At 70.2% G+C, this 56,722-nt stretch carries 52 protein-coding genes, 1 other RNA gene and 3 pseudogenes; 15 read left to right on the forward strand and 41 right to left on the reverse strand.

Annotation, left to right across the window (positions count from 1 at the left end; translation table 11 throughout):
* Positions 1-1,014: 1,014 nt before the first annotated feature.
* Positions 1,015-1,488, reverse strand: a complete 474-nt coding sequence (locus tag Ari01nite_RS16370; protein ID WP_203782116.1) for a hypothetical protein — start codon at positions 1,486-1,488, stop codon at positions 1,015-1,017.
* A gap of 278 nt (positions 1,489-1,766) precedes the next feature.
* Positions 1,767-2,717, reverse strand: a complete 951-nt coding sequence (locus Ari01nite_RS16375; protein ID WP_203782117.1) for a cellulose binding domain-containing protein — start codon at positions 2,715-2,717, stop codon at positions 1,767-1,769.
* A gap of 155 nt (positions 2,718-2,872) precedes the next feature.
* On the opposite strand from Ari01nite_RS16375, the gene Ari01nite_RS16380 reads away from it, so the two are divergent.
* Positions 2,873-3,562, forward strand: a complete 690-nt coding sequence (locus Ari01nite_RS16380) for an aggregation-promoting factor C-terminal-like domain-containing protein (protein ID WP_203782118.1) — start codon at positions 2,873-2,875, stop codon at positions 3,560-3,562.
* Here Ari01nite_RS16380 and Ari01nite_RS16385 read toward each other — a convergent pair.
* The 6 genes from Ari01nite_RS16385 to Ari01nite_RS16410 all read right to left on the reverse strand — a co-directional run bounded on the left by Ari01nite_RS16385 (position 3,559) and on the right by Ari01nite_RS16410 (position 10,824).
* Entirely contained in the window at positions 3,559-4,902 is a 1,344-nt protein-coding gene (locus Ari01nite_RS16385) for a stress response protein (RefSeq protein WP_203782119.1), read from the reverse strand. The two genes, Ari01nite_RS16380 and Ari01nite_RS16385, sit on opposite strands and share 4 nt — an antisense overlap.
* A 223-nt stretch (positions 4,903-5,125) precedes the next feature.
* A complete protein-coding gene (locus Ari01nite_RS16390) occupies positions 5,126-5,722 on the reverse strand; it encodes a glycine-rich domain-containing protein (RefSeq protein ID WP_203782120.1) in 597 nt (198 codons plus the stop codon).
* An 84-nt stretch (positions 5,723-5,806) separates the two neighbouring features.
* Positions 5,807-6,409 carry a LytR C-terminal domain-containing protein gene (locus Ari01nite_RS16395; protein ID WP_203782121.1) on the reverse strand — a complete coding sequence of 201 codons (603 nt, stop codon included), beginning with the start codon at positions 6,407-6,409 and terminating at the stop codon, positions 5,807-5,809.
* Positions 6,390-6,908 (reverse strand): RNA polymerase sigma factor, encoded by a 519-nt coding sequence (locus Ari01nite_RS16400; RefSeq protein WP_203782122.1) that lies wholly within the window; start codon positions 6,906-6,908, stop codon positions 6,390-6,392. The genes Ari01nite_RS16395 and Ari01nite_RS16400 overlap by 20 nt, the downstream gene beginning before the upstream one ends.
* Before the next feature lie 147 nt (positions 6,909-7,055).
* Positions 7,056-9,347, reverse strand: a complete 2,292-nt coding sequence (locus Ari01nite_RS16405; protein ID WP_203782123.1) for a hypothetical protein — start codon at positions 9,345-9,347, stop codon at positions 7,056-7,058.
* A gap of 274 nt (positions 9,348-9,621) precedes the next feature.
* Complete coding sequence (locus Ari01nite_RS16410; RefSeq protein WP_239162794.1) at positions 9,622-10,824, reverse strand: FAD-dependent monooxygenase; 1,203 nt, start codon at positions 10,822-10,824, stop codon at positions 9,622-9,624.
* A gap of 68 nt (positions 10,825-10,892) precedes the next feature.
* Between Ari01nite_RS16410 and Ari01nite_RS16415 the strand changes: the two genes are divergently transcribed.
* Entirely contained in the window at positions 10,893-11,630 is a 738-nt protein-coding gene (locus Ari01nite_RS16415; RefSeq protein WP_203782124.1) for a TetR/AcrR family transcriptional regulator, read from the forward strand.
* Positions 11,631-11,911: 281 nt separating this feature from the next.
* Here Ari01nite_RS16415 and ssrA read toward each other — a convergent pair.
* From ssrA to Ari01nite_RS16455, 8 genes are all read right to left on the reverse strand, one after another.
* Positions 11,912-12,287, reverse strand: a transfer-messenger RNA (tmRNA) gene (ssrA, locus tag Ari01nite_RS16420).
* 26 nt (positions 12,288-12,313) lie between these two features.
* On the reverse strand, positions 12,314-12,916 hold the full coding sequence (locus Ari01nite_RS16425; protein ID WP_203782125.1) for a cellulose binding domain-containing protein: 603 nt from the start codon (positions 12,914-12,916) through the stop codon (positions 12,314-12,316).
* 48 nt (positions 12,917-12,964) lie between these two features.
* A complete protein-coding gene (gene smpB / locus Ari01nite_RS16430) occupies positions 12,965-13,438 on the reverse strand; it encodes an SsrA-binding protein SmpB (protein ID WP_203782126.1) in 474 nt (157 codons plus the stop codon).
* Positions 13,439-13,459: 21 nt separating this feature from the next.
* Positions 13,460-14,638 carry a M23 family metallopeptidase gene (locus tag Ari01nite_RS16435; RefSeq protein WP_239162795.1) on the reverse strand — a complete coding sequence of 393 codons (1,179 nt, stop codon included), beginning with the start codon at positions 14,636-14,638 and terminating at the stop codon, positions 13,460-13,462.
* A 168-nt stretch (positions 14,639-14,806) separates the two neighbouring features.
* Entirely contained in the window at positions 14,807-15,682 is an 876-nt protein-coding gene (ftsX, locus tag Ari01nite_RS16440; RefSeq protein ID WP_203782128.1) for a permease-like cell division protein FtsX, read from the reverse strand.
* Positions 15,683-15,757: 75 nt separating this feature from the next.
* Positions 15,758-16,438: a cell division ATP-binding protein FtsE gene (ftsE, locus tag Ari01nite_RS16445; RefSeq protein WP_203782129.1), complete on the reverse strand. Its 681-nt coding sequence runs from the start codon at positions 16,436-16,438 to the stop codon at positions 15,758-15,760.
* A gap of 125 nt (positions 16,439-16,563) precedes the next feature.
* Positions 16,564-17,679 carry a peptide chain release factor 2 gene (gene prfB / locus Ari01nite_RS16450; protein WP_438872173.1) on the reverse strand — a complete coding sequence of 372 codons (1,116 nt, stop codon included), beginning with the start codon at positions 17,677-17,679 and terminating at the stop codon, positions 16,564-16,566.
* Between the two features lie 58 nt (positions 17,680-17,737).
* Positions 17,738-18,253, reverse strand: coding sequence for a PadR family transcriptional regulator (locus Ari01nite_RS16455; RefSeq protein WP_203782131.1), 516 nt, complete (start codon positions 18,251-18,253; stop codon positions 17,738-17,740).
* A 300-nt stretch (positions 18,254-18,553) separates the two neighbouring features.
* Here Ari01nite_RS16455 and Ari01nite_RS16460 point away from each other — a divergent pair, with 300 nt between their 5' ends.
* Entirely contained in the window at positions 18,554-19,474 is a 921-nt protein-coding gene (locus tag Ari01nite_RS16460) for a hypothetical protein (RefSeq protein ID WP_203782132.1), read from the forward strand.
* Here Ari01nite_RS16460 and Ari01nite_RS16465 read toward each other — a convergent pair.
* Together Ari01nite_RS16465 and Ari01nite_RS16470 are read right to left on the reverse strand one after the other, a co-directional pair.
* The gene (locus tag Ari01nite_RS16465; RefSeq protein WP_203782165.1) at positions 19,464-19,928 is read right to left on the reverse strand and encodes a DUF6912 family protein; all 465 of its coding nucleotides are present in this window, start codon (positions 19,926-19,928) and stop codon (positions 19,464-19,466) included. The two genes, Ari01nite_RS16460 and Ari01nite_RS16465, sit on opposite strands and share 11 nt — an antisense overlap.
* Before the next feature lie 159 nt (positions 19,929-20,087).
* On the reverse strand, positions 20,088-20,513 hold the full coding sequence (locus Ari01nite_RS16470) for a rhodanese-like domain-containing protein (RefSeq protein WP_203782133.1): 426 nt from the start codon (positions 20,511-20,513) through the stop codon (positions 20,088-20,090).
* A gap of 93 nt (positions 20,514-20,606) precedes the next feature.
* Between Ari01nite_RS16470 and Ari01nite_RS16475 the strand changes: the two genes are divergently transcribed.
* The 3 genes from Ari01nite_RS16475 to Ari01nite_RS16485 all read left to right on the forward strand — a co-directional run bounded on the left by Ari01nite_RS16475 (position 20,607) and on the right by Ari01nite_RS16485 (position 22,062).
* Positions 20,607-21,080, forward strand: coding sequence for an Lrp/AsnC family transcriptional regulator (locus Ari01nite_RS16475; RefSeq protein WP_203782134.1), 474 nt, complete (start codon positions 20,607-20,609; stop codon positions 21,078-21,080).
* Positions 21,081-21,125: 45 nt separating this feature from the next.
* Entirely contained in the window at positions 21,126-21,353 is a 228-nt protein-coding gene (locus Ari01nite_RS16480; RefSeq protein ID WP_203782135.1) for a helix-turn-helix domain-containing protein, read from the forward strand.
* 130 nt (positions 21,354-21,483) lie between these two features.
* Entirely contained in the window at positions 21,484-22,062 is a 579-nt protein-coding gene (locus Ari01nite_RS16485; protein ID WP_203782136.1) for an Rv3235 family protein, read from the forward strand.
* Positions 22,063-22,167: 105 nt separating this feature from the next.
* On the opposite strand, the pseudogene Ari01nite_RS51680 reads toward Ari01nite_RS16485, so the two are convergent.
* Positions 22,168-22,467: pseudogene (locus Ari01nite_RS51680) on the reverse strand (SEC-C metal-binding domain-containing protein); the annotation flags it as partial.
* 83 nt (positions 22,468-22,550) lie between these two features.
* Positions 22,551-25,071: pseudogene (secA, locus tag Ari01nite_RS16490) on the reverse strand (preprotein translocase subunit SecA); the annotation flags it as partial.
* 174 nt (positions 25,072-25,245) lie between these two features.
* On the opposite strand from secA, the gene Ari01nite_RS16495 reads away from it, so the two are divergent.
* Positions 25,246-26,418 (forward strand): GNAT family N-acetyltransferase, encoded by a 1,173-nt coding sequence (locus Ari01nite_RS16495; protein WP_203782138.1) that lies wholly within the window; start codon positions 25,246-25,248, stop codon positions 26,416-26,418.
* Here the strand turns inward: Ari01nite_RS16495 and hpf are convergent.
* The 16 genes and pseudogenes from hpf to Ari01nite_RS16575 all read right to left on the reverse strand — a co-directional run bounded on the left by hpf (position 26,385) and on the right by Ari01nite_RS16575 (position 43,961).
* The gene (gene hpf / locus Ari01nite_RS16500; RefSeq protein WP_203782139.1) at positions 26,385-27,014 is read right to left on the reverse strand and encodes a ribosome hibernation-promoting factor, HPF/YfiA family; all 630 of its coding nucleotides are present in this window, start codon (positions 27,012-27,014) and stop codon (positions 26,385-26,387) included. The two genes, Ari01nite_RS16495 and hpf, sit on opposite strands and share 34 nt — an antisense overlap.
* 290 nt (positions 27,015-27,304) lie before the next feature.
* The gene (locus Ari01nite_RS16505; protein WP_203782140.1) at positions 27,305-28,048 is read right to left on the reverse strand and encodes a ComF family protein; all 744 of its coding nucleotides are present in this window, start codon (positions 28,046-28,048) and stop codon (positions 27,305-27,307) included.
* A gap of 10 nt (positions 28,049-28,058) precedes the next feature.
* Positions 28,059-29,864, reverse strand: coding sequence for an LpqB family beta-propeller domain-containing protein (locus Ari01nite_RS16510; RefSeq protein WP_203782141.1), 1,806 nt, complete (start codon positions 29,862-29,864; stop codon positions 28,059-28,061).
* Complete coding sequence (gene mtrB / locus Ari01nite_RS16515) at positions 29,864-31,534, reverse strand: MtrAB system histidine kinase MtrB (RefSeq protein WP_203782142.1); 1,671 nt, start codon at positions 31,532-31,534, stop codon at positions 29,864-29,866. The genes Ari01nite_RS16510 and mtrB overlap by 1 nt, the downstream gene beginning before the upstream one ends.
* 53 nt (positions 31,535-31,587) lie before the next feature.
* Positions 31,588-32,277 carry an MtrAB system response regulator MtrA gene (mtrA, locus tag Ari01nite_RS16520; RefSeq protein WP_203782143.1) on the reverse strand — a complete coding sequence of 230 codons (690 nt, stop codon included), beginning with the start codon at positions 32,275-32,277 and terminating at the stop codon, positions 31,588-31,590.
* A gap of 67 nt (positions 32,278-32,344) precedes the next feature.
* Positions 32,345-33,586 carry an iron uptake transporter deferrochelatase/peroxidase subunit gene (gene efeB, locus Ari01nite_RS16525; protein WP_203782144.1) on the reverse strand — a complete coding sequence of 414 codons (1,242 nt, stop codon included), beginning with the start codon at positions 33,584-33,586 and terminating at the stop codon, positions 32,345-32,347.
* A gap of 2 nt (positions 33,587-33,588) precedes the next feature.
* Entirely contained in the window at positions 33,589-34,704 is a 1,116-nt protein-coding gene (efeO, locus tag Ari01nite_RS16530) for an iron uptake system protein EfeO (protein ID WP_203782145.1), read from the reverse strand.
* Positions 34,705-34,713: 9 nt separating this feature from the next.
* The gene (gene efeU, locus Ari01nite_RS16535; protein WP_203782146.1) at positions 34,714-35,529 is read right to left on the reverse strand and encodes an iron uptake transporter permease EfeU; all 816 of its coding nucleotides are present in this window, start codon (positions 35,527-35,529) and stop codon (positions 34,714-34,716) included.
* A 134-nt stretch (positions 35,530-35,663) separates the two neighbouring features.
* Positions 35,664-35,867, reverse strand: a complete 204-nt coding sequence (locus Ari01nite_RS16540; protein ID WP_203782147.1) for a DUF397 domain-containing protein — start codon at positions 35,865-35,867, stop codon at positions 35,664-35,666.
* A gap of 41 nt (positions 35,868-35,908) precedes the next feature.
* Entirely contained in the window at positions 35,909-36,769 is an 861-nt protein-coding gene (locus Ari01nite_RS16545) for a helix-turn-helix domain-containing protein (RefSeq protein ID WP_203782148.1), read from the reverse strand.
* A gap of 192 nt (positions 36,770-36,961) precedes the next feature.
* A pseudogene (ahcY, locus tag Ari01nite_RS16550) lies at positions 36,962-38,271 on the reverse strand (adenosylhomocysteinase); the annotation flags it as partial.
* Between the two features lie 762 nt (positions 38,272-39,033).
* Positions 39,034-40,179 carry a mannose-6-phosphate isomerase, class I gene (gene manA, locus Ari01nite_RS16555; RefSeq protein WP_203782166.1) on the reverse strand — a complete coding sequence of 382 codons (1,146 nt, stop codon included), beginning with the start codon at positions 40,177-40,179 and terminating at the stop codon, positions 39,034-39,036.
* A 19-nt stretch (positions 40,180-40,198) separates the two neighbouring features.
* A complete protein-coding gene (locus Ari01nite_RS16560) occupies positions 40,199-41,128 on the reverse strand; it encodes a cation diffusion facilitator family transporter (RefSeq protein ID WP_203782149.1) in 930 nt (309 codons plus the stop codon).
* Entirely contained in the window at positions 41,125-42,357 is a 1,233-nt protein-coding gene (locus tag Ari01nite_RS16565) for an SIS domain-containing protein (RefSeq protein ID WP_203782150.1), read from the reverse strand. The genes Ari01nite_RS16560 and Ari01nite_RS16565 overlap by 4 nt, the downstream gene beginning before the upstream one ends.
* The gene (locus Ari01nite_RS16570) at positions 42,357-42,539 is read right to left on the reverse strand and encodes a Trm112 family protein (protein WP_203782151.1); all 183 of its coding nucleotides are present in this window, start codon (positions 42,537-42,539) and stop codon (positions 42,357-42,359) included. The genes Ari01nite_RS16565 and Ari01nite_RS16570 overlap by 1 nt, the downstream gene beginning before the upstream one ends.
* Before the next feature lie 42 nt (positions 42,540-42,581).
* Entirely contained in the window at positions 42,582-43,961 is a 1,380-nt protein-coding gene (locus tag Ari01nite_RS16575; RefSeq protein ID WP_203782152.1) for a phosphomannomutase/phosphoglucomutase, read from the reverse strand.
* Positions 43,962-44,108: 147 nt separating this feature from the next.
* Here Ari01nite_RS16575 and Ari01nite_RS16580 point away from each other — a divergent pair, with 147 nt between their 5' ends.
* The 3 genes from Ari01nite_RS16580 to Ari01nite_RS16590 are packed head-to-tail and all read left to right on the forward strand — an operon-like array spanning position 44,109 to position 47,363.
* Complete coding sequence (locus Ari01nite_RS16580; RefSeq protein WP_239162796.1) at positions 44,109-45,422, forward strand: GAF domain-containing protein; 1,314 nt, start codon at positions 44,109-44,111, stop codon at positions 45,420-45,422.
* A gap of 36 nt (positions 45,423-45,458) precedes the next feature.
* Positions 45,459-46,982: an aldehyde dehydrogenase gene (gene adh, locus Ari01nite_RS16585; RefSeq protein WP_203782153.1), complete on the forward strand. Its 1,524-nt coding sequence runs from the start codon at positions 45,459-45,461 to the stop codon at positions 46,980-46,982.
* A gap of 3 nt (positions 46,983-46,985) precedes the next feature.
* Positions 46,986-47,363, forward strand: coding sequence for a DUF779 domain-containing protein (locus Ari01nite_RS16590; RefSeq protein WP_203782154.1), 378 nt, complete (start codon positions 46,986-46,988; stop codon positions 47,361-47,363).
* Here Ari01nite_RS16590 and Ari01nite_RS16595 read toward each other — a convergent pair.
* Positions 47,360-47,875 (reverse strand): GNAT family N-acetyltransferase, encoded by a 516-nt coding sequence (locus Ari01nite_RS16595; protein WP_203782155.1) that lies wholly within the window; start codon positions 47,873-47,875, stop codon positions 47,360-47,362. The two genes, Ari01nite_RS16590 and Ari01nite_RS16595, sit on opposite strands and share 4 nt — an antisense overlap.
* Positions 47,876-48,084: 209 nt before the next feature.
* Between Ari01nite_RS16595 and Ari01nite_RS16600 the strand changes: the two genes are divergently transcribed.
* A complete protein-coding gene (locus tag Ari01nite_RS16600) occupies positions 48,085-48,900 on the forward strand; it encodes a polysaccharide deacetylase family protein (protein ID WP_203782156.1) in 816 nt (271 codons plus the stop codon).
* A gap of 8 nt (positions 48,901-48,908) precedes the next feature.
* Here the strand turns inward: Ari01nite_RS16600 and Ari01nite_RS16605 are convergent, their stop codons facing one another.
* Positions 48,909-49,271, reverse strand: a complete 363-nt coding sequence (locus Ari01nite_RS16605) for a DUF3499 domain-containing protein (protein WP_203782157.1) — start codon at positions 49,269-49,271, stop codon at positions 48,909-48,911.
* A 206-nt stretch (positions 49,272-49,477) separates the two neighbouring features.
* Between Ari01nite_RS16605 and Ari01nite_RS16610 the strand changes: the two genes are divergently transcribed.
* Positions 49,478-49,957 (forward strand): metallopeptidase family protein, encoded by a 480-nt coding sequence (locus Ari01nite_RS16610; protein ID WP_438872174.1) that lies wholly within the window; start codon positions 49,478-49,480, stop codon positions 49,955-49,957.
* Here the strand turns inward: Ari01nite_RS16610 and Ari01nite_RS16615 are convergent.
* The 3 genes from Ari01nite_RS16615 to Ari01nite_RS50930 form a co-directional block, all read right to left on the reverse strand.
* The gene (locus tag Ari01nite_RS16615; RefSeq protein ID WP_203782158.1) at positions 49,954-50,211 is read right to left on the reverse strand and encodes a WhiB family transcriptional regulator; all 258 of its coding nucleotides are present in this window, start codon (positions 50,209-50,211) and stop codon (positions 49,954-49,956) included. The two genes, Ari01nite_RS16610 and Ari01nite_RS16615, sit on opposite strands and share 4 nt — an antisense overlap.
* Before the next feature lie 305 nt (positions 50,212-50,516).
* On the reverse strand, positions 50,517-53,033 hold the full coding sequence (locus Ari01nite_RS16620) for a bifunctional FO biosynthesis protein CofGH (RefSeq protein ID WP_203782159.1): 2,517 nt from the start codon (positions 53,031-53,033) through the stop codon (positions 50,517-50,519).
* 104 nt (positions 53,034-53,137) lie between these two features.
* On the reverse strand, positions 53,138-53,980 hold the full coding sequence (locus Ari01nite_RS50930) for an ABC transporter permease (protein ID WP_203782160.1): 843 nt from the start codon (positions 53,978-53,980) through the stop codon (positions 53,138-53,140).
* A gap of 113 nt (positions 53,981-54,093) precedes the next feature.
* Here Ari01nite_RS50930 and cofD point away from each other — a divergent pair, with 113 nt between their 5' ends.
* From cofD to Ari01nite_RS16640, 3 genes are read left to right on the forward strand one after another with little or no spacing between them, the layout of a single operon-like run.
* The gene (cofD, locus tag Ari01nite_RS16630; RefSeq protein WP_203782161.1) at positions 54,094-55,065 is read left to right on the forward strand and encodes a 2-phospho-L-lactate transferase; all 972 of its coding nucleotides are present in this window, start codon (positions 54,094-54,096) and stop codon (positions 55,063-55,065) included.
* On the forward strand, positions 55,062-56,084 hold the full coding sequence (locus Ari01nite_RS16635) for a coenzyme F420-0:L-glutamate ligase (protein ID WP_203782162.1): 1,023 nt from the start codon (positions 55,062-55,064) through the stop codon (positions 56,082-56,084). The genes cofD and Ari01nite_RS16635 overlap by 4 nt, the downstream gene beginning before the upstream one ends.
* Entirely contained in the window at positions 56,081-56,641 is a 561-nt protein-coding gene (locus Ari01nite_RS16640) for an NUDIX hydrolase (RefSeq protein ID WP_203782163.1), read from the forward strand. Before Ari01nite_RS16635 ends, Ari01nite_RS16640 begins: the two co-directional genes overlap by 4 nt.
* Positions 56,642-56,722 lie beyond the last annotated feature (81 nt).

Genomic DNA, 56,722 nt, shown 5'->3' on the forward strand with positions numbered 1-56,722 from the left:
GCCCTGCCGCCCTGCCCTGCCGCCCTGCCCTGCCGCCCTGCCCTGCCGCCCTGCCCTGCCGCCCTGCCCTGCCGCCCTGCCCTGCCGCCCTGCTTGCGCGGCCCGCCGTCGCGCCCTGTGCGCCTCGCTCGCTCGTTCGCTCGCTTGAGCTGGGCGGTGATGTTGCGCTTTGTGCGTTGGGGGTTCTTGCGCTTTGACGCCATGGGCGGGGGTGACCCAAGACTGACTGCACCCCATCTATGTCTGTCTTGGGTCACCCCCGCCCATGTCTTGCTTGGTGGTCTCTCGCTCTGGGCGGTGGGTCGCCCGCTGGTCCGTGCTTGGGCCGCCTGGGCGGTCCCCTTGCTGCGGGTGGTCTGGCTGCCGCGCCGGTGGTGCGCCAGGGGAGGCGGGTCACGCAGGCCAAGGTTGGCGCGTGGTGTGCTGGGACGAACCGCGCCGGTTGCGGGCCGCTCCGCGGCGACTCTGGTTACGCATACCCCGATCTCACGCTCCGCCGGGTGGGCGGCGGCGACCCTGGTTGCGCATTGCCGATTACGCTCCGCCGGGGCGCTGGTTCCGCACCATGGCTGCTCAGCTGCCGGGCTTCCGTCCGGCTCACGTCTCCCGGCCCGCACCCCTCGCCCCTCGGCCCCGGTTCCCACGGCTCGGTTCCCACGCCTCGGCTCCCACTGCCCGGCTCCCACTGCCCGGCTCCCACGCCTCGGCTCCCACTGCCCGGCTCCCACTGCCCGGCTCCCACGGCAAACCAGCTGCCGACATCGACCGGGCCCGAAGCTCGGCTCTGAACACGGTGCCTGCCGGCCGAAATATCGCTTACTCCGTACTTGCTCGGAACCCTCGCTCGCGCTCGGGGATTGACCTCCGGGCGGTTGCGTTTCGGTCGGGTGCGGAAAGCCCGATGACACGATGCGCGGTCACGCCGGCGCCGAAACGTCGGCCAAGCTGGTGGTCAAGCCCGTCGGTCACCGGTGGATCCGGCAGGCGGTCAAGCCGGTGGGTTGGCGGCGGGGGTCACGCTGGCACTATGCCGGTGGTGGCGGGGAGCGCCACGGTGACTCGGGTGTCGTAGGTCAGGGTGAACGCCGTCTGGGCCGCGTCCAGATCGTTCGTCTGGGCGACCACGTTCACGCCGGTGCCGTCGGGGCGGGTGGTCACATACCTGATCTGGATTTCTTGCTCTGCCCAATGCTGGCGGTCGGCGTGGACACGATCTACCAGCGGCCGCAGGTCGTCCAAGGACCACGGCGCGTCGCGGAAGTCGACCTCCACGTCGCCCGCCCACTTGCGCACGGTGGTGTCCAGGTCGGTGTTCGGCTTGCGGTAGATGATCAGGCGGTCGCCGTCTTGTTCTAGGCCGGCGAAGGCGTACCCCCAAAATGCATTTAGCCTTGGACCGATGCGGTTGGCCACCTCGCCGGCCTCCGCATCGCCGGTCGCGCAGCCGCCGAGCAGCGCCGTGATGGCCAGCAGCGCGATGATCGCCACTTTCCGCATCTGCCCTCCCGCCGGCCGGCCGCCTGGGACCGACGTTAACAACGGGCGTCCAAACAGGAACGTGCCCGGCCCGCGGCATCCGCGAGCCGGGCGACAGGCGAGGTCGGCGCGTCCCAGCTCATGCCCACGGTGGAACCGTTGGACACGGGGACCGGTGGTGGATGATCTTTCCGTGATCCGGGACGGCACAGAGGCGCAAGCTTCGCATACTGCTCATTCCACCCGCCGGTAGACAGATCTTGTTGAATCGCTGTTTCGTCGCAAGCTCTCTAGCTCAGCTCGATCGGCGTGGAGCGCTGGTCGACCGCGTTGACCGCGCGGACGGCCACCGTCTGACCAGGGGCGGGGGCGGGCACGATGATCGAGTTGTGGCCGGTCTGGCCGACCACGACGCCGTCGATGAGCGCCTCGTAACCGGCGGTCGGCGGCACGCTGATCTGGTTGACCGGCGGCACCGGCGTCCAACTGAGCCGCAGCAGGCCGGGGGCGGCCGCGCCGGCGGTCAGGCCGGTGGGCGCGGCGGCCGGCTCGTCGCCGCGCCAGACCCGGCCCAGCGTGTTGTACTGCGCGATCGACGCATTGCCGGCCGCGTCGATCGCGCGCACCCAGAAGACGTAGATCCGCGGCGGGAGCGCGGGCGCGGTCGTGTACACGTACCGGTTCTCGGTGACCTTGCGGGACAGCCCGAAGCTCTCATTCACCTCATAGGCGACCGTTCCGCTGTCGTCGGTCGACGGGGCCCAGTTGAGGGTGACTCCGCCAGCAAGATCAAAAGACAATGCACCGGTACGGGTGGGCGACGTGTAATCCTGCGGCACCTCGGGCACCCCGGCGCAGTCCGACCCGTTCAGGACGCAGTTCTGCGGTTCGCCCCGCCCGTCCGCGACCCAGCCGAAGGTGGTCGACGCGCCGGGCTGGATCGTGCCGTTCCACGCCTCGTTCACCACGACGTAGTGGTCGCCGGTGCGGGTGAACACGCCGCCGTACGAACTGGCGGTCCGGGTGCCGGCGGGCAGGTCGAACTCGACCCGCCAACCGTTGAGTGCGGTGGCGGTGTGGTTGGTGACCGTGATGTTGCCGACGTAGCCGGCCGGCCACTCGCCGACGCGGCTGAAGGCGGCAACCGCTGAGGTCGACGCGGCGGTGGCAGCCGCGGTCGGTACCAGAATCGCACCAATAGTTATGGAGAGGACTAACGCGAGACGCGCCGAGGACTTCATATCGAGGACCATATATGGAAGGTTTGCCGGCCAATCCCCCGTTGCGGATGTCGGCGGGTTCCGACAATTTCGCCGTACCCGGCCGGACATGGCGTTTGGCGCGGACCATCGCGTAGCCTGCTCAACCGAGATCACCCCAGACGGAAGGGACCCGCGTGGATCGGCTCTGGACCCGGATCGGCGTGCGCGCCGCCTCCGCCGGCCTGCTGTTAGCCGGCCTGGCCGGCGGCGTTCACCTGGGCCAGGACCGGGACACCCAGCGGCAGGCCGGCGACGTGACCGTCGAGCAGGTCGCGATCAACGAGATGCAACTGCTCAAGCAGCGCCAGGGCGAACAGACCGCCGCCCGCGCGTGGCAGCGCCAGGCCGAGGGCGACGCCGCCGAGAAGGCGTCCGCCGCCGCGCACACCGTTGCCGCAAAGGCCCAGAGCTTCGAAAAGAAGGCCAAGGCCGAACGCAAAGCCGCCGCCGACCGCAAGAAGGCCGAGGAAATCGGCGGCCCGGTCCCGTACCCCGGCCCGATCCCCGAGTCCTGCAACGAGTACAGCGGCAGCCGCGCGATCGGCTGCACCCTGATGCTGGAACGCGGCTTCGCCCTCGACCAGTTCCCCTGCCTCGACAAGCTGTGGAAAAAGGAAAGCGGCTGGAACTACCGAGCCGAAAACCGCAGCTCCGGCGCCTACGGAATCCCCCAGGCCCTACCCGGCAAAAAGATGGCCTCAGCCGGAGCCGACTGGAAGACAAACCCAGCGACCCAGATCAAATGGGGCCTCGGCTACGTCAAGGGCCGCTACGACACCCCGTGCGGTGCCTGGACCCATTTCCAGAACGTCGGCTCGTACTAGACCTCCGGCCCGTCCTGCGAAGAGATAGCCGTCGAAACGAGCGACGTAGCCACCGGTTCGGGCTCAACCACCGCGTCCGGGGACCGAAGTTTCGGCGGCGCCGGCATCCACGGCTTGAGGTTCTGGATGACGTCCTCGTAAAAACCGTCGATGGCGGCCAGCACCGAATCGATGAACGATCCGCGGCCGGCGCCCCGCTTCGTCCCGGCCGGTGAATTGGCCGCAACCCGGAACGACCGGATCTCCTTGCTCGGATCGCCAATCAAAATTCCAGGGCTTTCCCGTACGACTTTGAGCAGCTCAGCATTGCCCGGCCCACGCGAGTAGGCCGCGAACGACTCCAGCCGCACGGTTTCCGGCGCCTCCTTGAGCTGCCGCACCAGCCAGTTGACGCGGGTGGTCGGCCGCCCTTCCCGGGGCGCCTCCACATCCACCTGACAGGTGATCTTCGCGGCCCGCAGGTCGGCGGTCACCGATAGCACTCCCACCGCGCCGGGAATGCGCAGCGCTGCCGTCATGGCCCCGGCGGCGACCAGTTGAGTGGCCAGTGCCTGGGTCCGCGTGACCGGCTCGGCCAGCTCACGCCGCGTCAGGGCGGGCACGATTTCGGCACCCAGCCGCCGGCCCAGCTTGAGCCCGGCGAACCGGACCAGCGCATCGAACCGCCCGGCGATCTCCACCGCCGCCGGATCGGTGGGCCGCAGCGTCCCGGCATTGACCGCCTCACGCAACGGCACCCAACTCGGCCCCATGTCGCTGAATTCCAGGGCACCGGATCGCGGATGTTCGAGATAGCGAATCAGCTCGCCGAGCACCCACGCCTGGTCCGGGTCGGCGACCCCGCGGTATTCCTTCTGCATCACGGCAGCGGTCAGCACTTCCGACCATGGCAGGTGATGCAACGCCACCTTCTTGAGTTTCCGTTTATCGACCGCGGTCGGGTGCTGTCCCGGCACCGGCGGAATCTCATTGGAGATCGTGATCAGCGCGTCGAATCCCTGCTCCCGGGCAATGTCGAGATACCGCTCGAGCTGTTCCGTCTGCAGCTCGCTGCTCCCCGTCTTGACCTCCACGAGGGCCGTCCATTGCCGCTGCCCACGACTGACCCGGATAAGCCCGTCCGGGAACGCCTTCCCATCGCCGAGCCGGAACGGAACCTCGATGAACGTCTGTACCGGCCCCGCCGGCGCACCGAGCGGCTGCGTCAGCGACCGCCCGAACTCCCGAACCGCACTCATCACCGCGAGCAGAGCCGACGTAGCCCGCCGCTCCTGTTCATCAGCACCGTTGATCCCCGAGGTCGGAATAAGCCGCGCAGCAAGCCAGGTCTCTTCGGACATTGATCACTCCTCGTAACGCAATGTGCACGAAGGTTACGCCCGGATCGACAGCACGCAGAGCTACGGAAAAGCTACAAACGGATGTCCTACCGGTCATCAGTTCATGTCCATCCGTACGCTCACGAAGGCGTACTTGTCAGCTCCACTCCGCCGTCGAGATTCGCGAGTCTTGTGCCGACGGCGGCAGAGAGCTGACGGACTGCCGCTCCGAGCGGCGAGGTGATCACGAGCCGCCGCAGCCGCCGCCGCAGCCGTGGGCGCCTCCGCCTCCGTCGCCCGGGTAGCGGCCGTATTCGCTGCTCGGCATCCAGCGGCCGCGGAAGCCTCGGCCCGGGCCGGCGATGTGCTGCAGGCATATCGTGCCGGGCATGTCGTGGCACTGGCCGCGGCCGCCGCAGTCGGCGAGGTAGCGACGGCCGCCGGTGATGCCTAGGTCGGCGTCCACCCGGAAGAGCAGCGGCAGCCGGCCGGCCTCGTCCTGTTGCGCCAACCGGTAGGTCGTCGCGAGACCCGCGGTTTGGTTGTCGGCGGCGCCTTCCGCGGTCATCGCGGATTCGGGGGTGTGGTGCAGGAAACGCACGAACGCGATGTCGCAGAACGCCGCATAGTCGCGGGTGTGCAGGACGTGCTCGTGCCACATGTCGTCGACCACTGCCGAGGGCATGGCCAGTTTTGCCTTCGGATGCCGCGCGACGAGCCGGTACCACTGACGCGTTCCGGACTCGACGATGCCTATTTCCTCGGCGGACAGGGATTGGTGCTGGAGATTGAATCGACTGCGGACGCTGGACGGGAATTCATAGGCGTTGATGGCCGCCAACCGGCGGGCCATTCCGCGGCTTCGTAATCGTACGAGTGTCATGTCGCCAGGGTGCGCCGCCGGGCGCTGATGGCGCAACGAACCTCAGCCACCCGCGCACTGCGGCGGAGCGGACGGCCTGCCCAGCTCCACCAGGTTCTGGTTGATCTCGGTGGTGGTGGCCAGACGCTCGAACGACGGCCCGAGCGTCAAGTCGACGGTCTCGCCGCGCAGTTCCGGGTCGAACGTCATCGTGACGTCGCCGGTCACCACCGCCCGCAGCAACGACGCCGCGCCGATCGTGGCGGGACCGTAGCGCAGCGCGGCCGGTCCCTCCGGCTCCTGGTTGATCGTGCCGGTCAGCACCGTGACGTCGCGGGCACGCAGCTCAGAAACCGCCGTGTCGACCAGGCCGGCAGGCGCCCCGCCGTCGAGCACCCGGACGTGAACTTCGGCGAAGCTGTCCGGCAGGGTGACGACGCAGTTCAGGGTGTGACCCGTCCCAGCGGTCGGTGCGGTTCCTCCTTGCGGCCGGAGGAAGGCGACGCCTGCCGTTACGGCCACGACGGCGGTCGCTGCCACCGCCGCGGCCATCTGCCGGCGGCCCCGGGTGCGGCCGCGAGCACGGACCGCGGCGGCCGGCGCGACCGGGAGGTCCCGCACGTCGGTCTCCAGCTCTCGCAGTCGTTCATGCACGGGACGTGGCATCGCTGTTCTCCTGATCCTGTTCGCCCAGCAACCGGGCAAGGGTGGTTCGGGCCCGCGACAGCCGCACCTTGACGGTCCCCTCGGGGGCGCCGACAAACTCGGCGATGTCGCGAACTGACATGTCCAGCAGGTAGTGCAGGGCGATGACTTGGCGCTGCGGCTTCGGCAGCCGTTGCAGCGCCTCGACGACGGCGACCCGGTCCGGTGACGGGCTGCCGGTCACTTCGGCCGGTGGCCCCATCCGGGCCCGGGCCGCGAGCCAGCGCCGCAGACCGCGCCACCGGTTGATCATCAGTCGCCAGGCAACGGTCCGCACCCACGCCTCGGGGTCGTCGTAGCCGCCCACCCGCGACCAGTGCTGCCACGCTCGCGCGAAGGCTTCCTGGGCGACGTCCTGCGCCTCCGCCCGGTCACCGCAGGCGGCATAGAGGTAGAGCACGACCCGCCGAACCGCCGCGATGTAGAAGGTGTCGAAGTCGGCGCTGTCGCTGCCCGCCATGATCCCGCTTCCCGTTGGTACCTGCACACCTGATAACACACCGCAGCGGAGCTTCTGGTTACACCGGCGACGTGGGCGGTCGGGCGCTCGCCGAAACCGGCATCGGCCGCCTCGCCAGTGGCGAAGCGGCCGATGTGGTGGCAAATGCTACGAGGTCCCGGCGGCTTGATGGCTGAGCTCGTACGTGGCGTCCGCGCCCGCCGCGTTCAGGAGCACCGTCAGCGGCCCGGCCGGGAGCCGGCAGGTCGCGGTGCGCTCGGTGTAGGTGCCGGTCGGGCCGCAGTACCGGATCCCACTGGCGTCGAAGACCGAGAGGTGGGCGCCGCCCGTCCCGGAAACCCGGCGCCAGGAGAACGCCTCGGTGGCGCCGTGTCCGTCGGCGGGGATGCTGCGGCAGACGACGAACTCGTCGGCGGTGGTCGTCACCGCCGTGCCGTCCAGGGCGGGACAGGACGGTGGCCCGTCGACCCGGACGAACCGCGCCGCGAACGGAGCCGGCGCCTGTTCCTCCTGCTCCGACAGGATCGCGAAGAACGGCGCGGTGCCGGTCAGCTCGCAGCTGGTCTGCCGCAGCTGATACGTCGAGTCGCAGAGATAGTTTCCGGCCGAGTCCACGACGTAGGTGAACGGGTAAAGCTGGTCGGCGGGAACCAGTTCGGCGACGCGCGCCCCGGCCGGCTGCGCGAGTTGCACGCAGAAGTACTGCCCCGGATCGGTGAAGGCCCCCTTATAGAGCTCCTGCGACAGGACCGGGCATCCGGCCGGCCGTGCGGGCAACACGCTCGTGACGTAGACGAAGTCGTTGTCGATGACCGGGGGCGACTGCCCGTCGATCACCACCGTGTAATCGCCGGCCGCGGTGAACTCGCAGTAGCTGCTGTCGTTGCAGATCCGGTGTCCCGTACGGTCGTAGACCGCCGCGTATTTCCGGTAGTTCTCGGCGTCGTACAGCCGGATCTGGAGGATGCCCGCCTCGGTGACCCGCAGCGTCCGGCAGCGGATCGGCCCGGCCGCACCGGCCGGCGGTGCGTTGAATGCGCCGACGCCGACCACCGGGCATCCGCTCGGCGAGGTCAGGCTGCGGACCTGCACCTTGTACGAACTCTCGGTGGGTACCCGGTCCAGGAGCGAGACGGCCCGGTACGTGCCGTTGGCCGGCAGGGCGCAGCCGGTCTCCTCGCTGTGGACGATGCAGAGCGCCTGACCGGTGCTGTCGACCAGCATGGTGAAGACCATGTTGTAGGTGATCGGCGACGAGTAGACCACCACCCGCTGACCCGCCGTACCCCGGAACTGCTGGCAGTTGGCCTGCACCCCGGACGTCGCGGTCAACAGGGAGGCGGCCTGGTCCCATCCCAGCGACGTGCGCGTGGAGCAGCCCGCCGACCGGTAGAGGGCCGTCACCGCGATCGCGTAGGTGATCGAATTCCAGTCCTGGTTACTGGTGATGACCGTGTAGGCACCCGCCGCCGGCAGGTTGCAGGACCAGGAGTTCGAGTGTTTGTCGCAGACCTGTCGGCCGGCGTCGTCGAAGACGGTCCACCAGATCGACTGGTCTTCGTCGATGCGGACCAGCACGCCACCGGTGGCCGGCGTGCGCAGCTTGTGGCAGGCGACGGTGCCCTGCCCGGCCAGACTGCCGGTGCCGGCCCCGCTGCCCGGGTCACCGAACGGCACCGGCCGCAACACCGGGCATCCGACCGACTGCGTGATCCGGGCCATCCGCAACGTGTAGGTGGCGGCGCTGCCGTAGCCCTCGTACGTCATCACGTGGTAAGGCCCGGGCGAGGTCAGCGTGCACTGGTAGGCGTCCCGTATCGGGCAGACCGGCTGGAAGGAGCCGTCGAGGATCTCGCCCCGGACGTCGCCGGTCGAGTTGGTCGGCCACATCTGCAGCACCGTGCCGGCCGGCTGGTCGAACTTGTAGCAGTCGCCTGCCGACCCCTTGACCAGATCGCCGGCGCGTCCCCCCGAGGCGAAGGAGAAGAACCCGTTGCCGAGCGTCCGGCAGGCGGCAGGTGTCTTCCTCGACTGCACCGCGAACGTGTAGGCGACGTCGCCGACACCCCAGGACAGCGCCACCAGCACCGTGTACGTCCCGGCCGCGCCGAGCTGGCACGTCCCCGGGTAGGTGCCGAAGTAGCAGAGGTAGTTGCCGTCGGCGTCGTAAACCTGAGCGCCGGCGTAGTCCAGATTTTCGCCGTTGCTCACCTGCGTGAACGTCCCGTGCAGCACGTCGTCGTCGACGGTCGTGACCACCGTGAACGTATCCTGCCGGCTCCCCGAGAGGGACGAACAGCTGTAGACCTCGAGGAGCTTCATAACGCCGCCGCACCCGGCCGGCGCCGCCGCACCCTGCTTGTCGACGGCGGCCGCCACCGGCGGCCGGGCTCCCGGTTTGACGTTGACCCGCTTCGGGCTCAGGTCGCTGGTGGGCACCGGCTTGGGTTTGGCCGTAGCACCTCCCGGCCCGGGCTTCGGACCCGAAGTCGGAACAGGTTGCGGAGCGGCCGGTGCGCCGGCGGACGCTGCGGCCGCCGGCGCACCGCCGCTTACCACAGAAGACAGAACAAGCGCGCAGACCAACCCCACCAGACCTGGGCGCACGGTACTTCGTCCGAACATGATGATCCCCCCGGAAGCTCCACACCAGACGTGGAGCCCCCGGATGATGACACGCTCATCAATACCGTGACAACGCTGATTGCCCTCCTCAAGAGCTGTCCCGAACGGGTTCGTCCCAGTCGATGTGATGCTCGTAGATCCATTGGCTGGGGTCGTTGCCGGCGCGGGCCATGCGCTTCATCGCCAGGCTCATGACCAGGTCGCGCGGTAGCCGGGCCACCGGGCCGAGCGCCTTCCAGCCGCCGGTCCGTTTTCCTTGCTCCACCACGCGTTCCACACGTTCGCGTCGTAACGATTCATAGGTGGTGAACGCGGCGCTGATGCTGGGGGCGTCACGCAGGCATTTGGCCAGCACGACGGCGTCCTCGATGGCCATGGCCGCACCCTGTCCGATCGAGGGGGCGGTGGCATGCGCGGCGTCCCCGATGATGATCATCCGGTCCCGGTGCCACCTCGACACGGTAGGAAGGTCGTAGGTGTTCCAGCCAACAAAGATCTTGTCGGTCGCCGCGATGATGTCCACGGCGGGCCCGCGATCCTGCCGGAACAGGCCGGTCAGGCGGGTACGCCACTCCTCCGGAGCGATCGCGGCCAACTCGGCCGGGGTGGGTTCGGTGGCGCAGGCCGGATTCGCCACCCACCAGACTTCGCCGTTCGGATGCGACGTGTATGCCATGAAGCAACGCCTGCCGAAGAGCGCGTTCATCACACCCGGCTCGCTGCCGGACGAGATGCCGCGCGCGTAGCCGCCGGTGTTGAGCAGCCCGGTGTACCGCGCGCCCGGCGCGTCCGGGGCAATGACCTCGCGGGTGCGCGACCGCAGCCCGTCGGCACCGATCAGCAGGTCTCCGGTGGCCACGGTGCCGTCGGCGAATCTCGCCAGCACCCCGTCGCCGGTAGTTTCCGCGTCGACGAGTTGCTTCCCGTGCTCGATGCGCACGCCACTGCTGACGGCCCGTGCGCGGAGTGCGCGGTACAGGTCGGCACGCTTGACGGTCCGGCTCACCATGCCGCCCGAGAGGGTCGTGCCGTAGGGCAACTCGCCGAGCTTGCGTCCGGAACCGCTGCTGATCGTGATTCTCGGCGTGTCGAAGCCGAGGTCGCTGACGTCGAGATCCAGCGCGCGCATTGCGTCAAGCGCGTTCACCGCAAGAGTCAGAAAGACGCCCGCGTTGTCCGCGGTCCTTTCGTAAGCCTCGTAGACGACCGCCCTGATCCCCGCCTTGTGCAGGGCGATCGCGCTCGCGGACCCGGCGATGCCCGCGCCGATCACCATTGCTGTGTATGCCATACACAGCAGTGTATGGGGTACACAGGCCGGGTGTGCAAGCCCTCGGCGAGCACGAATAATGTGGAACGATGAACGACAAGATGCCGGCCGGCCTCGAGCTGCTCTGGGGTCGACTTGACGGGCCGGCTTCGGAACCCCGGCCGGGGTTGAGCCTGTCCCGCATCGTGCGCGCGGCAGTGGAGGTGGCCGATGTCGGCGGCCTGGATGCGGTGTCGATGGCCAAGATCGCCGAACGACTGGGCTTCACCACGATGTCGCTCTACCGGCACATCAAGAGTAAGAACGAGTTGCTGCTGCTGATGCTGGACATGGTCACGGCCGCACCCGCCGAACTCGACGAGCCTGGCGACGACTGGCGGCTCGGCCTCCTGCGCTGGTGTCGGGCGCAATGGGTGATGCTGCACGCCCATTCCTGGATCGTGCATCTACCCATCACCGGGCCGCCGATCACGCCCAACCAGTTGGTGTGGACCGACCGCGCCCTGCGTGTGCTGCGCGACACCGGGCTCACCGAAGCCGATAAAGCCGGCGTCGTCCTGCTGATCGCCAACTACATGCTCAGCACCGCGCGGTTGAATACGAATCTCGGTCCGGCCGCTTCGGGAGAATCGGTCGCGGCCTACAGCGCACTACTCGGTGGCCTCGTCGATGCGAAACGGTTTCCCGCACTTCGTACGGCCATCGACGCGGGCGCATTCGACTATCCACCGGACGCCACCGAGGATGAGCGGCAGTTCGACTACCGATTCGGCCTAAACCGCATCCTGGACGGCGTGGCAGCCCTCATCCGGAGCCGCGCCCGCTGAAGACGGAAGCCAAGCGACGAATAAGCCCGGACGACGAAACTGCCATCAAGGCGACCGACGGCCCCGCCGAGGTACGCAGGATCAACCGCAGCCAGCCGCCCAACCCGCACACAGCCGCCCAACCCGCACACAGCCGCCCAACCAGCACACAGCCGCCCAACCAGCACCACCACACCGAACCGCAACCACCACACCGCGGGGCGTCCGGGGGCTCGGCCCCCGGAGCAGACATACCGGAACGGCCCCCTGTTCGCGCTTTCTGCGAACAGGGGGCCGCCACGCCGTGGAGGTGCCGGGAATCGAACCCGGGTCCTTCGTTGTTTTGTCAGGGCTTCTCCGAGCGCAGCTCACTATGCCTCTACTCGGCCCTACCGTTCACGTGAGCGAGTTGGTATGACGGGCCCAGTCGCTGATTAATCTCGCCGTGCGGCCCCCGCGACCGGGGCCGGTTGGCCAACCTCCTAGCTGATGCCGGAAATCTGGGACGGAGGTGCTCCCAGCCCGACAGACTCACTACTCGCCTCAGGCGGCGAGAGCGAAGTCAGCGCGATTAGTATCGGCGCTTATTGGTTTCCGACGACCGATTCTCGAGACGACGTCGGCTTCCTCGGCTCGCTTCCCCTGTCTCCACGTACGAAGTCGAAACCAGTCACCCCCATGCCTTGTTACACAGCCCCGCAAGTCTAGCTCACACTGCATCGGCCGCCCACGACGGTGCAGCCAGCGGGGCGGGCGTTGCCGCGGCTCTCCGTGCCGGCCTGGAAGCCGAAGCTGGCCGTCTCACCGGGGGCCAGCGGGCCGCCGGTGAAGGTGAAACTGTCGCCGCCCTGCCGGCCCTCGGCGCTCCACGTGTTGCGCAAGGTGACGTCGTCGTCGCCGCTGTGGGTGACCGTCACCGTCCAGCTGCGCGCGGCCTCGCCGTCGTTCGTCACGCGCGCCATGGCCACGTACCCCTGCTCCCAGCCGGCCCCGACGCGCACGGTGACCGAAAGATCGCGACGGGGCGTCGCGGAGGTCCGCGACGGCGGCGACGGCGACGGCTTGCGGGTTTTCGTGGGCGTCCGCGACGGCGACCGCGACGGGGACAGCGAGGGCGGCAAAGAGGGCGGCGGCGACGGCGTCAAAGAGGGCGACGGCGGCACCACGATGCTGGGACCACGCCCGGCCTGGGCCGGACCCACCGCCCGGGCGGCGATCCACACGACCAGCAGGACCAGTACCGCGGCGGCGGCGCTCAGGAAGATCCGGGCAGCGCGTGCCGGGCGCGCGGAGTGCTTGGGTGGCAACTGCCATCCTTCCGGGGGCAAAGAGGGATCGCCCCGGGACAATACCGGTTACATGCCCTTGCTGCGACGGCCCATCGCACGATTGATCTCACGCTGGGCGTCGCGGGTGGCGAGGTCCTGGCGCTTGTCGTAGCTCTTCTTACCGCGGGCCAGGGCGATCTCGACCTTGGCGTACCCGTTCTGGAAATACACCGACAGCGGGACCAGGGTGGTGCCCTCATCGCGAAGTTTGCCCTGGATCTTCCGGATCTCGTCGCGGTTCAGCAGCAGCTTGCGGACGCGGCGCGGCTCGTGGTTGGTCCACGTGCCCATCGTGTACTCCGGGATGTGCATCCCGTGCAGGAAGATCTCGCCGCCGCTCTCATGGCCGAACGCGTCGACCAGCGAGGCCCGGCCGAGCCGCAGGCTTTTCACCTCGGTGCCGGCGAGCGCCATGCCGGCCTCGTACGTGTCCAGGATGCTGTAGTCGTGGCGGGCCTTGCGGTTGGACGCGACGACCTTGCGTCCCTGTTCGCGTGGCATGCGATCAATGCTACTTGCGGGTCAGCAGAGACAGCCGGGCAGGTAGTGCAACGGGTTCCGGGGCACGCCGTTGAAGCGGGTCTCGAAGTGCAGATGGTTGCCGGTGGACGCGCCCGTGGTGCCGACCCGCCCGATCACCTCGCCGCGCCGCACCCGGTCGCCGACCCGCGCCAGCATCGTCGACTGGTGGCCGTAACAGGTCTGGAACCAGTAGCCGCTGAGCCGCCCGTGGTTGATGCAGGTGTATTTGCCGTAGCCACCGGCCCAGCCGGCCCGGATCACACGGCCGTCGGCGGCCGCGTGGATCGGCGTGCCGCCGCCGGCCGCGAAGTCGGTGCCGGCGTGCAACTGCCACACACGGTAATACGGATCATATCGCTGTCCGTAGTCGCTGGACTTCCAGCCGTTGACCGGCATGAACAGCTTGCCGCCCGCGTACCGGCCGTCGCCGGACTTGATCGACCACCCGTGCAGGGCGGCCCGGATCCGTCGTTCCTGTGCCACCGCGGCCCGGTACTGGGCCAGTACCGTGGCCCGCTGCGCGTTGGCGATCCGCAGCGCGGCCTGCCGCATGGTGGTGAGCTTGACCAGCTCCTGCCGGGCGCGTACGGCCGCCTGCTGGGCGTCCTTGGCCGCCTTCAGCTTCGCCTCGGCTGCCGCCTCGGCCTCCTCCGCCTGCCGCTTGGCGAAACCCGCCCGGTCTTGGGCGGTACGCGCCACCCGCCGCGCGTCGAGCAGCCGCATCACGTCCTGGTGCTGGGACCGCATGAGCTGGTCGACGATGCTGAGCCGGTCCATGATGTCGCCCGGCCCGGTCGCCTCGACCAGCACGTTGATCCGGGAGAAGTTGCTGCCCTTGTAGCTCGCCTGAGCGATCTGGTCGACCCGGTCGCGGGCCGCCGAGAAGTAGTGCTGCGCCTGGTCGTACTCGCCGGCGATCTGGTCATACTCGGCCCGGGCGGCGTTGGCCTGCCGGCCCGCGGTGTTGGCCGCGACGATGGCGGCGGCCACGGCGCCGCGTGAGGTGGCGAGCCGCTGCTGGGCCGCCGGCATGGCAGCGGTGGCGGCTTCGAGCCGGATCGCGGCGGCGCGGGCGCGGGCGGTGGCGCCCTCCAGGACGGCCTCGACGCGGTCCACCGCGCGGGCGGCCCGGCCCGCGGAGTCGTTCTCGGCGGCGGCGCGGCCGGGGACGACCGTCAAACTGACAAGACACGCGCACGTTGCCAGAACGGGCAATACCCGGCTATGTCGACGTTTGGACCACACGGGGACTCACCGTACCCGTACCAACCGCAACTAACTGCCTAAATCGCCCAACGGCCGCGTTCCCGATACGAGTGGGAACGCGGCCGAAGTAACGGCGAAGCGTCAGACCTTCAGGTAGAAGCGCAGCGTCACCCACGCGGTGACGGCGCTGACCACCGCGCCCACGCCGGCCAGCAGCGGCAGCATGAGCCACACGTTGCCGTTCTCGATCGGCGTGAGGATGTTGGTGAGGGCCTGGAGCTTGTTGTCGAACAGGATGAGCTTGCTGGCGAACAGCGCGATGAAGCCCAGGATCGCGCCGATGAGGCCGGCCACCACCGCCTCGAGCACGAACGGCGCCTGGATGAACCAGTTCGACGCGCCCACCAGTTTCATGACGGCGACCTCGCGCCGTTTGCTGTAGGCAGCCACCTGGATCGTGTTACCGACCAGGAGCAACGCCGCCAGGGCCATGAACGCCGCGACCACCAGCGTCATCACCTGGATCGCGTTGAAGATGTTGAACACCTTGTCGAGCAGGGTGCGCTGGTCGATGATGTCCTGAATGCCGGGCATGCCCTGCATCTGGTCGGCGAACGTTTTGTACTGCTCCGGGTCTTTGAGCTTCACCCGGAACGACTCGGGCAGGCTGTTCGGGCCGACCGAGTTGACGAAGTCGGGTGAGTCCGCCCACAGCTCCTTGAACCGCCGGAACGCCTCTTCGCGCGTCTCGTAGGTCTTGTTGGCGACCAGGGTGTTGCCGTCGATCGCCTGGTCGATCGCCTGGCGCTGCGCCTCGGTGACGTCGGTACGCAGGAAGATCGAGACCTCGATCTCGCCGTAGTAGTAGTTCTTCATCTGGTCGACCTGCATGTACAGCAGCACGCTAGCGCCCAGCATGGTCAGCGAGACCGACATGGTGATGATCATGGCGATCGTCATCGTGACGTTTCGCCACAGGCCCACCAGGACCTCGTTGAGGACGTACTTCAAGCGCATCGGGGGGTTCCTTCCGGGACTCCGCGTCTTGCTGGTTTTCTAGGTCGGGGGCAGGTGTTGCAACGGAGCCGGGGCTCAGCCGTAGACGCCGCGGGCCTGGTCACGAACGATGCGGCCGCTCTCGATCTCGATGACCCGGCGCCGCATCTGGTTGACGATGTTGGAGTCGTGCGTGACCATCACGACCGTCGTGCCGGTCCGGTTGATCCGGTCCAGCAGTCGCATGATCTCGATCGAGGTGTCCGGGTCGAGGTTACCCGTCGGCTCGTCGGCGAGCAGAATCAGCGGCCGGTTGACGAACGCCCGGGCGACCGCCACGCGCTGTTGCTCGCCACCGGAGAGCTCGTGCGGGTAGCGGTGCTCCTTGCCGCCGAGGCCGACCAGTTCGAGCACCTCGGGCACGACCCGCCGGGCCACCGCCTTGGTCTTGCCGATCACCTCAAGGGCAAAGGCCACATTCTCGTACGCCGTGCGGTTGGGCAGCAGACGGAAGTCCTGGAAGACGCAGCCGATCGAGCGGCGGAAGTGCGGAATCTTCCACGACCGCAGCGAGGTTACGTCCTTGGCGTTCACCATGACCTTGCCGTGGGTCGGCGCGACCTCGTGCAGGAGCAGCTTGATGATCGTCGACTTGCCGGAACCGGAGGGGCCGATGAAGAAGACGAACTCACCCTTCTCGATGCCCACGCTGACGTCGTCCAGCGACGGGCGAGACGCCTTGGGGTACGTCTTCGTCACGTTCTCGAGCTGAATCACGGGAACGGAGTCTACGCGGTGTAACGAAAACTCCAACCCCGGCGGGTCCGCCAATCCGCCGTACCGGCCCGGTGCCTGACCGAACGTTCAGGCACCGTCGCCGTACGTGTCGGATCTTGGGGTTCTTACGAGGATGCCGCGATCTGCGACTGCTTGCGCCACCTGATCCCGGCCTCGATGAACTCGTCCAACTCACCATCAAATACCGCGGAAGGATTGCCCGTCTCCTGCTCGGTTCGCAGATCCTTCACCATTTGATACGGGTGCAGGACGTACGAGCGCATCTGGTCGCCCCAGGAGCCGGTGGTGTCCTGTTTGAGGCCGGCCATCTTGGCCTCCTCCTCCTGCCGCTTGCGCTCGAGCAGCCGGGCCTGGAGCACCCGCATGGCCGAGGCCTTGTTCTGGAGCTGGGACTTCTCGTTCTGGCAGGTCACCACGATGCCGGTCGGAATGTGCGTCAGGCGCACAGCCGAGTCAGTGGTGTTCACGCTCTGTCCACCCGGACCCGACGACCGGTAGACGTCGGTCCGGATCTCGTTATCCGGGATGTCGATGTGGTCGGTCTGCTCGACCACCGGCATCACCTCGACGCCGGCGAAGCTCGTCTGCCGTCGGCCCTGGTTGTCGAACGGGCTGATCCGGACCAGCCGGTGGGTGCCCGACTCGACGCTGAGGGTGCCGTACGCGTACGGCACCTTGACCGCGAACGTGGCGGACTTGAGCCCGGCCTCCTCCGCGTACGACGTCTCGTAGACCTCGGTCGGGTAGCCGTGCCGCTCGGCCCAGCGCAGGTACATCCGCATCAGCATCTCGGCGAAGTCGGCCGCGTCCACGCCGCCGGCACCGGCCCGGATGGCCACCACCGCCTCCCGCGAGTCGTACTCGCCGGAGAGCAGGGTGCGGACCTCCATCTCCTCGACGGCCTTGCCGAGCGCGACGACCTCGTCGCCGACCTCGGCGAGCGACCCCGCGTCGGACTCGGCCTCGGCGAGTTCGAGCAGCACGCCGGCGTCGTCCAGGCGGGACCGCAGGCGCTCCAGCTTGCCGATCTCACCGGACACGTACGACAGGCGGCTGTTGACCTCCTGGGCCCGGGCCTGGTCGTCCCACAGGTCGGGGGCGGAGGCCTGCTCCTCGAGTTCGGCCTTGTCCCGGCGCAGCCGGTCAACGTCCAGGACGTTCTCGATGTTGCGCAGGGTGGCGTCGAGGGCCTTCAGTTGCTCCGGGAAATCAGCGGTCACGACATTCAAGACTACGCCGCCCGGCCATCCGGCCGGGCGGGGCGGTCGAATCGAGGAATCAGTTGGCCGGTGCGGACTTCAGCCAGGTCAGCGCGGCCTTGTGGTAGGCGACCGCGAATTCGAGCGCGGCGGACCCGTACGCGTCCCCGTTCTTCTTCGCCTCCTTCGCCTGCTCCTTGGCCATGGCCAGGGCTTCCGCGTGGTATTCGTTGGCGCCGCTGTAGAGCGCCTGCAACTGGGTACCACTGTGCTGCTCGCCGAAGGCGACCCGCAGCGCAATCGGATTGCGCAGGGCGTCGCGGCCGGGAGCCTCGGCGAGCCACCGGCTGAAGGCGCGCTTCCCGGAGGCGGTGATGGCATAGGGCTGGCTGGAGCGGGGGCCGGGCTTGCCGAGCCGGACGTATCCCATGTCGGCGAGCACGGGCAGTTCGCGGTAGACCTGGCTCCGCGTCATCGACCAGTAGGGCCCGAGGCGGCGTTCGGCAGCCGCCATGAGCTGTCCGCCGGTCATCGGCCCCTCGTGAAGCAGGCCGAGCAGAGCGGCAGCCGTGGGATTGATCTGAGAGTCGGGCATGCCTTCTAAGCTGCCACTTTGTCGCGCTGGCGTCCAGGATTTCGCCCGATCCGTCCAGTTTGCGTCTCCACAAACGACTGTCCCGCACAGACAGTCCGACCACGAGGGTCGAGACGGCGCGTTTAACCGGCAAGCGGGCTTGTGACCAGGTAAAATGGTGCAGATAAATCGGTCAGACGGCGATGCCGGGCAGCAACCGTATAAAAAGGTACGGCTCGCCTCCGTGAAGCGCGCTAATCTGGACAATCACCGCAAAGGCCGGGCGCGCGTCGGTAAGCGCCGCCGCGTACCCTGAGCCCCATGAGTGCCCCGGACGCCACAACGGACGCCGATCGCCCCACGGCGCGCGGCATCCTCCTGGCGCTCATCTGCCTGCTGTGGATGGCCGCGATGCTCTGGTCGGCCCGCGCCTCCATCACCAGCCGCGGCAATGCCGAGGCCGAGGTGACCTCCACGGCGTACGCGTTGCCCGGCGTGGTCTCGGCCGGCCTCGTCACCGGCGCCGCGGCCGGACTCGCCGTGCTCGCGCTGCTGAGCCGGCGCCGCACCCTCGGCACCACCGCCCGGTTCGCCGTCACCACCGGCACCGGCCTGCTGATCGGCCTGCTCGGCGCGGTCACCATCGTCACCATCAACACCGAGGGCTGGATCTACGCGGTGGTCGGCGGCACGATCGCGGCGGCGGCCACCATCGGCGGTGGACTGGCCGGCGTACGCGTGCCGCAGGTGGTCACCGCGATCTGCTGGGCGGCCGTCGCGGTCTTCGTGGTGGGCTTCGTGGTCAACCTGTTCCAGGACCCGCTGCTCGGCCTGCTCGGATCGGGCGACAGCCGGCAGTCCCAGGCCGACGCGGCCCGGTGGTTCACGTTCTTCCAGGCGGCGGTCTCCGGCCTGGCGGCCGGCCTGACCGCGTACGCCCTCCTGCGCCGCGGGCCCGGCGGCGCCGCCTGGCCCTGGTACGCGGTGGCCGGCGCCGGGCCCGGCCTGCTGCTGGTGGTCGGCGAGCTGCTGACCCGCACGGCCGGCTCCCGGGTGCTCGACCTGGCCGGCCGGGTGAGCGATTTGGAGCTGGTGGTGCAGCGGATGCTCAGCGGCGCCCGGTTCAACAGCGCGCTGGTCGTCCTCTTCGTCGGCGCGGTGACCGCCATGGTCGCGATCGGCCGCACCATCAAGCCGGCCCCGGACGACGCCGAGACCGAGCCGGTGCCGGCTACGAAGTAAGGTCGTCCAGCTCGGAGACCGCGTACCACTCCAGCTCGTGATCCTCGGCACCGTCGACGGTGAACTGCGCGTCCGGGTCGCCGGCCAGCGCCTCCTCCACCATGTCGGCGGCGGCCGCCACCTGCTCGGCCGCGTCGGCGCCGTCCACATGGATCGAAGCCACTTCCTTGAGCGACACCGGCTGCGGCAGCCGCACGGTGCTGGAGCCCAGCTCGGTGTCCTCGCGCACCAGGGCGGTCGACACCACGTCGGCCGACACCACGACTCGCCGCCGCGGCGCCGCCGGATCGTGCCGCAGGAGCCGCAGCGCACCCTGGGCGGCCCGGGTGAACGCCACGTACTCGAGTTCCTCCTCGTCACCCTCCGCATACCACTCGCGGAGGTTCGGCGTCACCGCGTGTGCAACCACCGGACCGTCACCCAGCTGTCCCGACGCGCGCAGGGCCGCCAGCATCGGCACGGTGGCCGGCACGTAGACCCGGACCAGCTCGGTGATCGGCACGTCTCCTCCTGCGGTTGGACCGTCCCCGTAGTACACCGCCGGGGCGGTGCCGGGAAGGCCCATTCCATCAGTCGTGTCCGGATCGTGGCGTGCCGGGCCCGGCGTTTCCGGTCAGCATCCGCAGGCGGCCGGCACCGGTGCGGTGAGTGGATCGGCCGGGGCGGCAACATCACCGTCGGGCGTACGCAGCGCGAAGCCCTCCCGCACCCAGTACTCGACCCCGCCGAGCATCTCCCGCACGGTGTAGCCGGCCAGCGCGAACGCCAGCGCCGCCCGGGTGGCCCCGTTGCAGCCCGGCCCCCAGCAGTAGGTGACCACCGGCGTCGCCGGGTCGATCAGGCCGGCGGCCCGGCTCGCGATCTCCGCGGTGGGCAGGTGCACGGCGCCCGGTATGTGCCCCTGCTCCCAGGCCAGCGGGCCGCGCGAGTCGACCAGCACGAAGCCCGGCTCGCCGCCGTCGAGCGCGGCTTGGACGTCGGACACGTCGGTCTGGAATTCGAGCCTGGCGGCGAAGAAGGCCGCAGCGGTGATCGTCATGCCCGGAACGCTACGGAGGCTGGCTGCTCGATGACATGGCCATTCAACGGCCGTCGGCTCGGACTGCCGCGGAATGCCGGGTAGATTGCCGGGATGACCGCGGACTTCCTGCCCGACCGGACGGATTGGCGCCTGCTCGCCGAGTTGCAGCGGGACGGCCGCGCCTCGTACGCGGAACTCGCCCGGGCCGTGGCCATGTCTCCCAGCGCCGTGGCCGAACGCATCCGCCGGCTCGAAGAGGCCGGCGTGATCGCCGGTTATCGCGCCACGGTCGACCCCGAACGCGTCGGACTGACCGTGATGGCCTTCGTCCGGCTGCGGTATCCGACCGGCAACTACCGCCCGTTCCACGCCCTGCTCGACTCCACCCCGGAGATCGTCGAGGCGCACCACGTCACCGGCGAGGACTGTTTTGTGCTGAAGGTCCTGACCCGCTCGATGCGCCATCTGGAGGAGGTGACCGGCCGCATCGCGGGCCTGGGTGCGGTGACCACCAGCGTGGTCTACTCAAGCCCGCTCGCGGGCCGCGAGATCGCCGCGCCACCCGACTCGGGCAGGCAAACGTAGGCTGCCGGTGGCAAACTTAGGCGAACGCATCGAGGAGGTGGCCGGATGGAACCGCGATTCCTGCTGCTGTCCGACGTCGCCGCCGAGCTGAACGTCTCCGACTCGCAGGTCTACCACATGGTCCGCAGCGGCGAACTCCCCGCCATCAAGGTCGGCGGCCGTGGCCAGTGGCGCATCGAACGGGCCCGGCTTGAGGAGTACATCGCCCAGAAATACGAGGAAACAGCGGAGTGGGTACGCCGCAATCCGCTGACCGACCGCGAGCCCGAGTGATCTAGCGCCCGCTTTGCTCGTCTTCCCGCATCGGTCGAGCCTTCACATTCGCCCGTTGACCCTCCGACGGCGCCTTCGCCACAATGCTGTCGAGCGCAAACGAAGGCAAACGTAGGGAAGGCGGTATCGGATGAGACGCACAGTCGAGGTCGCGACCAGCGGTCCCCGCCCGTCGATCAGCCTGCGTCCGGTCCCGCCGTGCGAGCCGCCGTTCGACGACGAGCTGGAGCCCGTCGTCTGGGCCACCGCCCACCAACTGGCCCTCGAGTGGGCTCCCGCCCGGCAACGCCCGCCGCACGCCGCACCACCGCCCAGGCCGCCGCTCCCCCGGTCGGTGGTGGCCGGCGCCTCGCACGAGGCCAAGCTCGCGGTACACCGCTTCGTGCGCCTGTGCGTGGAGGTGCTCAACGGCCACCGCCCGCCGGCGCACCTGCGCCAGCTGTCCCGGCCGGCCGAGGCCGGTTCCGTGATCGCCCAGGCCTTGTCCGGCGCCCGCCGGGTGGCCGACCTGCGCCGGACCACCCCGGCGCGCCGCCCGCCGCGCCGGCCGGCCCCGGTGGCGGTGGTCCGCCTGCGGCTCTGCGAGCCGCGCCCCGGCGCGGTGGAGGCGGCGGTGGCCCTGGTGACCGGCGAGCGCACCTGGGCGATGGCCCTGCGGCTGGAACGTCACGACGAGTCCTGGGCCGCCACCGCACTACGGCTGATCTGACCGAGCCCCGGGGCGCTCGCCGTGCTCTGACGTTGGCCGCGGGCGCCCCGGGCAGCATCGGGCCCGCCGGCGAACGACGCCGGCGGGCCGGATGATGCCGTCAGATCAGGCTGCTCCGCCCGGAGCGCCGTGGCAGCGCTTGTACTTCTTGCCCGAGCCGCAGTAGCACGGCGCGTTGCGCGACGGCCCGCTCGACTCGGCCGGTTGGGCGCCGCGCGCCCGGGCCGACGTGTGGGCCGGGCCGGCCGGCACCGGGGAGCCGCCCGCACCGATGCCCAGGGCCGGCGCCTGCGGCTGCTGGATGACCGGCGAGCCGCCGCCGGCCTCGCCGTCGATGGCCGGGGCCGTGTACTGGAGGTTCTGCGGGCGGCGACCGCCGCCCAGACCCTTGGCCTTGACCTCGACGCGGTCCGAGTCGGTCATGTTGTCGGAGCCCATCACACCGCCGGCCGGCAGCGGCACTGCCTTGCTCGGGTCGACCGTGACGGTGGGCTGCTCCTCGACCTGGACCTCGAGGTTGAAGAGGAAGCCGACCGCCTCCTCCTTGATGCCCTCCATCATCTGGTTGAACATGTCGAAGCCCTCGCGCTGGTATTCGACCACCGGGTCGCGCTGCGCGTAGGCCCGCAGGTTGATGCCCTCCTGCAGGTAGTCCATCTCGTACAGGTGCTCGCGCCACTTGCGGTCGATCACCGCGAGGAGCACCTGCCGCTCGAGCTCGCGGATCGCCTCCGAGCCGAGTTCCTGCTCGCGGGCCTCGTACGCGGCCCGCGCGTCGTCCTTGAGCTGCTGCACCAGGAAGTCCTGGTCGACCGTGCTGCGCTCGCCGCCGGACTCCTCGACCACGTCGTCGATCGTGACGGTCACCGGGTAGAGGCGACGGAGGTTGGTCCAGAGCTGGTCGAGGTCCCAGTCCTCGGCGTAGCCGTCGGACGTGGCCGCCAGCACGTACTCGCCGACCACGTCGTCGATCATGTGCTGACACTGCTCGTGCATGTCCTCGCCGTCGAGCACGCGCTTGCGCTCGGCGTAGATGACCTGCCGCTGCTTGTTCATGACCTCGTCGTACTTGAGGACGTTCTTGCGGATCTCGGCGTTCTGGCCCTCGATCTGGGTCTGCGCGCTGCGGATCTGCCGGGTCACCATCTTGGACTCGATCGGCACGTCCTCGGGGATGTTGAACCGGTCCATCACGGCCTCGACCGCGCCGGCCCGGAACCGCTTCATGAGGTCGTCCTGCAGCGAGAGGTAGAAGCGGGACTCACCGGGGTCGCCCTGCCGGCCGGACCGGCCACGGAGCTGGTTGTCGATGCGCCGGGAGTCGTGCCGCTCGGTGCCCAGGACGTAGAGCCCACCGGCCGCGACGACCTCGCCGGCCTCCGCCTCGCAGGCTTCCTTCCAGGCCGGCAGGACCTCCTCGAGCGCCTTCGCGTACTCCTCGGGGCTTTCCGCCGGGTCGAGGCCGCGCTGGTGCAGTTCGGCCGACGCGAGGAACTCGGGGTTGCCGCCGAGCAGGATGTCGGTGCCACGGCCAGCCATGTTGGTGGCGACCGTGACCCCGCCCTTGCGCCCGGCCTGGGCGATGATCGTCGCCTCCTGGGCGTGGAACTTCGCGTTCAGCACGCTGTGCGGGATGCCGCGGCGGCGCAGCAGCTGGGACAGGATCTCGGAGTTCTCCACCGAGACCGTGCCGACCAGCACCGGCTGGCCGGTGGCGTGCCGCTCGGCGATGTCCTCGATGACGGCGTCGAACTTGGCCTTCTCGGTCTTGTAGATGACGTCCGGGTGGTCGATCCGGATCATCGGCCGGTGCGTCGGGATGGTCACCACGCCGACGCTGTAGACCTTGTTGAACTCGCCGGCCTCGGTCTGCGCCGTACCGGTCATGCCGCCGAGCTTCTCGTAGAGCCGGAAGTAGTTCTGCAGGGTGATGGTCGCCAGGGTCTGGTTTTCCTGCTTGACCTCCACCCCCTCCTTGGCCTCGATGGCCTGGTGCATGCCCTCGTTGTAGCGGCGGCCGTGCAGGATGCGGCCGGTGAACTCGTCGACGATGAGGACCTCGCCACTCTCGTTGACGATGTAGTCCTTGTCGCGCTTGTAGAGCTCCTTGGCCTTGATGGCGTTGTTCAGGTAGCCCACCAGCGGGGTGTTCACCGACTCGTACAGGTTGTCGATGCCGAGGCGGTCCTCGACCCGGGACACGCCGCGCTCGGTGATCGCCACGGTGCGCTTGGCCTCGTCGACCTCGTAGTCGCCGGAGCCGTCCTTGCCGCGCTCGAGCCGCTTCACGATGGTCGCGAACTCGCCGTACCAGCGGGCCGAGTGCTCGGCCGGGCCCGAGATGATCAGCGGGGTCCGGGCCTCGTCGATCAGGATCGAGTCGACCTCGTCGACGATCGCGAAGTTGTGGCCGCGCTGCACCAGCTCGTCCTTCGACCACGCCATGTTGTCGCGCAGGTAGTCGAAGCCGAACTCGTTGTTGGTGCCGTACGTGATGTCGCACTGGTACGCGGCGCGGTGCTCGGTGGCCGGCCGGTTCGGCAGGATCACGCCGACGGTCAGGCCGAGGAACACGTGCACCCGGCCGACCCACTCGGCGTCCCGCTGGGCCAGGTAGTCGTTCACCGTGATGATGTGCACGCCCTGGCCGCTCAACGCGTTGAGGTAGGCCGGGAACACGCCGGTCAGGGTCTTGCCCTCACCGGTTTTCATCTCCGGGATGTTGCCGAAGTGCAGCGCGGCGCCGCCCATCAGCTGGACGTCGTACGCCCGCTGGCCGAGCACGCGTTTGGCACCCTCGCGAGCCACCGCGAACGCCTCGACCAGCAGCGAGTCGAGCGACTCGCCGTCGGCGACACGTTCCTGGAACTGCTGGGTGCACTCGCGCAACTCGTCATCGGTCAGGTCGACGTAGTCGTCCTCGATCGAATTGACCGCGTCCGCGATCGCCTTGAGCCGGCGCACCATGCGGCCTTCACCGGCACGTAGGACCTTTTCCAATATCGACACGGGTCAGCGCTCCCCTAGACAGTTCTGCCGGACCATCGTAGGCACCCTTCCGTCGAACCTGTGACCCGAGCCTCCGGTTAACCGAACAAAAGGCGCGAAACAGGGCATGGAGTTCGCTGACAGCGCAGCGATTGCGGCAGGATTACCCGCGAATCGGCAACATCAGGAGGGTACGTGAGTCTTGGCGAGATCAACGGGAGCGGCGTCCGGCTGCGGGCGTACCGTCCGGACGACGCCGAGGCGGTCGCCGCCGGCTACGACGACCCCCTCTGCCACCGGTTTCTGCCCCCGCTGCCATCCCCGTTCACGGTGCGACACGCCGAGCGTTTCCTCAGCGAGGGCGTGACCGCCATCTTTGCCGAGGGCGGCGTGGCGTACGCGATCGCCGACCCGGAGACCGACGATCTGCTCGGCGGGATCGGCTTCGACAAGGTGGTGCCGAGCCGCGGTCAGGCCGAGATCGGATATTGGGTGGGTTCCTGGGCGCGTCGGCGTGGCGTGGCCACCGCGGCGGTCCGCGCGCTGAGCGCCCACGCGCTCGGTTCCGGTCTGCACCGGCTCGAGTTGCTCACCCACTGGGACAACCCGGCCAGCCAGCGTGTCGCGCTCGCCGCCGGCTACCAGCGCGAGGGGGTCCGCCGCGGCGCACTGCCCGATCGCGACGGCGGCCGGGTCGATCTGGTGGCGTTCGCGCGCCTGGCCGGCGACTCCGGCGACCCGGCACCCCGGCCGCTGCCCGACCTGCCCGGCGGCGAACTCACCGACGGTGTGGTGCGGGTGCGCCCGACCCGCCCCGAGGACGCCCCGTTCGAGACCGAGCTGCGCAACATTCCGGACGTCTGGGCGACCTCGGTCCCGGCCAAGCCGCCGACCCCGGACGAGGTACTCCGGCGGTGCCACGAGGCCGAGGGCATGTGGCTGGCCGGCATCCGCGCCGACCTGGTGATCACCGACGCCGCCGGCACGCCGGCCGGCAACCTCGGGCTCTACTACCTGGAGCCGGGCACCAACCAGGCGATGATCGGGTACAGCATGATGCCGGAGTTCCGCGGGCGCGGTTTCGCGTCCCGGGCAGCCCGGCTGCTCGCGCAGTGGGCGTTTGCCGAGACCGACATCGCCCGCCTCATCGCGGGCACGCTGCCGTCCAACACCGGCTCGCAGCGGGTGCTGGAGAAGGCCGGCTTCCACCGCGAGGCGGTGCTGCGCTCGCGGCTGCCGGGCCTGGACGGCGACCGTACGGACGACGTCCAGTTCGCGCTGGTCAAGGAGTCAGGCGGTGGGCGCGAGACAAGCGCGCCCACCGATAGGGAAACTCAGGCGGTGGCCTCGAGCGACAGGATGCCGTAGTCGTAACCCCGGCGCCGGTACACGACGCTGGGCCGGCCGCTGTCCTTGTCGAGGAAGAGATAGAAGTCGTGGCCGACGAGTTCCATCTGGAACAGGGCGTCGTCGACGGTCATCGGGTCGGCGGGGTGTTCCTTTTCCCGCACGATGCGCCACGGCTGGCCCTCGTCGTGCTCGACGAGTGCGGTGGTGACGGACACCGACGATGACGGCTCCTCGGCCGCCTGGGCGAGGCTGAGGTCGGTGGGCAGGCCGGCTGTTGCCGCCGCCACGGAGACGGGGGCGTGCCGCCCGCGGTGCACCCGGCGCCGGTCCGCGGCACGGCGCAATCGGGAATCCAGCTTGGTGATGGCGCTGTCCAGGGCTGCGTAGAAATTCTCGGCGCACGCCTCGGCGCGTACGACCGGTCCTCTGGTCATGACGGTGATCTCGACGCGCTGGCACGTGTCGGACTGGCGCGGATTGCGTTCGTGGAACAGTTCCACGTCGGCGCGCATCAGTTTCTGGTCGTAACGCTCGACCTTGCTCAGCTTGTCGGCGACGTGTTCCCGATAGTGGTCGGGAACCTCTACGTTGCGGCCCTTGACGACAATGTCCACTCGTGACCTCCCCCAACGTTGTTACTGCGGGCGCCCTTACGCGGGTGCCTGGGGCGCCGGACTACGGGTATGGCGACGCGGGTGAGAAATTCTCACCAGGCGTTACCGATCGTGAATGAGACGACTCCTTTCCGGTGGCGGTTGCGGATCGCTCCGCGCTTCCGGTGGGTTGGGCAGGCATCGCACTTACCCTCGTCACCAAGACGCTAACGTGCCGATGCTCTCGCGTCACCCCTCGTTTCGGATAGCCGAACGCCGAGGTTCCGTCTTTCGGTGGCGCGAGGAGGAACTCAGGCGAAGCCGGTCGGGGTTGCTCTGCGTAACCTTGTTGCGGCTAGTACCGCGGCGCCCGCGACCTGCATGTTCGCCTCCTCGAGACGGCGCGTCACCGTGGCCAGCGTGGCCCCGGTCGTGACGATGTCGTCCACCACCACCAGCGTGCCCTCACCCGGGGCCCGCTGTCCGGCAAATCGCCTGAGCCTCAAAAAGGCATCGTGGCCCGGCTTGATTCGCAGCGAACTCTCAGCCGCCGCTCGCCGCCCGGGCGCGTCGAGCCCGGCCGAGTCGGCCCGGGGCAGAGCCTTCAGCGGCCGGGCCAGCCGAGCCTCCCAGCCGGCCGCGCGCAGCCGCCGCACCGCGTGTCCGGCCAGCCGGTTCATGTGGTCGCCGTGCCGCTCGCGGGCGGCCGCCGCGGTGGACGGCACCGGCACGACCGTGACCCGGCGGCCCGGCCCGGCGAGCGCCGCCACGGCCGACGCCAGCAGCACGCCCAGCGGCCGGGCCAGCCGGTGCCGGCCACGCTCCTTGTAGGTGAGCAGCGCGCCGCGCAGCGGCCCCTCGTACGTCCCCACGGCGACGCAGCGCGGCAATCCGGGCGGCGGTGGCACCGGCGCAGTCCGGAAGGGTCTGAGCGTCTCCAGGAGGGCGGCACAGCCGGCGCACACCCCGTACCGGAGGCGGACCCGCTCGGCGTCGCAGCCGGCGCAGGCGGCGGGCAGAACCAGGTCGGCGAGATCGGCGAGCAGTGCGGACAAGAGCGGGCTCTCAGTCGAGGAAGAACGGCGCCGTCGGCCGCATCCCGGCCGGCGGGTTGTTGGTGGGCCCGGCCAGGTCGGACAGGGTGATCGGCACGGGCGTGGAGAGCGCGTCCCAGGCGCCGCCGGCGACGGTGTAGGACACCAGGGCGGATTTGTCGCGGCTCACCGGGTTGGCCGGGTACGCGGTCAGGTGGCTCACCGTCTTGTCGCCGATGTCCGGTAGCCGCTGGGCCACCAGCGCACCGTCGATCGACATATCCATGATCGAGACCCGGCCGTCGCCGCGGGTGCCGGCCACGGTCAGCCAGTCCTCGCTGTTCCAGGCCACCGCGCCGACCGTGCTCAGGGTCGGCGCCAGCAACTGCTCGGGCGGGCTCAGCGTGCTCGCGTCGCCGCTGGTGCCGAGGACCGTCCGGTAGAGCCGGCCGCCGGCCACCAGGGCCACCCGGCGCCCGTCCGGTGCCACCGAGATGGCGCCGATCGCCCCCGGCGCGCCCGGCAACTCGACCGGCCGCGCCTTCGACCCGTTCGCGCCGAAGCTGTAGAGCTTGCCGTTCACCGTGATCAGGCCGATCGCGCCGCCCGCGTCGCCGTCGCCGGTCACCGCCCAGACCGGCCGGCCGAGCGTGCCGGACAGCCCGCCGACGTCGTTCAGCGCGGCCTGCTCGCCGGGGCGGGCGGCGGCCACCCGCAGGCGCTGGCTGCTGCCCGAGCCGGACACCGCGGCCAGGAACGTGTGGGTGGCCGAGGTGCTCATCGCGGCGGCCGTGAAGCCCTTGTTCTCCGCGGGCTTGAGCACCGGGACCGGTTCGGTGGCCCGCGGCGCGTCGAGCACCCGGCGGATCACTCCGTTGAAGATCACGAAGCGCTCCGGCAGATCCTGGAGCCGGTTCGCGGGGTTGCTGCTGAAGTAGTCGGTGTCGCTGTACTGCACCGGGTCCTGGTGGTCGAGCTTGAGTTCCATGGTCCGCGGCAGCAGCGGCCGCAGCGACCACTGCAACTGCCGGCGCAGCAGGTCGCGCGCCTTTTCGTCGCCCGGCTGCACGGACTGCGCCTTGAGCGTGACCTGGAGCGTCTCGTCGCTGATCGCCGGCACGTTGTCGGGTGCCGCGGTGCCCTGCGGCAGCGGCAGCACGCCGTTGCCCAGCCACTGCGACGGACCGCCGGCCAGCCAGTTGAGGATCATGGTCGGCTGCTGCACGGTCGGCACGCTGCGCGGCATGTAGCGCAGGTCGGGCACCAGACCGGTCTGGTCGGTGTTCCAGAAGTAGATCGTGCGGCGCTGGTAGAAGTCGTTGACCGCGCTGTCGGTGAGGAACAGCACCGGCGGCGCCGAGGTCACGAACAGGCCCCGGTCGGCCACCTCGGCGACGCGCAGCGTGTAGCCCTGCGCGGCGGCCGCCGGGTCGGGCGTGGGCTCGAGCACGCCGTTGCTCTTGAGCACGCCGACCGTGCGCGCCCGGATGGTGATGTCGGGGTCGCCCGGAGTGTAGAGCGGCTTTTCCGCCATCCGCACCACGCGCACGTCCGGGCCGGCCTTGAACCCGCTCGCGGCCTCCTCCGACATGAACGCCTTGACCCGGGCCAGCGCTCCCTCCGGGTCACCGGCCGCGGCCTCCAGGTAATACTCGACGAACTGGACCGGGTCGGTGGTCGAGTCGCGGGTGCCCTGCACCGGCGGGCTGCCGTCGTCGTCGACCGGGTTGCCGGCGGTCGGCCCGTCGCCCAGCACGGTCACGTCGCTGTTTTCCGGGATGCCGCAGCCGCCGGCGAGCAGCACGGCGACGGTGGTGGCAGCCAGCAGCCGGCGCATCACACCACCTCCACGGCCGGCTCGGCGGCATCCGGCCCCATGACCCCCGGCTCAGCGGCCGGTGTGCGGTCGCGCGGGATCAGGGGCAGCGGCGCGGACAGCAGCCGGTCGCCGGAGCGGATCGGCAGGGTGAGCCGGAACTGGGCGCCCTCGCCGGGCGCGCCCCACGCCTCCAGCCAGCCGCCGTGCAGCCGGGCGTCCTCGGCGCTGATCGACAGGCCCAGGCCGGTGCCGCCGGTCTGCCGGGCCCGGGACGGGTCGGCCCGCCAGAACCGGTTGAACACCAGGCGTTCCTCGCCCGGCTTGAGGCCGATGCCGTGGTCGCGCACGGTGATCGCCACCGCCGCGTCGTCGGCCGCCAGGGTGACCTCGACCGGACGGCCCTCGCCGTGCTCGACCGCGTTGCCCACCAGGTTGCGCAGCACCCGCTCGACCCGGCGCGGGTCGACCTCGGCGATCACCGGGGTGTCCGGCAGGCGCAGGTCGAGCTGCACGCCGACCCGCTCGGCCAGGCCGGTGAGCCGCTCGGCCACCCGCTCGCAGATCGGCACCAGATCGGTGTGCTCGGCGTCCAGCGCGGCGAAGCCGGCGTCGAACCGGCTGATCTCCAGCAGGTCGGTGAGCAGGCTCTCGAACCGGTCCAGCTCGGCCTGGAGCAGCTCGGCGCTGCGGGCCACGGCCGGGTCGAACTCGTCGCGCTCCGCGAAGATCAGATCGGCGGCCATCCGGACCGTGGTGAGCGGGGTGCGCAGCTCATGCGAGACGTCCGAGGTGAACCGGCGCTGCAGGCGGGACATCTCCTCGAGGCGCACGATCTGGCGCTGGAGGTTGGCGGCCATCTGGTTGAACGACGCGGCCAGCAGGGCCAGGTCGTCCTCGCCGTCCACCCGCATGCGCTGGTCGAGCAGGCCGGCCGAGAGCCGCTGGGCGGTGCGTGCCGCGTCCCGCACCGGGTTGACCACCAGGCGGGTGACCAGGCCGGCCACCACGCCGAGCAGGATGACCAGGGCCAGGCCGGTGACCAGCACGGTGGTGCGGATCTGGTTGGCGGCGCTGTCCTCGGTGGTGAGCGGGACCATGTAGTAGAGCTCGACCTGGCCGAACCCGGTCGGCACCGGCGTCCCGTACACCAGATATTTGACGGTGTCGTCGTTGATCGTGGCGGTGCGGACCTGCGTCGCCTTTTTACGCCGGCCCGCGACGTCGGCGATCAGGTCGTCGGTGATCAGCTGGCGGGTGTCGACCTTGGCCGAGGTGAACGGCGTGATCTCGGGGAACCGCTCGGCGCGGATCGACACGATCGACCCGCCGGACTCGGTGGGGTCGCCGTCGGCCAGCGCGATGACGATCGTGCTGATGGTCGACGGCAGTTTCGGGTCTTTGGTGCGCGGATGGACGGTGAGCTGCGAGATCGCGTAGTCGACCTTGCTGTCCATCGAGGCCCGGACCTCGTCCTGCGCCCGCAGCAGCAGGATGTCGGCGCTGCTCGCCGCCACGAAGTAGCCGAAAGCGCCGACCAGCAGGCTGGACGCCACCAGGGTGAGCGCCACGACCCGCAGTTGCAGGGAGCGCCGCCAGGCCCGGCGGGCCGGCGCCGAGGCGTACTCGAAACGGCGTACGCCCAGCCGGAAATATCGCCGCAGCACCCGCAGGGGGCGGCGGACGGACATGGGCAACCAGGCCGGGGCTCGCATCTTGCGGCAAGGTTAGCCGCTCGGGGTGGTTACCCGGTGCCCGCCTTGTAGCCGACCCCACGGACGGTAAGGATGATCTCCGGCTTTTCCGGATCCGGCTCGATCTTGGCCCGCAGCCGCTGCACGTGCACGTTGACCAGCCGCGTGTCGGCCGCGTGCCGGTAGCCCCAGACCTGCTCGAGCAGCACCTCGCGGGTGAACACCTGGCGCGGCTTGCGAGCCAGGGCGACCAGCAGGTCGAACTCGAGCGGGGTCAGCTTGACCTCCTCGCCGTCGCGGGCCACGGTGTGCGCCGGTACGTCGATGGTGATCTGGTTGCCCGGCGGGCCGATGGTGAGCAACTCCGGCGCGGCGTCCTCGCCCCGGCGCAGCCGGGCCCGCATCCGGGCCACCAACTCCTTGGGCTTGAACGGCTTGACCACGTAGTCGTCGGCGCCGGACTCCAGGCCGAGCACCACGTCGACGGTGTCGCTCTTGGCGGTGAGCATCACGATCGGAACGCCCGATTCGGCGCGGATCGCGCGGGCCACGTCGATGCCGCTCATGCCGGGCAGCATCAGGTCGAGCAACACGATGTCCGGCCGGCTTTCCCGGAAGGCGGCCAGGGCGCGCTCGCCGTCGGCGACGAAGCTGGGCAGGAATCCCTCACTGCGCAGGACGATGCCGAGCATCTCGGCCAACGCTGGGTCGTCATCGACGACGAGTACCCGGGCTCTCATGCGGTCCAATATTGCACTGTCCTCCTGAATACCGCGTACCCCGGTCCCGATCTTGTCGCCCGCGAGCCTAGTTGAACAGCTCCCGCCCCCAGTGGTCGTCGGGTCCGGTGACGCCCGGCGGGCAGGCGAACAGGCCGGTCGACACGTGCCGGACGTACTCGTTCATCGCGTCGAGCCGGGCCAGATTCAACTGAACGGGTACGAACGCGGTCCGCGGATCGCGCTGGTAGGCGATGAAGAACAACCCGGCGTCCAGCCTGCCCAGGCCGTCCGAGCCGTCCACGAAGTTGTAGCCGCGGCGGAGCATCCGGGCGCCGCGGTTCTCGTCCGGGTGGGCGAGCCGGACGTGCGCGTCGACCGGGATCGTCGGGTCGCCGTCGCCGTTGCGCGCGGTCAGGTCGATCTCGTCGAACTCGCCGGACCGGCCGAGCGCCGCGCCCACGCCCTTGGTGCGGCCCACGATGGTCTCCTGCTCGCCGAGCGAGGTCCGGTCCCAGGTCTCGATCAGCATCCGGACCTTCCGGGTGACCAGGTAACTCCCGCCGGTCATCCACTCCGGCCCGTCGCCGGGCTGAACCCACAGGTGCTGCCGCAGCAGGTCGGTCTCCTCGGCCTTCAGGTTGCGCGTGCCGTCCTTGAAGCCGAACAGGTTGCGCGGCGTGTCCTGGGTGGCCGAAGTGGAGGACGTCCGCCCGAACCCCAGCTGCGACCACCGCACGCTGACCACGCCCATCCCGATCCGGGCCAGGTTGCGGATCGCGTGCACCGCCACCTGGGGGTCGTTGGCGCAGGCCTGGACGCAGAGGTCGCCGCCCGAGATGGCCGGCTTGATCAGGTCGCCCGGGAAGTGCGGCAGGTCGGCCAGCGCGGCCGGCTTGCGGCCGGACAGCCCGAACCGGCCCGGCCGGAACAGGTCCGGTCCGAACCCGACGGTGAGGGTGAGCGCGGACGGCGGCAGGCCGATCGCCTCGCCGGTGTCGTCCGGCGGGGCCTCGAGGATGCCGGCCACCGCGCCGATCTCGCCGGCGTCCCGGCCCGCGGTCATCCGGGCGGCCGCCGCGGTCCACTCGCGCAGCATCCGGACCAGCCGGTCGCGGTCCTTGGTGACCACGTCGAATGCGGTGAAGTGCAGCCGGTCCTGGGCCGGCGTGACGATGCCGGCCTGCACCGGGCCGTGGAACGGCACCGCGTCCGGCGGCCCGGTGACCGTGGCGGCGCTGTCCCGGGCTCCGCGGATCAGCGCGCCACCCGCGATCCCGGCCAATCCGGTGCCGGCGAGCCCGAGGACCCACCGGCGGGCAACGGCCACGGCTACTTCCGCGCGATCACGCCGGCGATCTTGCTGATCGGTTCGGCGAGCGCGTTGATGACGTCGGTGAGGCCCTTGAGCTCGGCCTCGGTGAGCTGGGTGTGCAGCTTCCAGCCGTCGCCGGCCCGGTGTTTGGCCAGCTCGTTCTCGACCCCGGTGAAGGCCGCGTCGATCTGCTTGACCAGTTCCGGGTCGCGCTGCTCGAGTGCCGGGCGCAGGGCCGACACCGCGGCCTGCGAACCGTCCACGTTGGCGGCGAAGTCCCACAGGTCGGTGTGCGAGTAGCGGTCCTCCTCGCCGGTGATCTTGCTGTTCGCCACCTCGTCGAGCAGCTCCTTGGCGCCGTTGGCCAGCTGCAGCGGGGACAGCCGCTCGGCCCGCGCCTTGGCGGCGATCTGCTTGACGTCGGCCAGCAGCTGGTCGGCGATCGGTCCGGACCCGCTCACGTCACCGGCCACCCAGAGGTCCTTCTCCAGCCGGTGGTATCCGGTGAACGGCAGCTCGGCGGTGGCGCCGTCCTCCCGGCCGTCGATCTTGGGGTCCAGGTCGCCGAAGATCTCGGCCACCGGCTCGATCCGCTCGTAGTAGGTGCGGGCGACCGGGAACAGCGCCTTGGCCCCGGCCACGTCGCCGGCCTTGACCGCGGTGACGAACTCGCCGGTCCGGGTGACCAGCGCGTCGGTCTGCGAACTGACGTACCGGCGGTATCCGTCGGTGGCCTGGAGCAGCAGCGCGTCCTCGGTCAGCGCGGGCGCCGAACCCGAGACGGTCAGCGCGTTCCGGATGCCGGTGCCGATCATGCCGGGCTTGCAGGCGGTCTGGTAGCTGCCGGCGGGCAGTTCGACCCGCAGCTCGCGGGACAGCCCGGGGGTGATGTTCTCGACCTCGCCCATCACCCGGTCGCCGGCCGCGTACACGTAGAACTCGGTGACCTTGCTGCCGGCGTTGGCGACCGCGAAGACGTGGGTGCCGGCGTCGAGCGTGGCGGTGGCGACCTCACAGGTGGTGTCCGAGGCGCGCACGGCGATCGGGCCGCCGCCGGCCGGGTCGTCACCGGAGCTGCAGGCGGCCACCGTACCGGCCGCGAACAGCGCGAGGATGCGGAGCGAATAGCGCACGAGAGTCTCCTAGGCGGGGACGGCCGACCGCTGCGGCCGGAGGAAGAGGACGAGGACCGGCAGGGCGTACGCGACCCACGCGACCATCTCCAGGACGGTCGGCTCGGGTGTGAGGTTGAACATGCCGGCGAGCAGGGCGGCGTACCAGGTGGACGGGTCCAGGACGCCGCCCAGCCGGAACGCGACGGCGCCGATGCCGGGCAGGATTCCGGCCTCCTGCAGGTCGTGCACGCCGTACTTGAAAATGCCGGCGGCCACCAGGATCAGCAGCACACCGGTCCAGGTGAAGAACGCGGACAGGTTGATACGCACCGCGGTCGCGTACATCAAAAACCCGATCGTGACCGCCGTGAGCACCCCCGCGGTGAGCGCCAGCAGCGGTCCGGCGCCGACGGCGCCCCGGGCCGCGGAATAGAAGATCAGCGAGGTCTCCAGGCCCTCGCGGACCACCGCGAGAAAGGCCATCACGCCGACCGCGAAGGTGCCGACCGCGAGCGCATCCTGCAGCTTCGCCCGCAGGTCACCGGCGATGCCGCGGGCCATCCGCCGCATCCAGAAGATCATCCAGGTGACAAAGCCGACCGCCGCGATCGAGGTGACCGCCTCGAACAGCTCCCGGTCCCGGTAGTCCCGCAGCAGGGTGGTCCCGGTGTAGCTGAGCAGCCAGCCGGCCAGCACGGACAGCGCGACCGCGGCGGTCACCCCGGCCCAGACCGCCCGGAGCCGTTCGGTGCGCCCCGACTTGACCAGGAACGCGACCAGGATGCTGACCACCAGCGTGGCCTCGAGCCCTTCGCGCAGGCCGATGAGGTAGGTGGCGAGCATGACGCCGGTCCTCCAAGTTAGCTAAGGCAAACCTAAGAGGACGGTAACCTCCTACATCTCGTAGGTCAACATCAACTTCCCACGGAAACGGGCGGCCCCTAAATGGGGACCGCCCGTTGCCGGCGTGCGGCAGATCAGTGACCGAGGCGGTCGAACTCCCCGGCCTGGACCCCGGCGATGAAGCCGGACCAGTCCGTCTCCGCGAAGGCGAGCACGGGACCGTCGACGTCCTTCGAGTCGCGCACCAGCACGGTCGCCGGAACATTCGCGACCTCGACGCAGTGCCCGGCGGCCCCGCTTCGGGTGCTCTTACGCCAGGTGAGAGTGGCGTCCTGCATGGCTGTCCCCTTCCAGGAAGTAATGCAGGTCCATTCTCAGCTCAAGAAGCGGCGGCGAGGCGCAGCGCTTCCTCCCTTTGGGCGATGGCCGTTCGGCTCTCTTCCTCGGAAAGGGCGCGTTCCCGCAGGTCATCCAGGGCTTCCCGGTAGACCTCCACCTCGGACGCTTTCACCCGGAAGAGACCTCCGGTCAGCCCTTCGATGTGCACAACCGGGCCTCGCGACCCAGGTGCGAACTCGACGACCATGAACGACTCGGTCTGCCCGGCGTGCGCGCCCGCCGAGAACGGGAGCACCAGCAGGGTGAGCCCGGGCCGCAGGCTGTCCTCGGCCAACCGGGCCAGCTGGCGGCGCAGCACCTCGCGGCCACCCACCTCGCGGTACAGCACCGCCTCGTCGATGATGATCTCGAGCACCGGCGGCGGTTCCCGGGTGAGCACGACCTGCCGGGCCATCCGCAGCGCGAGCCGGCGCTGGATGGTGTCCGGGTCACCGACGCCGGCGCCCACCTCGATCACGGCCCGGGCGTACTCGTCGGTCTGTAGCAGGCCGGGGACTACCTGGGCCTCCCACTCGCTGATCCGGGCCGCCTCGGCCTCCAGCGCCAGGTATTCGTCGTACGGATCGGGCACCGACGACCGGTACGGCGTCCACCAGGCCCGGGCCCGGCCGCGGCCGGCCAACTCGCGCAGGCGGGCACGCTCCTCCACCCGCACGCCATAGGCAGTCAGCAGGCGATCGAGGTCACTGTCGCTGATGCCGGTGTGTGCGGTCTCGATCCGGCTCAACTTGGACTCCGACCAGCCCAGCGCCACCGCCACGTCGGCCGCCCGGCGCTCACCGCGAAGCCGGCGCAGCTCTGAACCGAGCTCACGCCGCGCCGTCGAAGTGGGCCTCGCCACGGATGACACCATAGCCGCGGATCAGTGTCCACCTGCAACTTGCACCCGAAGTATGCACTTGCACGCAGGTCAGCGGCATGAAGTAATAAATGTGAACGACGGGATCACGGTGGCGGCAACCACGGTGTGCCCGGAGAAAATCGAGCCCCCGTCCGGCGGGCGGACGGGGGCTCGATCCCGCCGTTTCGGCTCTCAGTACCGGTAGTGATCAGCCTTGTAGGGCCCCTCGACCGGGATACCGAGATAGGCCGCCTGCTACTTGGTCAGCTCGGTGAGCCGCACCCCGAGCGCGGCCAGGTGCAGCCGGGCCACCTTCTCGTCCAAGTGCTGGGGCAGCACATATACCCCGACCGGGTAGTCGTCCGTCCTGGTGAACAACTCGATCTGGGCGATCGTCTGGTTCGAGAAGCTGTTGCTCATCACGAACGACGGGTGCCCGGTGGCGTTGCCCAGGTTCAGCAGCCGCCCCTCGGACAGCACGATGATCGAGTGCCCGTCGGCGAACCGCCACCCGTCCACCTGCGGCTTGATCGTGGTCTTCCGCACGTCGCCCCGGCGCTGGAGTCCCGCCATGTCGATCTCGTTGTCGAAGTGGCCGATTGCCCACGACCGCCTGGTGCTTCATCCGCGCCATGTCCTCGTGCGTGATCACGTTGAGGCACCCGGTCGCGGTCACGAAGATGTCCGCGGTCTCCACCACGTCGTCGATCGTGGCGACCTGGTAGCCGTCCATCGCGGCCTGGAGCGCGCAGATCGGGTCCACCTCGGTCACGATCACCCGGGCGCCCTGCCCGCGCAGCGACTCGGCGCAGCCCTTACCCGAACACGACCGCGACTTTGCCGCCGATCAGGACGTCGTGCCGCGGTTGGGGCCGTCGATGAGCGAGTGCCGGCAGCCGTACTTGTTGTCGAACTTCGACTTGGTCACCGAGTCGTTCACGTTGATCGCCGGGAACAGCGGGGATCCCGCCTGCTGCATCTCGTAGAGCCGGTGCACGCCGGTGGTGGTCTCCTCGGTGACCCCTTTGATTCCCGCGGCGACCCTGGTCCACCGCCGGTCGTCCGCCCGCAGGCTGCGGCCGAGCAGTTCGAGGATGACGGCGTACTCCTCGGAGTCCGCGGTGTCGGCGGCCGGGACCGCACCCTGCTTCTCGAACTCGGCGCCCCGGTGAACCAGCAGCGTGGCGTCGCCGCCGTCGTCGTCCAGGATCATGTTGGGCCCGTCGCCGTCCGGCCACCTCAGCGCCTGCTCGGTGCACCACCAGTACTCTTCGAGCGACTCGCCCTTCCACGCGTACACCGGCACGCCGCGCGGCTGGTCGGCCGATCCGTCCCGCCCCACCACAACGGCGGCGGCCGCGTGATCCTGCGTCGAGAAGATGGTGCACGACGCCCACCGCACCTGCGCGCCGAGCCGTCAGCGTCTCGATCAGCACCGCGGTCTGAATGGTCATGCGCAACGACCCGGTGATCCGCGCCCCGCGCAACGGCGGCGTCCCGCCACCAACCGCACCGGCCACTCCCGTGACACACGGCGACCCAGGCGCGGGGTCACGCTCCGTGCCGCCCGCTCGGGCGGGCCCGCCACATAGGGCACATAGCGAACGGGGCGACAGGTCAAGACCCGCCGCCCCGTTCATCCCCCCGGTTTGGTACCGCGCGCGTCCGTGGGACCCCCCGATCACCAATGACGCTGCGTGGTTATAGATTCACACTCCGCACTCATCACTGTCAAGCAAATCCAGAAATTTCCTGTTTTGTGCCCCTCAAGAGCACACAGCGTCGCCTAACCACCGCCCCCAACCTCCCACGCCCCGACCCCACTCCACCTCATCCGCCCAAGATGAGGCCAACCCGCACCAGCGAGAGTCCCGCCCCGTTCCCAGCGACCACCGCGCCAGGCCCCAAGCCCGAGCGCCCCGAACGGACAAACACCGAGCGTCATCCCCGCCACCCCCAACGACAGCTGGAGCCGCGCCACGGGCCGCACCCCCGAATCGAAGCGGTCGACGGATCGCGCAGCGCGCATCGCAGGTCGCTCGTCGCACGGCACTCGTCGCTCGGCACTCGGCGGTGGATCTTGTCGACAACGCACTCTGGGACGGACACCAATCAACCACAGCGTCCGATTTGTGACGGCAGACGGCAGGGAACGGGCGAATTGTGGCGTTTGCAGGCGCCGCGCGACCGGAAGGTGGGACGGGCGTCCACTCACCGGGAGCAACGCCACGGGCTGGGACCACGGGTCCCGGATATGGGCGCGGTTACGGGACCGCGGCCACGAAAGCCACGCCCGAACCCGCCAGCTTGATGCGGCCGGCCTCGGCGGGAGCGTAAGCCGCCCGGCCGGGGGTCAACTCCACGGGCGTGCCGTCGACGGCCTCGCCCACGAACACGTCGCCAGCCGTGGCGACGATCACGCGGGGGCCGGCGGCCGGGACCTCGGTGGGCGGGCGGGTGCCGTCCAGGGTGATGCGGTACAGGACGAAGTCCGGGACCGGGACCCGCCACGTCTGCACGCCGGGGGCCACCTCCTCGGAGTGCAGCAGCGGGTCGTCCAGGACCTCGAAGCGCAGGACCTTGAGCAGTTCCTCGACGTCGACCCGCTTCGGGGTCAGGCCGCCGCGCAGGACGTTGTCGCTGGCGGCCATCAACTCGATGCCGGCGCCGCGGAGGTAGGCGTGCAGGTTTCCGGCCGGCATCCAGATCGCCTCGCCGGGCTTCAGGCGTACGTGATTGAGCAACAGCGCGACCAGCACGCCCGGGTCCCCCGGGTAATGGGCCGCCAGGTCCACCGCCAGCCTGCTGGTGCCGGCCGCCACCACCGCCTCGACCAGCGCCGTCCGGTCGCCGGCCGGCCAGCTCAGCAGGAGCTCCACGGCCGTGCGCAGGTCGCTGTCGCGCAGGGCCTTGACCACCGGGGTCAGCGACGCGATGCCCATCGCCTCGATGTCGTCGGCGGCCAGGTGCGGGGCCCGGAAGCCGCACAGCGCCTCGAAGGGGGTGAGCGCCACCAGCATCTCGGGCTTGTGGTGGGCGTCGGTGTAGTTCCTGGGCAGGGTGGGGTCGGCCTGCTGGCGCGCCCACGCCTCCCGGGCGTAGTCGGGGTCGGGGTGGGCCTGCAGGGAGAGCGGGGCCTCGGCCGCGAGGATCTTGAGGAGGTACGGGAGACGCGCGCCGAACGTGCCGGCCACCTCGGCGCCCAGGTGGGCCGGCGGGTCGCCGGCGATGAGCGCGTCCAGGCTGACCGGGCCGTCGGGTGCCGCCACCGTGGACGGGTCGCCGGGGTGCGCGCCGAGCCACAGTTCGGCCTCGGGGGCGTCGCTGGGGCTGGGGCGGCCCTGCAGGTCGGCGATGACGGTCCGGGAGCCCCAGGCGTACGGGCGGATCGCCCCGGTCAGCTGATACACGGTCATGAGCGGCAAATTATCAGCTGGCCGGCGCGGTGGACCGGAAGATGTCGGGTTCGATGTAGATGACGCGGGCGATTGGCACCGCCTCGCGGATGCGGGCCTCGGTCTCGTCGATGTGCCGGGCCAACTCGTCGGCGCGTTCGGCTCGCGGCACCGCGATCTTGACCGCTACCAGCAGTTCCTCGGGGCCGAGGTGCAGGGTCTTCATGTGGATGATGCGCTCGACGTCGCCGCCGGCCAGGATCGCCTGCTCGATCCGGGCGACCTCCTCGGGGCCGGCGGCCTCGCCGAGCAGCAGGCTCTTGGTCTCGATCGCCAGGATCACCGCGATCGTCACCAGCAGCAGGCCGATGCCGGCCGTGCCGATAGCGTCCCAGAGTCCGTCGCCGGTGATCAGCGTGAGCACCACCCCGAACATCGCCAGCACCAGGCCGACCAGGGCGCCCAGGTCCTCGAGCAGCACGACGGGCAGCTCCGGAGCCTTGGCCCGGCGGACGAAGCCGGCCCAGGAGGTCTCGCCCCGCACCCGGTTGGACTCTTTGATCGCGGTGTGGAACGAGTAGCTCTCCAGCCCGATGGCGACGGCCAGCACCACCACCGGCACCCACTGCCAGGAGTGGATGCCCTCGCGGTGCTGGACCTTGTGGTAGGCCTCGTACAGCGCGAACAGGCCACCCACGCTGAACAGCACGATCGAGACGATGAACGCGTAGATGTAGCGTTCCCGCCCGTACCCGAACGGGTGTTGCGGGGTGGCCTCCCGCTGGGCGCGTTTGCCGCCGATCAGCAGCAGCGCCTGGTTGCCCGAGTCGGCCACCGAGTGGATCGACTCGGCCAGCATCGAGGACGAGCTGGTCAGCAGCCAGGCGACGAACTTGGTGACGGCGATCCCCAGGTTGGCGGACAGCGCCGCGACGATCGCCCGGGTCCCGCCCTCGGCGCTCACTGCAGGCCTTCGGGTACCGGGTTGGCCAGCTCCTTCATCTCGCTGATGGCGGGCACGGCCATCGGATCCAGTCCGTGTGCCAGCGCCAGATAGAGAGATGCGAAGTCGGGCACCGCGGTGAGCGACGCCAGCCGCTCGATGGCCGACCCACCCTCGGCGGTGAGCACGTCGCACCGGACCCCGCGCCGCTCGGCCAGGGTCTGCACCGCGTCGGCCCGGCGTTCCTCGACCGCGATCGGCTCGTCCGCGTCGTCCTCGGGGTTGAGGCCGCCGTCCCGGAACACGACGAGGCGCAGCCGGGTCGCCCCGGACTCCTCTTCCTCGTCGTCGTGCGGGTCGGCGAAGATGTCGCGGGACGACTCGGCCAGGCCGCCGAAGACGCCGTCGAGCAGGCCCACCCGGCCGCGGCCGGCCTCGCCCAGCGCGCCGGCCATCACCGGGTAACGGGCGTTGGCCGCCAGCGTGTCGGCGAACCGGCGGGCGGCCACGGTGGCCAGTGGCGACGAGCCCCAGACGATCGGGATCGAGCCGGCCAGCCCCAGGGCGAGCGACTTGGCCGGGTTGACGAACGAGTCGGCGGCCGGACGGCAGCGCTCGGCGTCGGCGTCCAGCCGGGTCGCGGTCTCGGCCAGGTCGGCCTCGTTGACCTTGACGAGCCCGATGGCCCGGGCCGCGAGCAGCACCGGAATGGCGAGGCCCCACAGGCTGGCCCGGGCCGGTGCGCGGCGCGGTACCGGGATGAACGGCGAACGGGCCCGCTCGGCCATCGCCTGCAACTCGGTGTCCGGGTTGCCGATCGCGACCAGCCGGGCACCGCGGCGGACCGCGGCCTCGGCGGCGGCCAGCGCCTCGGGGCTGCGGCCGGACGCGGACACGGCGAAGACCACGTCGGCGGCGCCGACCCACCCCGGGATGCCGGCGCTGCGGTGCCCGATGATCGGCACCGGGCAGCGGTGTCCGGCCACGGTGGCCAGGATGCTGCCGGTCAGGCCGGCGGTGCCGATGCCGGCCACCACCACGGCACGCGGGCGGCCCTCGTCGGAGAGCATGCTCAGGTCGGCCTCGGCGGCCAGCGCGGCCGACTCGCGAACCTGGGCACCGGCCGACGCGGTGGCCCGCAGCATGCCGCCGGGGTCGTTGCCGAGCATCGACTTCTCGTCGTCCAGCAACGACTCGTCGGGCACCCGGTGCCCGTTGACGCCGGCCGTGCCGTCAAGCGGGGTCGCCATCAGGACGCCTCCGACGGAAGCCGCGCCTCGTCGAGCAGGAGCACCGGGATGTCGTCCCGGACCTCGAAGATCCGCCCGCACTCCGTACAGGTCAGGGTCTGCGCACCGGCGTCGTAGGTGAGCGGCGCGTGATGCGTGTCCGGGCAGGCCAGGATGTCCAGCAACTGCGGATCGAGGGCCACCGAACGGCTCCTTTGTGGGTACGGGATGTGGGCCACCCGATCCTAACCGCGGACGATGGCGAGCACTTCGTCGCGCAGCGAGGCCATCCGGTCCGGCTTGGGTGCCTCGACGTTCAGGCGCAGCAGCGGCTCGGTGTTGGAGGCTCGCAGGTTGAACCAGGCGCCGTCGGGGAGCGTCACGGTCAGGCCGTCCAGCTCGTCGAAGGTGGCGTCGGGGAAGGCGGCGCGCACCTCGGCGACCTTGGCCGGCGCGTCGGCCACGGTGGAATTGATCTCGCCGGAGGCGCTGTAGCGCTCGTACTCGGCGGCCAGCTCGGACAGCGGGCGGTCCTGGCCGCCCAGCGCGGCCAGCACGTGCATGGCGGCCAGCATGCCGGTGTCGGCGAACCAGAAGTCGCGGAAGTAGTAGTGCGCCGAGTGCTCGCCGCCGAAGACCGCGTTGGTGCGCGCCATGTCGGCCTTGATGAACGAGTGGCCGACCCGGGCGCGCACCGGCGTGCCGCCCTTCTCGGTGATGATCTCGGGAACCGCCGCGGAGGTGATCAGGTTGTGGATCACCGTGCTGCCCGGGAACCTGGCCAATTCCCGTACGGCGACCAGCGCCGTGATGGCCGAGGGGGAGACCGGGTCGCCCTGCTCGTCGATGATGAAGCAGCGGTCGGCGTCCCCGTCGAACGCGATGCCGATGTCGGCGCCCTGGCGGCGGATGGCGTCCTGCAGGTCGACCAGGTTGGCCGGGTCGAGCGGGTTGGCCTCGTGGTTGGGGAACGAGCCGTCCAGCTCGAAGTACATCGGCACGATGGTCAGCGGCAGGGCCGGCAGCACCTGGTCGCCGAGCACGGCCGGCACGGTGTGCCCGCCCATCCCGTTGCCGGCGTCGACGATCACCTTGAGCGGCCGGATGCCGGTCAGGTCGACCAGCGAGCGCAGGTGCGCGGCGTAGTCGCGGAGCAGGTCCCGGCTCTCCAGCCGCTCGGGACCGTCGGCCTCCGCGTTCAGGTCGCGCAGCAGGTTTTCGGCACGCCGCCGGACGACCGCGAGGCCGCTGTTCTGGCCGACCGGCTTGGCGCCGGCGCGGCACAGCTTGATCCCGTTGTACTGCGCCGGGTTGTGACTGGCCGTGAACATGGCACCGGGCAGGCCGAGCGCGCCGGAGGCGTAGTACAGCTGATCGGTGGAGCCGAGCCCGATGTTGAGCACCGCCGAGCCGGCCGCGTTCGCGCCGCGGGCGAACGCCTCGGCCAGGCCGGGGCCGGACTCGCGCATGTCGTGGGCGATCACGATCTGATCCGCGTCGTCGCCGGCCTCGCGCAGCATCTCGACGAACGCGATGCCGAGCGCGCGGGCCACCGACTCGTTGAACTCGTCGGGTACGGTCCCGCGAATGTCGTACGCCTTGACGATCTTGGACAGGTCGGACAAAGCCCCACTCCTTTGCCAGGTGATATCCCGCTGAGCGTAACGGAGCAAGGGCAACGAAAAGGTGGCAACGACGCGGCACCACTGTTACGAGATCCCCTTGTCGCGACGCGTGATCGCGGTCACGATGGGTGGGACTGGAGGTGCTCTGTGGCCAACCCTTGGCTCGCCCTCGATCTCGGCACCGATCCCGCCGAACGCATCCGGCAGGTCGGGCGTGCCCATGAGAGCTTCCTGGCCGGTGGGCGGCCCGCACAGATCAGATCGGTGGTGGCCGACTCGTGGCAGCGTTCGGCCGACGCGCTGGACGGCGCCGACAGCACCCCGCCGATCGAGCTGAACGACGGTGAGCTGGAGGAATACCGCGCGGCCCACCCGCTGGCCCGGGTGCTGCCGATCTTCCGCGACCTGCTGGGTGGGCTGGCCGAGGACGGCGACCATCTGATGGCGGTCTGTGACGCGTACGGCCGGCTGCTCTGGGTGGAGGGCACGGCGTCGGTGCTGCGCGGGGCCGAGCAGATGAACTTCGTGCCCGGAGCCCGCTGGGACGAGGCGCACGCCGGCACCAACGCGCCGGGCACCGCGCTGGCCGTCGACCACTCGCTGCAGATCTTCGCCACCGAGCACTACAGCCGGCCGGTGCAGCGCTGGACCTGCGCGGCCGCCCCGATCCACGACCCGGGCACCGGCCGGTTGCTCGGCGCCATCGACGTTACCGGCGGCGACCACCTGGCCAACCCACACAGCCTGGCCCTGGTCCGGGCCACCGCGCTGGCCGCCGAGGCCTACCTGGGCAGCCACCTGCCGCCGCCGGCCAGCGCCGGCCGGGTGCAGGCGCTGGGCCGCAACGAGGCGACGCTGACCTTCGGCGGCCGCCGGATGCGCCTGGGCCGGCGGCACTCGGAACTGCTCGTCCTGCTTCTGGTGCACCCGGAGGGGCGTACCGGCGAAGAAATTGCCTTTGATCTTTATGGCGATGACGTCAGCCCGGTGACCGTGCGTGCCGAGTTGTCCCGGTTGCGCCGGATGCTCGGGCCGGAGTTGCTCGAGTCGCGCCCCTACCGGCTGCGCGCCGAGCTGGACGCCGACTTCCGCACGGTGACCCGCCTGCTGGAGCGGGGCCGGGTGGCCGAGGCGCTGGACGAGTACGCGGGACCGCTGCTCCCCGGTTCGGATGCCCCCGGCGTACGCCGTCTGCGAAGTCTGGTGGAGGGTCAGCTGCGCGCCGCCGTGCTGTCCGGCCGGGACCGCGACCTGCTGCGCACCTGGCTGCATTCGCCCTGGGGCGCCGACGACCTGGAGATGTGGGAGGCGTACGCCCGGCAGCTACCACCCGCCTCGCCGGCCCGTCCCCTGGTCATCCGCCGCATCCGACAGTTGGCCACCGAATTCGGACTGCGCCCGTCGGTGTCGGGGGCGAAGCCGGCAAACCTTGCAACGTCCGTGCAACGTGCTCGTAACTAGCGTCGGCCGTACCTAATCCAGGTACGGAGGCCTGTCATGACTACTTACTCGCCGCCCGGATCCGACGGCGCGATCGTCAGCTACCAGAGCCGCTACGACCACTACATCGGCGGCGAGTACGTAGCGCCGGCCAAGGGCCAGTACTTCGAGAACCCCAGCCCGGTCACGGGCGAGAACTTCACCGAGATCGCCCGCGGCACCGCCGACGACGTGGAGAAGGCGCTGGACGCCGCGCACGGCGCCGCCGACGCCTGGGGCCGCACCTCGGTCGCCGAGCGGGCCAACATCCTCAACAAGATCGCCGACCGGATGGAGGCCAACCTCGAGAAGCTGGCCGTGGCCGAGGCCTGGGAGAACGGCAAGCCGGTGCGGGAGACCCTGGCCGCCGACCTCCCGCTGGCGATCGACCACTTCCGCTACTTCGCGGGCGCCATCCGGGCCCAGGAGGGCACGGTCGGCGAGCTGGACGACGACACCATCGCGTACCACTTCCACGAGCCGCTCGGCGTGGTCGCCCAGATCATCCCGTGGAACTTCCCGATCCTGATGGCCACCTGGAAGCTGGCGCCCGCGCTGGCCGCCGGCAACGCGGTCGTGCTCAAGCCGGCCGAGCAGACCCCGGCGTCGATCCACTACCTGATGTCGCTGATCGGCGACCTGCTCCCGGCCGGCGTCGTGAACATCGTGAACGGCTTCGGCGTGGAGGCCGGCAAGCCGCTGGCGAGCTCGAACCGGGTCGCCAAGGTGGCGTTCACGGGCGAGACCACCACCGGCCGCCTGATCATGCAGTACGCGTCGGAGAACCTGATCCCGGTCACCCTGGAGCTGGGCGGCAAGAGCCCGAACATCTTCTTCGAGGACGTGAACCGGGCCGACGACGACTTCTACGACAAGGCCCTCGAGGGCTTCGCGATGTTCGCCCTCAACCAGGGCGAGGTCTGCACCTGCCCGTCCCGCGCGCTGGTGCAGCAGAGCATCTACAACGACTTCATGGGTGCCGCCGTGAAGCGGGTGGAGAACCTCAAGCAGGGCAACCCGCTGGACACCGACACCCAGGTCGGCGCGCAGGCGTCCAACGACCAGCTCGAGAAGATCCTGTCCTACCTGGACATCGGCCGGCAGGAGGGCGCCAAGGTGCTCACCGGCGGCGGCCGGGCCGACCTGGGCGGCAACCTGTCCGGCGGCTACTACGTGCAGCCGACCATCTTCGAGGGCTCGAACACCATGCGGATCTTCCAGGAGGAGATCTTCGGCCCGGTGGTGTCGGTGGCCTCGTTCGCCGACTACGCCGACGCCATCAAGGTCGCCAACGACACGCTGTACGGCCTCGGCGCCGGCGTGTGGACCCGGGACATCAACCTGGCCTACCGGGCCGGCCGCGCGATCAAGGCCGGTCGGGTGTGGACGAACTGCTACCACCTCTACCCGGCGCACGCCGCGTTCGGTGGTTACAAGCAGTCCGGCATCGGCCGCGAGAACCACCGGATGATGCTGGACCACTACCAGCAGACCAAGAATCTGCTGGTGTCGTACAGCCCGAAGGCGATGGGCTTCTTCTAGGCCATGGCTGCAGCGACTCGCGTTGATGTGACTCCCGCGGCTGCCGCGATGATGCGGCAGCTGCGGGGGCAGCACGGTCCGTTGATGTTCCACCAGTCCGGCGGGTGCTGCGACGGCAGTTCGCCGATGTGCTACCTCGAGGGCGAGTTCCGCACCGGCCAGTCCGACGTGCTGCTCGAGTCCCTGAAGATCGACGGGGTGGACGAGCCGATCACGTTCTGGATGTCGGCGTCGCAGTTCGAACTCTGGAAGCACACCCACCTGACGGTGGACGTGGTCCCGGGCCGCGGGGCCGGCTTCTCGCTGGAGGCGCCCGAGGGCGTACGTTTCCTGATCCGCTCGCGCCTGCTCACCGAGCAGGAACTGGCGGAACTCGGCTAAAGATCCGGGCCGGCGTCGTGGCGCAGGCGGCTGTACAGCTGGCAGTCGCGCCACTCGCCGGCCCGGAACTCGGCTGCCCGGATCGTCCCCTCGAACTGGAATCCCGCCCGGAGCAGCGCCTTCTGCTCGGCGACGTTCTCCGCCTGGGTGATCGCCTGTACCCGCTGCACCGGCATGTGCTCGAAGAGGTACGCGGCCAGCATCGCCTGCGCCCGCCAGCCGATTCCCCGGCGGCGGTACTCCGGCAGCACCACGATCCCGATCTCGTAGTACACACCCTGGACGCCGTAGCGGCCCCGGCGGTACGTCACCATGCCCGCGGCCGCGCCGTCCGCCTCGACCAGCAACCGGCCGACGTCCTCGGTCAGGAAGCCGTTCTCGGAATGCTCCCGGGCCAGGTGGCTGTCGCTGCGGAAACCGACCCAGTTGAAGCCCGCGACCGCCGGGTCGTGGTGGAAGACGTGCACGGCGGCCACCTCGTCGGCCCGGATCGGGCGCAACCTGAGATCCATCCGTAGAGGATCGCCGATTTGATCCACCACCGCCTCCCCTACGTTCCTGAGATAGGACCGAACGGACGCTTCCCCACACCGAAGGATCGTGATAAATCCGAATAAGTGGATTTCTACGGGTGAAATTCATACCCGAACGGTGGTGACGAGTGGCGTTGCGGTGGCTCTGGAGTGCACTGTCGGCTCTCGGACCACACGGGGAGGTGGGGATGAAGTTGTCGCGGCCCCGCAAATTTGTCCTGCTCGGGACGATTTTTCTGCTGGTCGGCCTGTCCGGCCGCGCCTCCGCGAACGAAGCCGCCGACCGAGCGCCCACCCTATCGGCCTCGCCACCGGCACCGGTCGCCACCCCGGCGCCGTCCGCGAAGAAGAAGCCCGAGAAAGCCACCGTCCCGGTCGCCACCAAGCACAACGGCGGCCCGGCCGGCAGCCGCACGATGACCGGCGGCAAGGCGGTCGCGCTCACCTTCGACGACGGGCCCGACCCGACGCACACTCCGCAGATCCTCAAGCTGCTGGCCCAGCACAAGGTGCGCGCCACGTTCTGCGTGGTGGGCAAGAACGCGCAGCGGCACCCGCAACTGATCCGGCAGATCGTGGCCGGCGGGCACACCCTGTGCAACCACACCTGGAACCACAACCTGAAGCTCGGCAAGGCGCCGGCCGCCAACATCAAGGCCGACCTGGCCCGGACCAACGCCGCTATCCGGCGGGCCGCGCCGAAGGCCAAGATCTCCTACTTCCGGGCGCCCGGCGGCAACTTCACGCCGCGGCTGGTCGGCGTCGCCCGGCAGCTGAAGATGACCTCGATCTATTGGAAGGTCGACCCGCGCGACTGGGAGCACCCCAAGGGCGAGACCCGCGCGCAGCACCGCGCCCGGGTGATCAAAAAGGTGCAGAAGTACGCCTGCAACGGCGCGATCGTGCTGTCCCACGACTACGCCCAGCCGGACACCATCGTCGCCTACCGCACGCTGCTGCCCTGGCTGCGCAAGCGCTTCACGCTGGCGCCGCTGCCGGCCTGAACAGGGGTCTAGTGCGACGGCGGGATGACCCGCAGGTGGCCGCGGCGGCCGGTCTGGTGACCCGGCAGGTGCTCGTCGGAGCGGGGCGGAGGCGCGGGGGGTCGGGCGGCCTCACGTACCGCGTCGGCCAGGGCGACGAGGTCGTCGGTGGTGGGTGGCGGGGGCGCGAAGTCTCCGTCGTGGCGCACCAGGTCCCAGCCTCGGGGGGCGGTGAGGCTGCGGGCATGCGGTTCGCAGAGGTCGTACGTGTGCGGTTCGGCGAACGCCGCCAGGGGTCCGACGACGGCCGTGGAGTCGTTGTAGACGTAGGTCAAAGTGGCGACCGCCTGTCGGGGACAGCCGTTCCGGGAGCAGCGCCGTGGGGACCTCACGGCGGCACGTTATCGCTCCGGCGGCTCGCGTGGGTGCGGATGCCGCGCGACACGCCGACCCGCGACGCATCACGATTCGGCCATGGGTCGTCCGACACGCCGCCCCGATGGGACGAATCTCCCGGCGGCCCACAAATTTTCCTCCTGGACACGCGGCGGAAGCATGCTGACACCGTCGGCGGCGGGCAGAGGACTAGGCTTGCACGGTGACTACCAGTCCCGAGCGCCGCCGCAGCGAGTCGACCCGCGCGACGCGCAAATCCGGCCCGGGTCATCCGGCCCGGCGTGACCGGCACGGACGTGGCCTGCGCGGCCGGCTGGTACCGGCAACCGTGCCACTGGCCCGCACCAAGGCCGAGATCTTCGACGACCTGGTCCTGGACACGGTCGAGGGCCTGGAACGGCGCTACGCCAAGGAACTGGCCGGAGTCGAGTTCGCTGTCGAGGACGTGCCGCCCGAGCTCAACGTCTACGACTCGGATGTGCTCGAGGACGGCGAGGTGCCTCTGGCCCGTCTGCTTCCCGGGCGGCCCGGCCGGCAGGAGCTTCCCCCTCGGATCGTGCTCTACCGGCGACCGCTGGAGTTCCGGGCGATGGACCGCGAGGACCTCGCCGACCTCGTCCACGATGTGATCATCGAGCAGGTAGCCAACCTGCTCGGGGTGGATCCGGACGAACTGTCTTAAGCCACCCTGCGCTTCAACTTACGGCGTTCGCGCTCGGACAGGCCGCCCCAGATCCCGAAGCGTTCGTCGTGGCCCAGTGCGTACTCCAGGCATTCCGTCTTGACCTCGCACCGGCCGCAGATCCGCTTCGCCTCCCGGGTCGAGCCGCCTTTCTCCGGAAAGAAGGCCTCCGGATCAGTCTGCGAACACAGCGCCCGTTCCTGCCACTCGGGCGCGTCCCCGAGCAGGTCTACCCCTTCAACCTGCGCTTCCATCGGCGTGCCTCCCAATTTCCGCGCCGGCATCACTGCCGGCGCTGACCCCCCACGCACGCGGCGTGTTTTTTGCGGGCTGGGCTGCCAGTGACAAGCACGGTGTGCAGCGATCCAACCCACAACCCCACCGAAATTACACGCGTGTAAGACGTGCGTCGTCAAGCCGAACCTGATAAATAGGCCCGTTTCCCCGGCGCGCCTTCGGCGCAACGTGGTCCCGTTCCTGCCCTATCTCTCCGGACCGGCGCAGGGTTACGCCACCGACGCACTCTGCGTCCAATTTAACCCGATTTGTGACCTTGAGGCTACCGTCGGCCGTAGACCGTGGTGCGCTCTACCGCCGGACGGCCCGCCGAAGCCGCCAATTCCTTCAGTTCCGCGACGGTCCGGGCCGAACCGTGCTCCGATCCCGCCATCCGGGAGATGGTCTCCTCCATCAGGGTGCCGCCCAGGTCGTTACAGCCGCCGTCGAGCATCACCCGGGTACCCTCGTCGCCGAGTTTCACCCAGGAACATTGAATGTTTCCGATGCGGCCGTGCAACAGGATCCGGGCCATCGCGTGCACCACGCGGTTCTCCCGCCAGGTGGGACCGGGGCGGGCGATGCCGGCCAGGTAGATCGGCGCGTTGGTGTGGATGAACGGCAGCGCCACGAACTCGGTGAAGCCGCCCGTCCGGTCCTGCACGCCGGCCAGCACCCGGAAGTGGCCCAGCCACTGCCTCGGGTGGTCGACGTGGCCGTACATCATGGTCGAACTGGACCGGATGCCGACCTGGTGCGCCGTGGTCACCACCTCGACCCAGGTGCTGGCCGGCAGCTTGCCCTTGGTCAGCACCCAGCGGACGTCGTCGTCGAGGATCTCGGCGGCCGTGCCCGGGATGGTGTCGAGGCCGGCCTCGCGCAACTCGGTCAGCCAGTCCCGGATCGGCACGCCGGCCTTGGCCGCGCCGGTGACGATCTCCATCGGCGAGTACGCGTGGACGTGCATGCCGGGCACTCGCTGCTTGACGGCGCGCACCAGGTCGGCGTACGCGGTCACCGGCATTTTGGGGTCGATGCCGCCCTGCATGCAGACCTCGGAGGCACCGTCCTGCCACGCCTGCTCGGCGCGGTCGGCGACCTGGTCGACCGAGAGGCGGTACGCGTCGGCATCGCGCTCACGCTGAGCGAACGCGCAGAACCGGCAGCCCACATAGCAGACGTTGGTGAAGTTGATGTTCCGATTGACCACGTACGTGATGTCGTCGCCGTTGACCTCCCTGCGCAGGTCGTCGGCGATCCGGGCCAGCTCTTCCAGGGCCGAGCCGTCGGCCTGGAACAGGGCCAGCGCCTTGTCCTCGTGTTGCGGGAGGAGCAGCGCGGCCGGATCCTCGGCGGCCAGCTTGAGCCCGGCCAGCACGTCGGTCGGCACGTCGGTCGGCACGGTCCGGGGCGCGGCCGGCACGTGCGCGGCCACCTCGGACCAGTCGCCGTAGACGTCGTCGAAGTCGGACCGGCGGTCGCCGCTGCGGCCGGTGGTGTCGATCGTGGCGAACAGGTCGGTGCGGCCCGACCCGGCTGCCTCGTCGGGCTCCTGCCACGGCCGGCCCTCGGGCTGCGCATCCTCGCGCGCCAGGCCGTCCTCGCCGGCGAGAGCCGCCACGTGCGCCGAGAGCCGCGGGTCCAGCCAGCCCTCGGTCGCGCGTTGCACGTACTCCGGATAGATGGTGAGCCGCTCCCGCAGGACAAAACCGGCGTCCGCGGATTTTGCCCGGAGCAGGTCGATCTGCGGCCACGGGCGTTCCGGGTTGACGTGGTCGGGGGTCACCGGCGAGACGCCGCCCCAGTCGTCGACGCCGGCCCGCAGCAGCAGGCTGAACTCGGCGTCGATCAGGTTGGGCGGCGCCTGGATGCGGGCCCGCGGTCCCATCACGATCCGGGCCACCGCCACGGTCGCGGCCAGTTCGCGCAACTCGGCGTCGGGCATGCCGCGCATCGCGGTGTCCGGCTTGGCGCGGAAGTTCTGGATGATGACTTCCTGGAGGTGGCCGTACTCCCGGGCGGCGCGCCGCATCGCGAAGACCGCGTCCACCCGCTCGGCCCGGGTCTCGCCGATGCCGATCAGGATGCCGGTGGTGAACGGCACGTTGACCCGGCCGGCGTCGGCCAGCACCCGCAACCGGACCGCGGGCTCCTTGTCGGGCGAACCGTAGTGCGGGCCGCCCGGCTCGGACCACAGCCGGGTCGCGGTGGTCTCCAGCATCATCCCCATGCTCGGCGCCACCGGCTTGAGGCGCTGCAACTCGGCCCAGCTCAGCACGCCCGGGTTGAGGTGCGGCAGCAGGCCGGTCTCCTCGAGCACCGCGATCGCGCAGGCGCGGACGTAGTCGAGGGTGGAGTCGTAGCCGCGCTCGTCCAGCCACCGCCGGGCCGCCGGCCAGCGGTCCTCCGGCCGGTCGCCGAGCGTGAAAAGGGCCTCCTTGCAGCCCTGGGCGGCACCCTGGCGGGCGATCTCGAGGACCTCGTCGCGTTCCAGGAAGGCGGCCGGCAGGCGGTGCGGCACGGTCGCGAACGTGCAGTAGTGACAGCGGTCCCGGCAGAGCCGGGTCAGCGGGATGAAAACCTTCTTCGAGTATGTGACCACGCCCGGCCGGCCCGCCTCGCGCAGACCCGCGTCCCGGATGCCGCCGGCGATCGACAGCAGGTCGTCGAGCCGGTCACCGGTCGCCGCCAGCAGCGCGGTGGCCTCATCGGCGTCGATCGCCTTGCCGTCGGCCGCGCGGCGCAGGGCGCGGCGGATGCTCGCCTCGGTGGGATCTGGTTCCTCGTTGACCTCGACCACCAGAGCAGCCTAGGCCGGAAAATGCCCGACTGCCCCGGTCGTGCCCGGGCGCGCGCAGTGGAATAGGACACGACGCGCCCGGGCGTAACCGGATCTTCTCGCTCTTATTGCCGCGGCTGGTCCGGGTTGGCGGGGCCGTAACCGGGACGGTCCTCGCCGAACATCGCGGTGCGGTCGGCGTCCGAGGGCGGCACCACCTGGGTGGCGTCGGGGGTGTGCGGCGGGGTCGGCGGCACCACCTGGGTCGGCCCGGCCGTGGTCGGCGGCTGGTTCCAGGACGGCGGGGGCGGGGGCGCGGGCTGGCCGTACATACCACCGGCCGGCGGTTGGTTCGGGTAGCCACCCTGCGGGGGCGGCGGGTAGCCCGGCTGACCCGGCGGCGGGCCGTAACCCGGCTGGCCCGGGTAGGCGCCCGGCTGGCCGTACTGCGGCTGCCCGTACACGCCTGGCTGGGGTTTGGGTTTGGGGGTGTAGAACAAATTCCGCCAGATCAAATAGACCGCGTACGCGGCCACGCCGAACACCGCGAGCCAGGCGACCCGGACCAGCAGGCCGGTGAACGCGCTCCGGGCACCATTGTGCGCGGCCTCGTTGATCAGGCCGATCAGGACGCCGAAGAAGATGCCGAAGAAGGCCATCACCGCGTACTCGACTGCGGCGGCGAGCACGATCACCTGAGCCTTCGGATGGCGTGGCTGGACCAGCAGGGCGAGCATGACCGCCGCGATCGGGAAGAGAATCGTCGCCAGGTTGATGAAGTTGAAGAAGCTCGCCTGGGTGCGGTACCCGAACTGGTTTTCGCCATCCGGGATCAGGTCGACGAGCGCCACGAAAAGGAACACGGCGGTAGCCCCGACCAGGACGTACGCCGCGAGGTCGCGGAGCTGCCTGAGGTACTGGCCGGCCGATTTGACCTCGCCCGGCACGGGCTGCGGTTGGCTGGTCACTGGATCTCCCTGACGGACGGTGGGGTGGACCGGCCCAGCGTAGACCGATCTATCACGCGGCCCCATCTACCCGGCGGCCAGTTCTGTCATACCCGTGCGGGAAGATGGGCCTCATGCGGATCGTGGTCCTCACCGGCGGCATCGGCGGCGCCAAGTTCCTGGTCGGCGTGCGTGCCCACGCCCGGCAGATCGGCGCCGAGGTGACCGCCGTCGTCAACGTCGGCGACGACGTGCGCATGCACGGCCTCCAGATCTGCCCCGACCTCGACAGCGTGATGTATACGCTGGGCGGCGCGCACGACCCCGAGCGGGGCTGGGGGCGCGTCGGCGAGACCTGGGTGGTCAAGGACGAACTCGCCGCCTACGGCGTCGAGCCGTCGTGGTTCGGCCTGGGTGACAAGGACACGGCCACTCATCTCGTACGCACGCAGATGCTGACCGCCGGTTATCCGCTCTCTGCGGTGACCGCGGCCCTGTGCGAGCGCTGGCAACCCGGCATCCGGATGCTGCCGGCCACCGACGACCGCCTCGAGACGCACGTGGTGGTCGACGTCGACGGCGAACGCAAGGCGATCCACTTCCAGGAGTGGTGGGTTCGCCACCGCGGCGACCTGCCCACCCACCGGTTCGTCTTCGTCGGTGCCGACGCGGCCAAACCGGCGCCCGGCGTGCTCGACGCGATCGCCGCGGCCGACGTGGTCCTGCTCGCCCCCAGCAACCCGGTGGTGAGCATCGCGCCGATCCTCGCGGTGTCCGCCCTGCGCGACGCCCTGGCCGCCACCGAGGTCCCGGTGGTCGGCGTCTCGCCCATCATCGGCTCGGCCCCGGTGCGCGGCATGGCCGACAGGTGCCTGACCACCCTGGGCGTCGAGGTGAGCGCCGGCGCGGTCGCCGAGCTGTACGGCGCCCGCGACGACGACGGCCTGCTGACCGGCTGGCTGGTCGACGAGACCGACGCCGCCACCGAGGTTCCCGGCGTGCCGACCCGTGCCGTCCCACTCTGGATGAGCTCCGAGGAGGCCACCGCCCGGATGGTGGCCGACGCCCTCGACCTGGCCTTCGCGGCCGACGGGGAGCGACCGTGACCGACGGCCTGGAAGTGCTGCCGGTCCGCGGCATCGGCGACGTCACCGCGGGCGACGACCTGGTCGCCCTGATCACCGCGGCCGCGCCCTGGTTGGCCGCCGGCGACGTCCTGGTGGTGACCAGCAAAATCGTGTCCAAGGCCGAGGGTCGCCTGGTCGAGGTCCCGGCCGACGGCCCCGAGCGCGACGCCGCCCGGGCCGCCGCCCTGGCCGCCGAGACGGCCCGGGTGGTCGCCCGGCGCGGCCCCACCACGATCGTCCAGACCCACCACGGCTTCGTGATGGCCGCGGCCGGCATCGACGCCTCCAACGTGGACAAGACCCACCTGGTCCTGCTGCCCGCCGACCCCGACGCCTCCGCCCGCCGCCTGCGCGCCGGTTTCCTCGCGCGCGGCCTCGACGTGGCGGTCGTCGTCTCCGACACGATGGGGCGGGCCTGGCGCAACGGCCTGACCGACGTGGCTCTGGGCTCCGCCGGCCTCGAACCGTTCCGCGACCACCGCGGCGAAACCGACCCGTACGGCAACGAACTCTCGATCACCCAGATGGCCGTGATCGACGAGCTGGCCGCCGCCGGCGAGCTGGTCAAGGGCAAGTGCGACCAGGTGCCGGTGGCGGTGATCCGCGGTTACCTGTCCGCACCCACGACGGAGGCCGCCGGCGCCGCCGTCCTGCTCCGCGACCCGGCCAGCGACATGTTCAGCCTGGGCACCGCCGAGGCCCGCACGGCCGGCCTGCTCGACGCCGCCCGCCTCACCGACACGGCACCCCACCAGCCGGCCGACCCCACCGCGGTCCGGCGCGCGGTGGCCGCGGTGTCCGAGGTCTGGTCCCCGCGCACCACGGTCGACCTGTCCCCCACCGCGGCGGTCCTGCGCACCGCCGACACCACGCCCACCGGCTTCATGCGGCTGGGCGCCGACGCCCACCGCCTGCGCGCCGCCCTGGCCGCCGAGTCGATAGCCACGGTCCTGGTCCCACTGCCCGACGGCGTCCGTCTGGAGTTGGCTTCCGCATGAGCGAGACACTGCACGCCGACGCGCTCCGCGTCCTCAGCGCCTGGCAGGCGACCTCGGAGGAGGCCGACCTCTGCCGCAAGCGCACCCTGGAGTTGCTGGCCGCCGGCCCGATGGCGACCACTCGGGCCCACCGCCCCGGCCACGTGACGGCCAGCGCCCTGGTGGTCGACCCGGCCGGCCGCGTCCTGCTGTGCCTGCACGGCCGCCTGGGCCTCTGGATGCAGTTGGGCGGCCACTGCGAGCCCACCGACCGCACCCTGGCCGGCGCCGCCCTCCGCGAGGCGACCGAGGAATCCGGCATCCCCGGCCTGACGCTCGACCCGGTCCCCATCGACGTCGACGTCCACGAGGTGCGCTGCACCGCCGGCGACGGCTCCCCCGCCGCCGCATCGGTGCACTACGACGTGCGTTTCCTGGTGCGCTGCGCCGCCGGCAGCATCGAACAGGTCAGCGCGGAGTCGTCCGCGCTGGGCTGGTTCGAGCCGCACGCTTTGCCGACGCCACTGGCCTCCGCCACGGCCCGCCAGATCCCGCCGGCGCTGGCCCGCCTGCGCTGAGCCTGCGCTGAGCCTGCGCTGAGCCTGCGCTGAGCCTGCGCTGAGCCTGCGCTGAGCCTGCGCTGAGCCTGCGCTGAGCCT

It is taken from the genome of Paractinoplanes rishiriensis, from assembly GCF_016862375.1.
GTDB classification, from domain to species: Bacteria; Actinomycetota; Actinomycetes; order Mycobacteriales; family Micromonosporaceae; genus Actinoplanes; species Actinoplanes rishiriensis.

Coding starts and splice junctions, on each gene's coding strand:
- Ari01nite_RS16375 (WP_203782117.1), bottom strand. CDS start 2,717: ATGAAGTCCTCGGCGCGTCTCGCGTTAGTCCTCTCCATAACTATTGGT.
- Ari01nite_RS16385 (WP_203782119.1), bottom strand. CDS start 4,902: ATGTCCGAAGAGACCTGGCTTGCTGCGCGGCTTATTCCGACCTCGGGG.
- Ari01nite_RS16395 (WP_203782121.1), bottom strand. CDS start 6,409: ATGCCACGTCCCGTGCATGAACGACTGCGAGAGCTGGAGACCGACGTG.
- Ari01nite_RS16400 (WP_203782122.1), bottom strand. CDS start 6,908: ATGGCGGGCAGCGACAGCGCCGACTTCGACACCTTCTACATCGCGGCG.
- Ari01nite_RS16410 (WP_239162794.1), bottom strand. CDS start 10,824: ATGGCATACACAGCAATGGTGATCGGCGCGGGCATCGCCGGGTCCGCG.
- Ari01nite_RS16415 (WP_203782124.1), top strand. CDS start 10,893: ATGAACGACAAGATGCCGGCCGGCCTCGAGCTGCTCTGGGGTCGACTT.
- smpB (WP_203782126.1), bottom strand. CDS start 13,438: ATGCCACGCGAACAGGGACGCAAGGTCGTCGCGTCCAACCGCAAGGCC.
- ftsX (WP_203782128.1), bottom strand. CDS start 15,682: ATGCGCTTGAAGTACGTCCTCAACGAGGTCCTGGTGGGCCTGTGGCGA.
- Ari01nite_RS16455 (WP_203782131.1), bottom strand. CDS start 18,253: ATGCCCGACTCTCAGATCAATCCCACGGCTGCCGCTCTGCTCGGCCTG.
- Ari01nite_RS16460 (WP_203782132.1), top strand. CDS start 18,554: ATGAGTGCCCCGGACGCCACAACGGACGCCGATCGCCCCACGGCGCGC.
- Ari01nite_RS16465 (WP_203782165.1), bottom strand. CDS start 19,928: ATGCTGGCGGCCCTGCGCGCGTCGGGACAGCTGGGTGACGGTCCGGTG.
- Ari01nite_RS16470 (WP_203782133.1), bottom strand. CDS start 20,513: ATGACGATCACCGCTGCGGCCTTCTTCGCCGCCAGGCTCGAATTCCAG.
- Ari01nite_RS16475 (WP_203782134.1), top strand. CDS start 20,607: ATGACCGCGGACTTCCTGCCCGACCGGACGGATTGGCGCCTGCTCGCC.
- Ari01nite_RS16480 (WP_203782135.1), top strand. CDS start 21,126: ATGGAACCGCGATTCCTGCTGCTGTCCGACGTCGCCGCCGAGCTGAAC.
- Ari01nite_RS16485 (WP_203782136.1), top strand. CDS start 21,484: ATGAGACGCACAGTCGAGGTCGCGACCAGCGGTCCCCGCCCGTCGATC.
- Ari01nite_RS16510 (WP_203782141.1), bottom strand. CDS start 29,864: ATGCGCCGGCTGCTGGCTGCCACCACCGTCGCCGTGCTGCTCGCCGGC.
- mtrB (WP_203782142.1), bottom strand. CDS start 31,534: ATGTCCGTCCGCCGCCCCCTGCGGGTGCTGCGGCGATATTTCCGGCTG.
- mtrA (WP_203782143.1), bottom strand. CDS start 32,277: ATGAGAGCCCGGGTACTCGTCGTCGATGACGACCCAGCGTTGGCCGAG.
- efeU (WP_203782146.1), bottom strand. CDS start 35,529: ATGCTCGCCACCTACCTCATCGGCCTGCGCGAAGGGCTCGAGGCCACG.
- Ari01nite_RS16540 (WP_203782147.1), bottom strand. CDS start 35,867: ATGCAGGACGCCACTCTCACCTGGCGTAAGAGCACCCGAAGCGGGGCC.
- Ari01nite_RS16565 (WP_203782150.1), bottom strand. CDS start 42,357: ATGGCGACCCCGCTTGACGGCACGGCCGGCGTCAACGGGCACCGGGTG.
- adh (WP_203782153.1), top strand. CDS start 45,459: ATGACTACTTACTCGCCGCCCGGATCCGACGGCGCGATCGTCAGCTAC.
- Ari01nite_RS16590 (WP_203782154.1), top strand. CDS start 46,986: ATGGCTGCAGCGACTCGCGTTGATGTGACTCCCGCGGCTGCCGCGATG.
- Ari01nite_RS16595 (WP_203782155.1), bottom strand. CDS start 47,875: ATGGATCTCAGGTTGCGCCCGATCCGGGCCGACGAGGTGGCCGCCGTG.
- Ari01nite_RS16600 (WP_203782156.1), top strand. CDS start 48,085: ATGAAGTTGTCGCGGCCCCGCAAATTTGTCCTGCTCGGGACGATTTTT.
- Ari01nite_RS16615 (WP_203782158.1), bottom strand. CDS start 50,211: ATGGAAGCGCAGGTTGAAGGGGTAGACCTGCTCGGGGACGCGCCCGAG.
- cofD (WP_203782161.1), top strand. CDS start 54,094: ATGCGGATCGTGGTCCTCACCGGCGGCATCGGCGGCGCCAAGTTCCTG.
- Ari01nite_RS16640 (WP_203782163.1), top strand. CDS start 56,081: ATGAGCGAGACACTGCACGCCGACGCGCTCCGCGTCCTCAGCGCCTGG.